General features: G+C 34.8%; 51 protein-coding genes and 1 pseudogene (2 of these 52 running past the window's edge). 16 read left to right on the top strand and 36 right to left on the bottom strand.

The window, feature by feature from the left end; all coding sequences use genetic code 11:
* Nucleotides 1-388 carry the 5' end (the start) of a hypothetical protein gene (locus tag ACJRPK_RS06150; protein ID WP_407138997.1) on the bottom strand. It extends 866 nt beyond the left edge of the window, so the window shows 388 of its 1254 coding nt (coding positions 1-388); its start codon is at nt 386-388; the stop codon falls past the left edge of the window.
* Nucleotides 389-430: 42 nt separating this feature from the next.
* On the bottom strand, nt 431-1501 hold the full coding sequence (locus ACJRPK_RS06145; RefSeq protein ID WP_407138995.1) for a hypothetical protein: 1071 nt from the start codon (nt 1499-1501) through the stop codon (nt 431-433).
* An 863-nt stretch (nt 1502-2364) separates the two neighbouring features.
* Between ACJRPK_RS06145 and ACJRPK_RS06140 the strand changes: the two genes are divergently transcribed.
* Nucleotides 2365-3045, top strand: coding sequence for a carboxypeptidase-like regulatory domain-containing protein (locus ACJRPK_RS06140; protein WP_407138993.1), 681 nt, complete (start codon nt 2365-2367; stop codon nt 3043-3045).
* Between the two features lie 876 nt (nt 3046-3921).
* Here ACJRPK_RS06140 and ACJRPK_RS06135 read toward each other — a convergent pair.
* The 7 genes from ACJRPK_RS06135 to ACJRPK_RS06105 form a co-directional block, all read right to left on the bottom strand.
* Nucleotides 3922-4089, bottom strand: coding sequence for a hypothetical protein (locus ACJRPK_RS06135; protein WP_407138992.1), 168 nt, complete (start codon nt 4087-4089; stop codon nt 3922-3924).
* A gap of 94 nt (nt 4090-4183) precedes the next feature.
* Complete coding sequence (locus ACJRPK_RS06130) at nt 4184-5122, bottom strand: aldo/keto reductase (RefSeq protein ID WP_407138991.1); 939 nt, start codon at nt 5120-5122, stop codon at nt 4184-4186.
* An 11-nt stretch (nt 5123-5133) separates the two neighbouring features.
* Nucleotides 5134-6342: an MFS transporter gene (locus tag ACJRPK_RS06125; protein ID WP_407138990.1), complete on the bottom strand. Its 1209-nt coding sequence runs from the start codon at nt 6340-6342 to the stop codon at nt 5134-5136.
* A 25-nt stretch (nt 6343-6367) separates the two neighbouring features.
* Nucleotides 6368-7294, bottom strand: coding sequence for a cyclase family protein (locus tag ACJRPK_RS06120; RefSeq protein WP_407138989.1), 927 nt, complete (start codon nt 7292-7294; stop codon nt 6368-6370).
* A 167-nt stretch (nt 7295-7461) separates the two neighbouring features.
* Complete coding sequence (locus ACJRPK_RS06115) at nt 7462-8559, bottom strand: L-dopachrome tautomerase-related protein (RefSeq protein WP_407138988.1); 1098 nt, start codon at nt 8557-8559, stop codon at nt 7462-7464.
* 33 nt (nt 8560-8592) lie between these two features.
* Nucleotides 8593-9075, bottom strand: coding sequence for a cupin domain-containing protein (locus ACJRPK_RS06110; RefSeq protein WP_407138987.1), 483 nt, complete (start codon nt 9073-9075; stop codon nt 8593-8595).
* Between the two features lie 100 nt (nt 9076-9175).
* A complete protein-coding gene (locus ACJRPK_RS06105; protein ID WP_407138986.1) occupies nt 9176-9748 on the bottom strand; it encodes a Crp/Fnr family transcriptional regulator in 573 nt (190 codons plus the stop codon).
* Nucleotides 9749-10203: 455 nt separating this feature from the next.
* On the opposite strand from ACJRPK_RS06105, the gene ACJRPK_RS06100 reads away from it, so the two are divergent.
* Genes ACJRPK_RS06100 through ACJRPK_RS06080 form a run of 5 tightly spaced genes read left to right on the top strand, consistent with a single transcriptional unit; the run spans nt 10204 to nt 13910 of the window.
* Nucleotides 10204-10779 (top strand): TetR/AcrR family transcriptional regulator, encoded by a 576-nt coding sequence (locus ACJRPK_RS06100; protein WP_407138985.1) that lies wholly within the window; start codon nt 10204-10206, stop codon nt 10777-10779.
* A gap of 16 nt (nt 10780-10795) precedes the next feature.
* Nucleotides 10796-11242, top strand: coding sequence for a hypothetical protein (locus tag ACJRPK_RS06095; protein WP_407138984.1), 447 nt, complete (start codon nt 10796-10798; stop codon nt 11240-11242).
* Between the two features lie 10 nt (nt 11243-11252).
* Nucleotides 11253-11885: an NAD(P)H-dependent oxidoreductase gene (locus tag ACJRPK_RS06090; protein ID WP_407138983.1), complete on the top strand. Its 633-nt coding sequence runs from the start codon at nt 11253-11255 to the stop codon at nt 11883-11885.
* 36 nt (nt 11886-11921) lie between these two features.
* A complete protein-coding gene (locus ACJRPK_RS06085) occupies nt 11922-13082 on the top strand; it encodes an iron-containing alcohol dehydrogenase (RefSeq protein WP_407138982.1) in 1161 nt (386 codons plus the stop codon).
* Nucleotides 13083-13109: 27 nt separating this feature from the next.
* A complete protein-coding gene (locus tag ACJRPK_RS06080; protein WP_407138981.1) occupies nt 13110-13910 on the top strand; it encodes a type 1 glutamine amidotransferase domain-containing protein in 801 nt (266 codons plus the stop codon).
* A 188-nt stretch (nt 13911-14098) separates the two neighbouring features.
* Here ACJRPK_RS06080 and ACJRPK_RS06075 read toward each other — a convergent pair whose 3' ends face one another.
* The 5 genes from ACJRPK_RS06075 to ACJRPK_RS06055 form a co-directional block, all read right to left on the bottom strand.
* Nucleotides 14099-15748 carry a hypothetical protein gene (locus tag ACJRPK_RS06075; RefSeq protein WP_407138980.1) on the bottom strand — a complete coding sequence of 550 codons (1650 nt, stop codon included), beginning with the start codon at nt 15746-15748 and terminating at the stop codon, nt 14099-14101.
* Nucleotides 15749-15779: 31 nt separating this feature from the next.
* Entirely contained in the window at nt 15780-17072 is a 1293-nt protein-coding gene (locus ACJRPK_RS06070) for a M20 family metallopeptidase (protein ID WP_407138979.1), read from the bottom strand.
* A gap of 128 nt (nt 17073-17200) precedes the next feature.
* Nucleotides 17201-17956, bottom strand: a complete 756-nt coding sequence (locus ACJRPK_RS06065) for a LytR/AlgR family response regulator transcription factor (protein WP_407138978.1) — start codon at nt 17954-17956, stop codon at nt 17201-17203.
* Nucleotides 17953-18702, bottom strand: coding sequence for a sensor histidine kinase (locus tag ACJRPK_RS06060; RefSeq protein WP_407138977.1), 750 nt, complete (start codon nt 18700-18702; stop codon nt 17953-17955). Before ACJRPK_RS06060 ends, ACJRPK_RS06065 begins: the two co-directional genes overlap by 4 nt.
* Nucleotides 18703-19404: 702 nt before the next feature.
* The gene (locus ACJRPK_RS06055; protein WP_407138976.1) at nt 19405-20433 is read right to left on the bottom strand and encodes a leishmanolysin-related zinc metalloendopeptidase; all 1029 of its coding nucleotides are present in this window, start codon (nt 20431-20433) and stop codon (nt 19405-19407) included.
* A 464-nt stretch (nt 20434-20897) separates the two neighbouring features.
* Between ACJRPK_RS06055 and ACJRPK_RS06050 the strand changes: the two genes are divergently transcribed.
* Nucleotides 20898-22325 (top strand): RICIN domain-containing protein, encoded by a 1428-nt coding sequence (locus ACJRPK_RS06050; RefSeq protein WP_407138975.1) that lies wholly within the window; start codon nt 20898-20900, stop codon nt 22323-22325.
* A gap of 168 nt (nt 22326-22493) precedes the next feature.
* On the opposite strand, the gene ACJRPK_RS06045 is transcribed toward ACJRPK_RS06050, so the two are convergent.
* From ACJRPK_RS06045 to ACJRPK_RS06030, 4 genes are all read right to left on the bottom strand, one after another.
* Nucleotides 22494-23540: a putative zinc-binding metallopeptidase gene (locus ACJRPK_RS06045; RefSeq protein WP_407138974.1), complete on the bottom strand. Its 1047-nt coding sequence runs from the start codon at nt 23538-23540 to the stop codon at nt 22494-22496.
* Between the two features lie 44 nt (nt 23541-23584).
* On the bottom strand, nt 23585-24433 hold the full coding sequence (locus ACJRPK_RS06040) for a transglutaminase N-terminal domain-containing protein (protein ID WP_407138973.1): 849 nt from the start codon (nt 24431-24433) through the stop codon (nt 23585-23587).
* Nucleotides 24434-24500: 67 nt separating this feature from the next.
* Nucleotides 24501-25460: an alpha-E domain-containing protein gene (locus ACJRPK_RS06035; RefSeq protein WP_407138972.1), complete on the bottom strand. Its 960-nt coding sequence runs from the start codon at nt 25458-25460 to the stop codon at nt 24501-24503.
* Between the two features lie 10 nt (nt 25461-25470).
* A complete protein-coding gene (locus tag ACJRPK_RS06030) occupies nt 25471-26907 on the bottom strand; it encodes a circularly permuted type 2 ATP-grasp protein (RefSeq protein ID WP_407138971.1) in 1437 nt (478 codons plus the stop codon).
* Nucleotides 26908-27287: 380 nt separating this feature from the next.
* Here ACJRPK_RS06030 and ACJRPK_RS06025 point away from each other — a divergent pair, with 380 nt between their 5' ends.
* On the top strand, nt 27288-28247 hold the full coding sequence (locus ACJRPK_RS06025) for a hypothetical protein (RefSeq protein WP_407138970.1): 960 nt from the start codon (nt 27288-27290) through the stop codon (nt 28245-28247).
* A gap of 237 nt (nt 28248-28484) precedes the next feature.
* On the opposite strand, the pseudogene ACJRPK_RS06020 reads toward ACJRPK_RS06025, so the two are convergent.
* The 4 genes and pseudogenes from ACJRPK_RS06020 to ACJRPK_RS06005 all read right to left on the bottom strand — a co-directional run.
* Nucleotides 28485-28916: pseudogene (locus ACJRPK_RS06020) on the bottom strand (hypothetical protein); the annotation flags it as partial.
* 879 nt (nt 28917-29795) lie between these two features.
* On the bottom strand, nt 29796-30020 hold the full coding sequence (locus ACJRPK_RS06015) for a hypothetical protein (protein WP_407138969.1): 225 nt from the start codon (nt 30018-30020) through the stop codon (nt 29796-29798).
* Between the two features lie 98 nt (nt 30021-30118).
* Nucleotides 30119-30838, bottom strand: coding sequence for a LytR/AlgR family response regulator transcription factor (locus tag ACJRPK_RS06010; RefSeq protein ID WP_407138968.1), 720 nt, complete (start codon nt 30836-30838; stop codon nt 30119-30121).
* The gene (locus tag ACJRPK_RS06005) at nt 30838-31908 is read right to left on the bottom strand and encodes a sensor histidine kinase (RefSeq protein WP_407138967.1); all 1071 of its coding nucleotides are present in this window, start codon (nt 31906-31908) and stop codon (nt 30838-30840) included. The genes ACJRPK_RS06010 and ACJRPK_RS06005 overlap by 1 nt, the downstream gene beginning before the upstream one ends.
* Nucleotides 31909-32138: 230 nt before the next feature.
* Here ACJRPK_RS06005 and ACJRPK_RS06000 point away from each other — a divergent pair, with 230 nt between their 5' ends.
* On the top strand, nt 32139-34487 hold the full coding sequence (locus tag ACJRPK_RS06000; protein ID WP_407138966.1) for a TonB-dependent receptor domain-containing protein: 2349 nt from the start codon (nt 32139-32141) through the stop codon (nt 34485-34487).
* Nucleotides 34488-34739: 252 nt separating this feature from the next.
* Nucleotides 34740-35351 (top strand): DEAD/DEAH box helicase, encoded by a 612-nt coding sequence (locus ACJRPK_RS05995; RefSeq protein ID WP_407138965.1) that lies wholly within the window; start codon nt 34740-34742, stop codon nt 35349-35351.
* A gap of 74 nt (nt 35352-35425) precedes the next feature.
* Here ACJRPK_RS05995 and ACJRPK_RS05990 read toward each other — a convergent pair whose 3' ends face one another.
* The 7 genes from ACJRPK_RS05990 to ACJRPK_RS05960 all read right to left on the bottom strand — a co-directional run bounded on the left by ACJRPK_RS05990 (nt 35426) and on the right by ACJRPK_RS05960 (nt 42618).
* Complete coding sequence (locus tag ACJRPK_RS05990; protein ID WP_407138964.1) at nt 35426-36028, bottom strand: TetR/AcrR family transcriptional regulator; 603 nt, start codon at nt 36026-36028, stop codon at nt 35426-35428.
* A 6-nt stretch (nt 36029-36034) separates the two neighbouring features.
* Nucleotides 36035-37261 carry an NADH:flavin oxidoreductase/NADH oxidase family protein gene (locus ACJRPK_RS05985; RefSeq protein ID WP_407138963.1) on the bottom strand — a complete coding sequence of 409 codons (1227 nt, stop codon included), beginning with the start codon at nt 37259-37261 and terminating at the stop codon, nt 36035-36037.
* A 44-nt stretch (nt 37262-37305) separates the two neighbouring features.
* On the bottom strand, nt 37306-38880 hold the full coding sequence (locus tag ACJRPK_RS05980; protein WP_407138962.1) for a GMC oxidoreductase: 1575 nt from the start codon (nt 38878-38880) through the stop codon (nt 37306-37308).
* Between the two features lie 7 nt (nt 38881-38887).
* Nucleotides 38888-40756 (bottom strand): fatty acid desaturase, encoded by a 1869-nt coding sequence (locus ACJRPK_RS05975; RefSeq protein ID WP_407138961.1) that lies wholly within the window; start codon nt 40754-40756, stop codon nt 38888-38890.
* 162 nt (nt 40757-40918) lie between these two features.
* Nucleotides 40919-41458: a DUF4251 domain-containing protein gene (locus tag ACJRPK_RS05970; protein ID WP_407138960.1), complete on the bottom strand. Its 540-nt coding sequence runs from the start codon at nt 41456-41458 to the stop codon at nt 40919-40921.
* 325 nt (nt 41459-41783) lie between these two features.
* Nucleotides 41784-42212, bottom strand: a complete 429-nt coding sequence (locus ACJRPK_RS05965; RefSeq protein ID WP_407138959.1) for a peptidylprolyl isomerase — start codon at nt 42210-42212, stop codon at nt 41784-41786.
* Between the two features lie 229 nt (nt 42213-42441).
* Nucleotides 42442-42618: a hypothetical protein gene (locus ACJRPK_RS05960; protein WP_407138958.1), complete on the bottom strand. Its 177-nt coding sequence runs from the start codon at nt 42616-42618 to the stop codon at nt 42442-42444.
* A 214-nt stretch (nt 42619-42832) separates the two neighbouring features.
* Here ACJRPK_RS05960 and ACJRPK_RS05955 point away from each other — a divergent pair, with 214 nt between their 5' ends.
* Nucleotides 42833-43732, top strand: a complete 900-nt coding sequence (locus ACJRPK_RS05955) for an EamA family transporter (protein ID WP_407138957.1) — start codon at nt 42833-42835, stop codon at nt 43730-43732.
* 62 nt (nt 43733-43794) lie between these two features.
* On the opposite strand, the gene ACJRPK_RS05950 is transcribed toward ACJRPK_RS05955, so the two are convergent.
* The 7 genes from ACJRPK_RS05950 to ACJRPK_RS05920 form a co-directional block, all read right to left on the bottom strand.
* The gene (locus ACJRPK_RS05950) at nt 43795-45402 is read right to left on the bottom strand and encodes a protein adenylyltransferase SelO (protein WP_407138956.1); all 1608 of its coding nucleotides are present in this window, start codon (nt 45400-45402) and stop codon (nt 43795-43797) included.
* A 289-nt stretch (nt 45403-45691) separates the two neighbouring features.
* Nucleotides 45692-45883, bottom strand: a complete 192-nt coding sequence (locus ACJRPK_RS05945; RefSeq protein ID WP_148782282.1) for a cold-shock protein — start codon at nt 45881-45883, stop codon at nt 45692-45694.
* Between the two features lie 137 nt (nt 45884-46020).
* Complete coding sequence (locus tag ACJRPK_RS05940; RefSeq protein WP_148782283.1) at nt 46021-46482, bottom strand: cold-shock protein; 462 nt, start codon at nt 46480-46482, stop codon at nt 46021-46023.
* A 228-nt stretch (nt 46483-46710) separates the two neighbouring features.
* A complete protein-coding gene (locus ACJRPK_RS05935; RefSeq protein WP_407138955.1) occupies nt 46711-47655 on the bottom strand; it encodes a carbohydrate kinase family protein in 945 nt (314 codons plus the stop codon).
* On the bottom strand, nt 47652-48824 hold the full coding sequence (locus tag ACJRPK_RS05930) for a glycoside hydrolase 100 family protein (RefSeq protein WP_407138954.1): 1173 nt from the start codon (nt 48822-48824) through the stop codon (nt 47652-47654). The genes ACJRPK_RS05935 and ACJRPK_RS05930 overlap by 4 nt, the downstream gene beginning before the upstream one ends.
* A 12-nt stretch (nt 48825-48836) precedes the next feature.
* A complete protein-coding gene (locus tag ACJRPK_RS05925; protein ID WP_407138953.1) occupies nt 48837-50138 on the bottom strand; it encodes an MFS transporter in 1302 nt (433 codons plus the stop codon).
* Nucleotides 50139-50245: 107 nt separating this feature from the next.
* On the bottom strand, nt 50246-52861 hold the full coding sequence (locus tag ACJRPK_RS05920) for a TonB-dependent receptor (RefSeq protein ID WP_407138952.1): 2616 nt from the start codon (nt 52859-52861) through the stop codon (nt 50246-50248).
* Between the two features lie 170 nt (nt 52862-53031).
* Here ACJRPK_RS05920 and ACJRPK_RS05915 point away from each other — a divergent pair, with 170 nt between their 5' ends.
* The 5 genes from ACJRPK_RS05915 to ACJRPK_RS05895 form a co-directional block, all read left to right on the top strand.
* Complete coding sequence (locus ACJRPK_RS05915; RefSeq protein ID WP_407138951.1) at nt 53032-54057, top strand: LacI family DNA-binding transcriptional regulator; 1026 nt, start codon at nt 53032-53034, stop codon at nt 54055-54057.
* A gap of 480 nt (nt 54058-54537) precedes the next feature.
* Nucleotides 54538-56961, top strand: coding sequence for a TonB-dependent siderophore receptor (locus ACJRPK_RS05910; RefSeq protein ID WP_407138950.1), 2424 nt, complete (start codon nt 54538-54540; stop codon nt 56959-56961).
* A 74-nt stretch (nt 56962-57035) separates the two neighbouring features.
* Complete coding sequence (locus ACJRPK_RS05905; RefSeq protein WP_407138949.1) at nt 57036-57362, top strand: hypothetical protein; 327 nt, start codon at nt 57036-57038, stop codon at nt 57360-57362.
* A gap of 3 nt (nt 57363-57365) precedes the next feature.
* The gene (locus ACJRPK_RS05900) at nt 57366-57653 is read left to right on the top strand and encodes a hypothetical protein (protein WP_407138948.1); all 288 of its coding nucleotides are present in this window, start codon (nt 57366-57368) and stop codon (nt 57651-57653) included.
* Nucleotides 57654-57664: 11 nt separating this feature from the next.
* Nucleotides 57665-57671, top strand: partial view of a PepSY-associated TM helix domain-containing protein gene (locus ACJRPK_RS05895; protein WP_407138947.1) — the 5' portion only. Its footprint extends 2030 nt past the window's final position; 7 of the gene's 2037 nt are visible here — the first part of the coding sequence; it begins with the start codon at nt 57665-57667; its stop codon lies beyond the right edge, outside the window.

Genomic DNA, 57671 nt, shown 5'->3' with positions numbered 1-57671 from the left:
TAGCGGCAAAACATTTTTTTGCCTTGTCTGGATTTAATAGAACAAGGTATATATGTTTTACCATGAGTTGCATATCTCTTTGGTCCATCACGCAGAGCGTTTTATGTCCGTCAACAGTTTCATAAATAGCTTCATCTGAGTTTATACAGTTTCCGGTTGATGTTGTTAAGGCAATAGCATAAGCTTTTAAGTATTGTAGCGTTTCTTCCCAAAGGATGTCGATATACTTTTGATCTTCTTTTGAATAGCTAATTTCTTTTTCAAGACATTTACAATCAAAGTTTTCAATTTCCGCTTTATCCAGAAAATCGGGTATTTCAATATCTTGAGTTTGGGCGTGAAGGCTTGAAAATGAAATTGTCAAGAATATGAATAGTAGTTTTTGCATTTTGTTATAAGTTAATGTTCAATAAATTAATTTTAAATAGTTTTAGAAAAACCATTCAATCGATATATTTTGTCGGTATTCAAATCTATTTGGATTTGGTGCACCTGCGCCCGGGCCACTTGCCTCTTGTGAATCATTAAAATACCAAGCGTTCTTACCCCACATAAAATCAAACCATATATAAAGTGGTCCTGCCCGAAGTACAGCTCCCGGATTTATGAGTTCTGAATCTGCAAATGAGGATTCATCCTTAAATACTTTACTATAATCCATATAGATGTCCAATTCCTGAAATAGCCACCAATCCAGGCCGAAGTCTCTTCGAAGACTTGCATTTATAACATTGGCTTTAGCAGCTATGAGCCTTGAATCTTCAAAAAAACCCATTTGAACAAGTCTATCATCAACCCCATCGGGATTCTTAGGCTCATATACATAACGTGAAAGCTGAAACTTTGGCGACCATTTGTTATAGGTACCAACATAATGGAATGCACTTTTCCATCGTAAACCATCTTTACCCGTTGCTCTGTTATTAATTTGTCCTATTTCGCCAGAAAATCCTATCTCCGTCGAATTGGATACATCATTTTGAAACACTTTTGCTATCCGTATATTACCTTGGTTTCGTTCTTCATTTTGTTGGTTCTCTGAGCGAACCAGATCAGGAGCAAAACGATTTAGGGCCGTAGCATCATTATAATCTGCATTCATAAAATACGCAAGATAAAGGTCCCAACCATTTTTATTAAAGTGGTATTTTAAACCAGCATCATGATCATCTTCGAGTCCTATATAATAACCTAGCGAATACCAAAAGCTGTTTGTCGATCCGGGAATTGTTCCAAAAGGCACTTGAGTGACACCCAGTTTAATAGTATGATTCTCACTAAAATCAACACCAACCCACATATGGTGTATTAATGTTTGATACTGAAAAAACCTAACTTGGCTAGAGAAGGTCAACTTTGTTCTATCATCAACTCCATAATCACCGTCTACAGATATCCTAAATTGATCAATATAGAAGCCTCTCTTATTTGCTGTCGTTTCCTGTAGATAAGGAATTGTAACACCACGAAGCCATATGGCGCCCCCAAAATTTAAATTCATCTCGGGTGTTGGTTTTATCTTAAATGTTTTTTCTTTGACTTTATCTTTGAGATTTTCTTCCTGTCCCAAAATAGAATTAGCACAAAAAAAGATAAGGAAAGTTAAGAAAATAGGTGAAAATTTCGATTTTAAAATGATTGCACACATATCTCCTTTTTATTTTTTTCAACGATTAATTAAGTAACTTATATTACTACGTGACACAGGTTGAGATTTTTTCCTATTTTGACAGTTGACTTTTATAATTAAGGTAATTTCAAGAATTTTAAAAAGTACTTACATAATCATGTATAGTACGCATAGAATGCCACCTAAATATACTATATTTTTACTTAAATCTACTATTATTTTTGGGTTACCCTCTAGGCGATATCCTTAGGATTTAGTGACTCAATTAATTCTCAATCATTTATTGAAAAAGTGTATTGCTCTTTCAAAATCTTTTATCTAACAAGCATTATAACCATAGCTTTATACTAATACGTTATATATATTAAACCCTCGTAGCTTTGATTTGGATGAATTGAGGAGCCAAAATTGTATGTAAACCTATTAGTGTAGAGATTTCAATGGATAACACGCTTTACTTCTATTATATTTTAAGACATTGATAGCATGATTTGCATGGTTGGAGCTCATTGAAATAGATCTCAAGAATTTAAAGCGAGAAAAATTGATTTTCATAACAAAGTTGCCTGCTTGAATAAAATTCTATATTTTAGGGTGATACCATTCCTAACAAATAGCCTTAAAACCAAACAGTAGCCTGAGAGCGCCTTATGAGTTTTTCCAATTTCACAATAAAGTTAATCACAGTTTTAATATGCTTATTTATAGTTACTATAAAAGCATATTCGCAAGAGATGCGTGACATTGAAGGTATTGTTTTAGATACTAGCAATAAAATCCAAGATGCTCACATAAAGAACATATCTAATAACCAAAACGCAGTAACTAATAACAAAGGTTTTTTTACGATCAAATCAGGTATAGGAGATTCATTGGTTGTTTCTCATATGGGTATGAAGGATTTATTAGTTGTAGTAAAAGAAAGCAACTATCAAAGTGAACGTATAACTATTAACATGAGTCGCACTGAAATTGAACTTGATGAAGTTTTTTTGACGAAGTATGCGCATATTAATGCTGTTTCCCTAGGTATTATATCAAAAGAGGTAAAACAACTTTCACAAAATGAAAGAAGATTATATACCGCTGGCGATTTTAAACCTATACACTTATTGACTCTTTTAGGAGGGGCGTTACAATTAGATCCTATCATAAATAAATTTTCTGGGAGAACAAAGAAGATCAAACAACATATAGAAATAGATCGAAAAAAAGATAATATTCTTTTTTTAAATTCCAACTATTACGATTATATGTCTAAAGATCTAAAAATAAATGATTTAGACATTGATAAATTCTTATTTTATATTGTTGAAGAAACCACACTTCAGGATTTAATAGATCAGAACGATAATGGTAAATTAAAATTTTTTATTTACGACTGGTGGATTGAATTTAAAAAGCTGCAAGGTTAAGATGAGTAACAGCATCTTTATACAGTTGTACTCCTTTCCTGTTATTTTTAAGGAATTCGTTAATCTCACAAGTTTGATGTCCACCTCGCTCCTATTCCTTAGACTACGCAAGGTCATGCTAGTTTCTGGCATAGGGTATGTACTCGCATCAATTCTATTACAACAATTCAAAGCTAGTTGTCTTAATGGTTTAATTACATTTTTTTGGAGGAAATTTTTGAAAAGAAAATACCTAAAAAAATCGTGATAAGAAAATCAGATAATCTTCTCAACTATTATTCTATAGATTCTTAATAAGTAAAATTATGTGGTCCTCAGTTCTACAAAGAAAATTTGCAAAAACCGTAATAGCAATTAGATTAATATTTTAAATAATTTCATCTACTTTAAATATTTACTAATTCTATATGTACTACCTGTGGAATTTTAATTTAGTGCTTTGTAAACAAATAAGTTTTCTTGTTTCTTCGACAAGCTCAGCACAAGCTGACTCATATAGTAAGAGTTGCATTACTTTATTCATAAAGATATTTCGTCAAGAAACTTTCCAATAAACTATAGAATTATAAATGCCAACGCACCACCTCGCTCCTACTTCAAAAAGGCTACTAGACTTTTCTTATTAGCCCGTCAAAGTAATGTTATCGTCGAAAAGTTGGACTGGCATTACTACGACTGCTTTTGTAAGATGATATTCATGATTTAGATTTCATCAATTAGGTACACATCTGATGAAGCTATACACCGACTATTATTCTGTTAAAATCTTTGATCTAACAAGCATTATAACCATAGCTTTATACTAACCTTATATATATTAAACCCTCGTAGCTTTGATTTGGATGATTTAAGGAGCCAATATGCTCGTATATTCATCTAAGCCGAATGATAAGCTCGTATTTGAGTCAAAGTTTTCTGTAGCTGGACGTATTGTAAATGATTACTTATATCTGGTACACCAAATGGTCTATCGTCTTCTTTTCTTTTTATTTCACCTGCTAAAGACAAATCGTTATCCAAAGGAAACTCGATACCGAGTGACATTTTACCAGGTTTGTATAGCATATCAAAATTATTCATAGCATTTTTATTATTGAATTCATCAGGTATATTTTAGAATACCTGATGAATTTCGATATTAGGCATTCCAAATACTGTCTGCTGTATAAGGACCATTTTCAACTTCCCAGAATTTACCATCAACAAAACGATGGTTTTTATCTAAAGTTTGGATACGTTGCATATCATCTTCACTTAATTTAAAGGTACCGGTATTGAAGTTTTCTTGAAGGCGTGTAGGATTTACCGACTTTGGTATTACCGAAACACCTCGCTGTATATTCCAAGCTAAAGCTACTTGCGCAGCTGTCATATTATTGGCTGTGGCGATATTATTAATCACTTTATTTTTCAACAGATTTAATTCATCATTATCATTGTGACCAGAACCAATTGGGGCGTACGCTGTTGTATGAATGTTATGCTCTTTAGCAAACTGAAGTAAGTCGTTTTGTTGTAAAAACGGATGCATTTCAACTTGATTCACCTCTGGTATATGTATTGCATGCTCCATTATCTCTTTCATATGATTTTTATTGAAGTTGCTTACGCCAATATGACTTGTAAGGCCTTTTTCTAAAGCAGTCTCCATTCCTTTCCAAGTACTGCTTAATGGCACCTCTGATAACGGAATAAAATCGGATGGTTTTTCAGGCATTTCAGTTCCTTTTTTCAGTGCTACTGGCCAATGGATAAGATATAGGTCCAGATACGCTAGTTGTAAATCTTTTAAAGTTCGATTAAGTGCAGATATTACGTTGTCTTCTCCGTGGGAGGCATTCCATAGCTTTGAGGTGACCCATAATTCTTCACGGGTAACCAAGCCTTGTTTAATAGCCTCAGTAATAGCATTGCCTACTTCTTTTTCGTTTCCGTAAGCAGCAGCACAGTCTATATGTCTATATCCAATTTTAATAGCAGAAAGTACAGCATTGTATACCTCATTAGGTGCTGATCTAAAAGTTCCCAAGCCTACAATTGGCATTTCGTCGTTATTTCTAAATTTTAATGCAGTCATCATGTTAGTATTTATATTTTTTCTTTTTTGAATAAAACCAGTGTCAATAAAAACCCTACGATTACCAGAATCCCTCCTACCCAAGGTGTCGCTTCAATACCTAAATTAGATTCTACGATCATTCCGCCAACAAAAGCACCAATAGCGATACCTACGTTAAAAGCAGCAATGTTTAAAGCAGAAGCTACATCTTCGGTTCCCGGAAGGTATTTTTCAGCCATTTTTACTATATATAACTGTAAAGCAGGTACATTTGAAAAAGCCAGTATTCCCATAAAAAACAGGATTACTATTGCCAAAATTTGATTAGAAGCTGTGAAGTATAAAACAAATAACACTAAAGCTTGTAGGGCAAACATCACCAATAGCGCCTTACCTGGTTTATTGTTAGATACTTTACCACCAATAATATTACCCAATGCGATTGCTATACCATAAATTAACAGGAACACACTTGTCATATCCGAAGAGAAACCGGTTACTTCTTCCAGTAGCGGTGTCAAGTAGGTAAAGGTTACAAACGTACCACCATAACCAAAAGCGGTAATAGCTAAAACCAATAGAATAGACGGGTTTTTAATCACTTTTAGTTGGTCCATAAGACGTAATGGTGCTGATTTTTTGATGTTTTTTGGCACTAATGCCAAACTAGCTACTGCACCAATTGCTCCTAAAATGGCAACACCAATAAAGGTGGCTCTCCATCCAAAATTTTGACCTATATAAGTTCCTAAAGGCACACCTGTTACAATTGCTACAGTAAGACCTGCAAACATTATAGATATTGCTGTTGCTCTCTTATCTTTTGGCACTAAACCAGCTGCGATAGTAGAACCGATAGAGAAAAACACACCGTGTGCAAAACCTGTTACGACTCTTGATAAAAGAAGCAATTCAAAACTTGGTGCAATTGCTGCTAATCCATTACCAATTATAAACAGTAACATAATACCCAGTAATAATTGTTTTCTAGGTATCTTACCCGTTAAAGCGGTTAATATTGGTGCTCCAATTGCTACACCTATAGCATATAAACTAACTAGTAAGCCTGCTGATGTTAATGATGTGCCTAAGTCGGTTGCAACGGTAGATAATAAGCCTACGATTACAAATTCTGTTGTTCCTATGGCAAATGCACTAATGGTTAATGCCCATAATGCTGCAGGTATCCCCTTTTTTTCGACTACCGCTTTACTTTCATTTATAATTGATGTCTCCATAATTTCTAATAATTTTTGCTTGTTCTTATTTAATGGCTACAGGGTTGATTTGTACTTGTGTAGATCCTTCGTATAATGGGTGCCCTAATACAAAAAGAAACTCCCAAGCCTTATCAGCAACCAACTCATCTACGAGAATATTTTCTAATACCTGGACACCATATTGTGTTGCCATCATTTGATTCACCGGAAAAGAAAGTTCGCTGTTTTGGTGAGGTACAGCTTCAAAGGACCAGTTATCTGCACCTGCTGCAACAACACCCTTTTTTCCTAAATAATGTGCAGCTTCAGTACCAATTCCGGGTCCACCGGCTAAATAGCGTTTATCATCTTTACCCATTAATTTTGTCCATCCTGTGTAAAACAGAACTACATCTCCTTTACGAATTTTAATGCCTTGTTTTTTGGCTACATTTTCAATGTCTTCTACTGTAAAAACAGTACCTTCTTTTACAATATCCTGGTTGTAGTACGAACGCATATCTAAAACCACGCCTCTGGTAACTATAGGTGGTAATTTTTCTAGACCTAATTTTTTTACTCCGGAGACGGTTAAAAAATCTTCTACTTTGTGTCCGTTATAATGTACATTATCACGACCGTAATGTGCCAGTCCGTTTATTTGCGAACCCACGCCTGTCCAACCTATTAGTTGATCATCTACGTACGTGAATTTGTTTGAACCTGCTGCTGAAGTTTCCGGTTGCAAGGTTTCAATGTGAAAATAGCGGTGACGAAAAGCAGCGGTTTGTGCATTAACCACCATTCCTAATCGGTACACTTTTCCTTTTTTTACCAATTTTACAGCATCTAAAACTGTATCTTCATTTAGAAGATTTAATGCTCCAATTTCATCGTCTGCTCCATAAGGTGATGTTGGTACTTCTTGTGCGTTTGTGTTTAAAGCAACAAGTATTGTTGCTACTACTGTGAGCGTTTTTAATATTTTCATGATTATATGTTTTTAAATTTCTTGTGCAAATTTCCGTCTAAAACAACGGCTGTACGAGGATGTATATCAACATTTTAAAGTGACACATATCAGTTAAAAACTGTGATGTACATCACGTTTGATTATGATAAATCATCACAGTTTTTGAATATACTATTAGAATCTATTTATTCTTTAATCTTCATTTTTAAGACTAAATAAGGCGGTTTACTAGCATCTTTACCCTCATTTAATAGGGCTAAATTGTGTAACTGATTTGCCACGATGTATAAGTAGTTGCCGTGTATAGCTACACCGTCAGGCCAGGACAAGTCTTCTTTCGATTGCACAATGGTTTTCATACCGGAAGGTGTACTTTCTACGATTGCGGAATTTTCAACGTCGGTTACATAAACTTTTCCATTTGCCCCAACTTTGAACCCATCAGATTTTGGCTTGTTCGCATACAACTCGATGTACTTAGTTAGGTCGATATCTTGCTTACTCTCATCCGCTAAAACAGCAGATTGAATACGGTAAATTTTAGTGTTTCCCATTGCTCCATAGTAGATGTACTTATTTTCCTCATCAATAGAAATAGGATTTAAAGGATATCTTGGCTGAATGGTAGTGCCGTCTTTTCTTTTGTGCGAAACTAGTCTTCCATGAATCTTCATCGGTTCGTCTAACGCTAAAAAAGAAGCATTACCTTCTAAAACACGTCTTATATAACCCGTTTCTAAATTAATCACGACAAAAGCAGGCGCAATTGGCGGATTTAAAGCATCGGTCATATCTGCAATTATTGCAGTATTGTTCTTTACATCAATCACAAAATCCTGTAAGAAAGGTTTTGACGATAATACCGTATTGGGAATAGGAAATACTTTTACCATATTACCCGTAACTAAATCAAAACCAACCAATTTTGGAGCTTGATTTTGCTTAATGTTACCCATATCCAAAACCCAAAGTTTACCGTTAGCATCCGCCTGAATTCCGATAGTAGAATTGATTCCTTTTATGCTTCCGTTTTCTGGTTTTACAATCCATTCTTTATCACCAAAAGGGATGATATCTCCATTCGGTAAAATTTCTTTTACCATATACTTTGAGGCACTTAAAGCGCTCATTGTTACAAATATTCTTCCGTCGTTAGCGACTGTAATATTCCCAGGCCTAGACTCAGGAAAAGTTGCTATTCTTTCTAGTTGTGCTTGTGCCAACATTGCGTGATTCATTACTAATGCGAACAAGACTATTTTTAATACAGCTATAATTTTCATTGTATTTATTTTTTAAAATTGAATAAAATCTGATTAGTTGGATAAGAATTTCTTTTGGGTTGATGGGTCTACCCAAATTACATCACTAGGATCTCTGGCCAAGGCATCAAAGACGAGTACGTCTAATGGACCTTCAATAATTTTTCCGTTGCCGTGTGCGGTGCCTTTTCCCCAAAAAAGTAAATCCCCTTTTCCGGCTACAGTAGGTCCTTTATCTTCTATGAAAAATTCTGCTTTACCGTTTAAGATGTATAAATACGCATCCGACTTCGCATGATAATGCATAGGCACTTCATCATACAATCTAAAGATTCTAACACCTGCATGTTCGCGATCTATTAGTCTAATATCTTTAATACTGCCCGGGGTGGTTTCAGGTAGTAGATTAACATATTCGTCAATATTGATAATACCGTAAGAATTACCCATTAAAGGTTTTTTGCCTTCTTGCGCATAAGCGTTGAACCCTATGGCAATTACGGTAAATAAATAAATAAGTGATCGTGTGGTTTTCATAGTAAATTGTATTTAATTGTTCGATACAAAATTCTATGAAAACCAAGATGTTTGCGAGGACATACATCACCGATTTAATGTGATATATGTCACTTTGAATTTAACTATTAAAACGACTTAAGGTTTCCCTGGATACGCCCAAATAAGAAGCGATTAATTTTTTAGGAACGCGTTGTATTAATTTAGGAAGTTTGTTTAATAGGTATTCGTACCTGTTTTCGGCAGTCATTGTAAGTAAAGAAAGGATTCTTTGTTGCAGATTTATATAACCGTGGTTTGATTTAATGCGGAAAAAATTGGCGACAGCAGGTACTTGCTTGCAAATAAGTTCTCGGCTTTCCAGTGTTAAACAGAAAAACTCAGAGTCTTCAAGACAATCTACAAAAATGCTCCCTGTTTCTTGATTTTGAAAAGCATAATGATCACTCACCCAATAGTTTTCCATAGCAAATTGAAGAATATGCTCTTTACCTTTATCGTCTATTGAATACGCTTTTACCAAGCCATTAATAATCCAATATTCAAAATTAACAGCTTGTCCAGCTTGAATTAAAAACTGATGTTTTTTTAAGCTTTTATATTCAAAATGAGACTGAACAAAGTTCCATTCCTCATCAGTTAAAGAAACAATTTCTTCAAAGTGTTGTCTTAAAAGGGCGTATTTGTCTTGCATAAGGTAAAAGTACTTTTCTTTAATATATTACCAAAGAAAAATAATAATGCTTCTGGATGTTTCTAGTGTTAGAGAAGTTCTTGAATCTTAGATTTTGTTGGATAATTTTTATTGGAGTATACGTATTACTCTTTCAAAATCTTTGATCTAACAAGCATTATAAGCAAAGCTTTATACTATACGTTATATATATTAAACCCTCGTAGCTTTGATTTTGATGATTTTAGAAGCCAATATGCTCGTATAAATGATATAAACTGGACTATTGGTTAGAGGTTTTAAATAAACGATTCTCAGGGATTTATATTTAGATTATTATTGTTTATCAGAGAGTCATTCATAACATACCTCTTACTTAACAATACGGTCATAAAATAAACTAATTATTAAAGTTTTCTAAAAAAAGAATGAACATTCATTTTTATCTATACCTTTGTATTTTAAAACCAAGTATCATGGCTAAACTTCAAAAAAGTATAGATAAGCGTAACGCACTTATTAAAGCAACGATTGAACTCGTGAATAATAATGGGTTTCACGCTACAGCTATGAGTAAAATTGCAAAAATAGCCAACGTCTCACCAGCAACTATTTATCTATATTTTGAAAATAAACAAGACTTGGTTAATCAAACATATTTAGATGTAAAAACAAAATACACAGATTTTGTTTTCAAAACTTATAACGAGAATACATCCATCAAAGCTGGTTTTGAACTCATATGGAAACGTATTGCAGAATTTAACAGTAAGGAAAGCGATTATTCCTTTTTTTTAAATCAGTGTAATAATACGCCTATGATTGACGCGTCTAGTAGACAAGAAGGTATCAAACACTTACAACCCCTACTCGACTTATGGAAACGTGGTAAGGAAGATGGAATTATAAAGCCTTTTTCTGATCAAATTTTGTACGCTTATTCCATAAATCCGTTGTCATTTCTAATGATGGCTCAAAAGCAGGGGCACTTTCAATTAAATGATCATATCGAAGAAGCTTTTGTAACAGCTTGGGATAGTATTAAACGCTAAAAGTAAAAAAAGAATTATGACAAAAGACTCGTCCAACATAAGTATCATTCAAAGCATTGTAAGAATTTTATTAGGTGCCTTCATGCTATATGCTGGTATAGGACACCTCACATTTCTTAGGACTGCATTTTATGCGCAAGTTCCCACTTGTATAACAACAGATACTGCGTCTATGGACCTTATTGTATGGGCTTCTGGTGTGATAGAAATTGTTTTTGGAATACTAATGATTGTCGGAGGTAAATTTAAAATCAAAACAGGACTTCTGTTGGCAATATTTTACATCCTGATTTTTCCTGGAAATATCAATCAATATGTAAATGAGATAGACTCTTTTGGATTAAATACGGATAGGAAAAGGTTTATTAGACTGATTTTTCAACCCGTTTTAATTATCTGGGCGTTGTGGTCAACAGGAGCACTGACGTATCTATTATCAAAGAAAAAAAATAACAATAAATAAAAATCAAAAAATGGAATTATTAGATAAATTAAATTGGAGATACGCTGCTAAAGCAATGAATAAAGAAAAAGTTTCTAAAGATAAAATTGACAATATTATTGAAGCTGCTCGTTTAGCTCCGACATCTAGTGGATTACAGCCTTTTGAAATAATAGTGGTCAAAAATCAAGAGATTAAAGAAAAAATTAGACCCATAGCCTGGAACCAATCTGTAATCACCGACTGCTCTCACCTACTCGTTTTTGCTGCATGGGACACCTATACAGAAGACAGGATAAATTATATGTTTGATTTGACGAACGAGATTCGAGGTTTTAAAAACGAAGGTTGGGAAAACTACCGTCAACAATTATTACAAATGTATCCACAACAAGATGCAGAAGTAAACTATAATCATGCAGCTAAACAAGCCTACATCGCGTTTTCACAAGCTATTACTGCTGCTGCTTATGAAGGTGTGGATGCCACACCTCTAGAAGGTTTTGACGCTGATAAGTTAGATGAAATTTTAGATTTAAGAGCCAAAGGCTTGCGAAGTGCTGTGATGCTTCCTATAGGGTATAGAGATGCCGATAGTGATTGGTTAGTAAACCTAAAAAAGGTACGAAAAAGCACCGAAGAATTAGTGACGGTAATTGAATAGTTGCGTAGATTTTAAACGAAAAAATAAAAGAAAAAGATGAATAATTTTGAATTAAAAAATCCTACTAAAATCATTTTTGGAAAGGATACAATAGAGAAACTAAAAGAAGAAATTCCTGCAGATGCCAAAGTATTGCTACTTTATGGTGGAGGAAGTATCAAAAAGAATGGTATTTACGACCAGGTAAAAAAAGCTTTAGCAAATGTAGATGTTACTAAGTTTGGAGGTATCCCTGCAAATCCGGAATACGCAACCTTGATGGATGCTTTAAAAGTTATCAAAGATCAAAATATTACGTATTTATTAGCTGTTGGTGGTGGTTCTGTAATTGACGGAACTAAATTTTTATCAGCCGCAGCTGTTTACGAGGGTGACACGCCATGGGATATTTTGGCTGAAAATATTAAAACTAACAAAGGAATGCCTTTTGGAACTGTGCTCACATTACCGGCAACAGGCTCTGAAATGAATTCTGGGGCTGTAATTACACGTAAAGAAACCAAAGAGAAATTAGCTATGGGTGGACCTGGTTTGTTTCCTCAATTTTCAATTCTAGATCCTGAAGTAATAAAATCAATTCCACAACGTCAATTAGCAAATGGGTTAGCCGATGCTTTTACACACGTTTTGGAGCAATACATGACCTACTCCGTGGATGCTAAACTCCAAGATCGTTTTGCGGAAAGTATTTTGCAGACATTAATTGAAATTGCTCCGACGATACTGCAAGATGCGTTTGATTATAAAGCGGCTTCTAATTTTATGTGGAGTTGTACCATGGCGCTAAACGGATTAATCCAAAAAGGAGTACCTACAGATTGGGCTATTCACGCAATGGGACACGAACTAACGGCGCTCTATGGTATAGACCATGCAAGAACTTTGGCCATTATGACCGAAAGTCATTACAAATATAATTTTGAAGCTAAAAAAGAAAAATTAGCACAATATGGCGAACGCGTCTGGAATATTACTGAAGGAAACGTTGACGATAAAGCGTATGCTGCTATCGAAAAAACAACCGAATTTTTCAAATCTTTGGGGATCGATACAAAATTGTCGGACTACACCAACGAGTATGAAGGAACAGCAGAAGAAATCTCAAAACGTTTTACAGAGCGTGGTTGGTTAGGATTAGGAGAGCATCAGTCCCTAGCACCAGAAAATGTTGAGAAAATTGTAAAAATGGCTTATTAAATTAAAAATTATAAACGCACGTTACTTATGAAACGATTAAAAATTTTAGTCCTACTGCTAACCGTTATTGCAGTATCAAGTTGTAAAAACACTAAAGATGAAAAACCTTCTGAAAAAGTGTCAGAAGAAAAAGTTGAACTACAAAAAGAAATGAAAATATTATTTGTATTGACATCTCATGATGAATTAGGAGATACGGGAGAAAAAACAGGATTTTGGGTTGAAGAATTTGCAAATCCATATTACACCTTATTAGATAAAGGAGCAACAATTACGATTGCTACACCAAAGGGAGGTGCTGCGCCAATAGATCCTAGAAGTGATGCGCCAGATGCTGCAACTGAATATACTAAGCGTTTTGATAAGGACGCTGAAGCAAAAGAGCGAATTGCAAACACAAAAGTATTGGCTAATATGAATCCAGACGATTTTGATGCGGTCTTTTACCCAGGAGGACATGGTCCATTATGGGATTTGGCAAGCGATACTACTTCTATTGCTTTAATTGAAAAGTTTAATAGTCAAGAAAAGCCTATCGCCTTCGTATGTCACGCGCCAGCAGCATTAAAAAATGTTAAAGATGCAAATGGAGATCCATTGGTAAAAGGCAAGAAAGTGACCGGATTTACAAATACTGAAGAAGCGGCAGTTGGTCTTACAGAGGTGGTACCATTTTTAGTAGAAGATATGTTGACAGAAAACGGAGGAATCTACTCTAAAAAAGATGACTGGGCAGCATATGCTATTCAAGATGGAAATTTAATTACTGGTCAAAATCCAGCCTCATCTGAATTGGTAGCAGAAAAACTGTTGGAAAGTTTAAAATAACTATCTTATCATAAATAAAAAAAAGGTTATCCATTATGGATAACCTTTTTTTTTAATATTTTGAAATAATGAACTTTACACTAAAATATTAGTGAATAATTGATTAATGTTTTTTTGATTCGACCTAGTTCATAGTTATAATAAGAACGTTCATAGATCCAAAAAAAAATTGGATATGTAACTAAAAACTACTTATCCAACTGCGCCAACATTGCTCTTGCAGCTTTGCTAATGTTTCCATTCGTATCTAATGTAATCGCCTTATTGAGTACTTCTCTTGCTTTATCAGTATCGTGTAATGCTATATAGGCTTCCCCCATATTTTTATAAGTACTTGCAGAATTCGGAAATAGTTGTACAATCATAGAAAACACTTGAAGTGAAGCCTGAACTTGAGGTACCTGACCAGTTTGTAATAAAAGATTTCCTTTTTTGTTTAATTCTGTTTCAAAGTCGCAAAAAGCATAGCGGGGATCGTGTACCATTTTAGGGAGCTCGTTTGCCAATTTTGCTGTTTGTCCGGATAAATATAGGTTTGTTATATATTCGATGGGCTTAGGTTCAAAATTCTTTGCATTAAAGGTTAACGCTGCTTCTAATACAGGATCTTGATTCCGTATATAGTCATTAAAACTCATAGTTACCGGGATGCTGGGTGCTGTCCATTTAGCATTTTCTAGAGCGGGCATATCTTGCCACCATATGTAGGATATATACGCTGTAATTTTGCTGTTTGGTAATAGGACCGGTCGTGCATCTCCGTAAAAATTCACATTTTCTGAAGTCGGTTCACCCACCAAAATAGCCTCAGTATATCGGGTAATTTCATTAGTTAAATTCTGACATGCCGAAAATGTATCGCGTCCAATAATAAAAAAGAAGCTTCCCTTTTTATTAATCTTTGGTCTTGCTAATAGCCCTTTTATCAACGGGAGATTGTTGTAATTGTTACCCCCACCATTAAGACGAACATCGTAGACTAACTTTTCTATACTGTGCGTATCAATAAATTCGAACAGTCGGTTATAAAACTGCTCAAGGGTTTCGTTAGCAGCATCAAATACAGAGCTTTGTCTAACGTAGAGGGTTTTTATATCTTCTAAATATTCAAAATAATACAGTTTATCTTCAAAATGTTTTAAGTATAACGGGGTGGTCTCTGTATTACGAGCGGTTAGCCACTGTGCTGTCGGGAGTGTGAAATTGAAGGCCTTTGGCTTATCTTTAACAGGGATGGTTTTAAACACATGCTCAAAAACTTTTCCCCCTTTTTCTAAAGTAAGTGTCACGGTTTCTGAAAGTCCAGGGATGATGCCTTGTGCATGTAGTACCTCTGGCGATAGTAGAAATCGAAGCCCATAGGCTTTAAAATACTGTTCGTTTTCTATAGGAACTACAGGGTGTATTAGTTCTAAGGCTTTGTCTATAGGTGTCTTACCTACCTTCAAAACTTTTGCGCCCAAAGCTTTTTTGTAGTCTTTTTGAACACCTTCAATATAGATACCCTCATTAAAATGATACAGGTTTATAGGTAAAATTCCGCTTCTGGCCGTTGTACCATAGGGGATTTGTGTATGACCATACTTAAATTGCGAAACAATGCGGGCCAAGCCCACCCGAATTTCGTGTTCTTCTAAATTGGGAATATCCTTGTAAAGTGCTTCCACTTGAGTGTCAAAATCTTCTTTAGTAGTTTTTACAAAAAGAGATGTATAGTCTTTATGTAGGGTATTTTGCAAAAACCGAAGATCTTCTTGCCATTGTTTTGTGCTTATGGATTTCTGCGCTGATAAATGAAAAAACAGCAATAAATTAATTATAAATAGTATATTTTTCATAATGCTTTATTTAGATTGCGTTGTTATATCCTTATTTCTGGTTTGCTCTTTCTAAGAGTAAAGTAGCAAAAGATTGTACTCCATATTTTATTGTTTTTTCGTCCACCGCAAAGTTTGGTGAATGTGGCATAGAACTTAGCCCTTTTTCAACATTTGACCCTCCTAGAAAGAAGAATACTCCTGGTACTGTTTGCTGATAGAACATGAAATCTTCTCCAAAATAAGGAACTTGTCCGTAGAGTGGTTTAATCATTTCTTTGTTATAAAAACTAGCAATTGTTTGTGCTGCAATCTTTGTGAGTTTAGGATTGTTCATAGGGCTTCCGGCATAATCTTTTGAATATCCTATGGAGATAAAAGCGTCTTTAAATTTAGAATTAAGGAGTTGCTTTTTTATTTTAAGAGGTAAGCTATTCACTTTTTCTATATCAGTTTCAAGGAAACTAGCATTGTAAAAAGTAACTGTCTCGTCTGCATTTGTATGAAGTCTTGCTCCTTGTAAAATAAAGTAATCTTTAAAAATTGTTTCTTTGCTTGTCAACCCTATTGTAGGATCTGAAATCTTATTTATGATATCCCAAGGAGAACCGTCTTGTGAAATATTACGTACATAAACTTTTAATAGACTATTCATAAAGTTTTCTAATTCTTTTTTATCTGCACTCGGTTTGAATTTTACATTAAGTGTTTTTGTGTAGGCGAACAATTCATTACTTTTATAATTAATGGTTCCTGATGCTTCCGGCCCAATATGCAATCCATAAATTTCATCTGGCTTAATCATATCAAAAAGACCATCTGCAATAATGTCTTTTGCTCCTGTGAAAGTTTCTTCTGCTGGTTGGAAAATAAAATAGACGGTACCCTCCAAATTTTCTTTTTGTTGGGATAGAACGTTAGCTATTCCTAAGCCAATTGTTGTATGTATATCATGACCACAAATATGTCTTATTCCTTTGTTTTTTGACGCAAAGCTAACGACATCTGGTTCATCTGTTTTTATAGCATCCATATCGGCTCGCCATGCAATTTTTTGACCTTTTTTGTCTCCTTCTAAAATTCCTACTACCCCATTTCCTCCTATATTTGTTTTTACTTCCAAACCTAAATTTCTTAAATATTCAGCAACTATTTTGGAAGTTCTTTTCTCTTGCTTAGAAATTTCTGGATTCAAATGAAAATCTCTTCTAATCTCAACTAGATCATCATAAATATTATTAGTTTGCTCTACTATTTGCTGGTAGTGATGTGTGTTTTTATTCGATTGTGAAGAAAGTATTCTAACAGTAAGTAAAAGGCCTAGTAGTATGAGTTTTAATTTCATGATATAATTTTTTAGTTATTAATTACATCACAAATATGGTTTCATTTGCCTTTCAATAGTAGTGCTTTACGTTGAAACGTAGGTTTTGTTTGTTGAAACATCGCAGGCTATTTATGTATATATTAGTATTACTTATTCAGCCAGTCTTTAAAATCGCTTGTTTTTTGTCTGCTTACAATAAATTCCTGATCACGGGGATTTCTCAATGATAACTTTACGCGATGATTGAAATATGATTCTATTTTCTGAATTGAAAATTTAGAGATTATCTGACCTCTATTAATTCTGTAAAACTTAGTAGTATCTAAGGAACTATACAATTGATCCACCGTCTCATCTATGATGTACCGTTTGTTATGGGTCACGCCAAAAGTGATGCTATCTTGTGAATAGACATATAAAAGTTCTGATATCCTAATTTGTACGAAGCCACTCCCCTCTTTTACTAATATTCCTGAGCGTTTTTGTGGGGTTTGCATACTATTCAAAAGTTCTTTTAAAATAGTGGGTTCTATAAAATTTGAAACTATTTTAGTCTTTGAAAACTTGTCTAAGGCGGCGTCTAAGTCATTTTGTTTAATTGGTTTTAATAAATAGTCAATACTATTTACTTTGAATGCTTCGATGGCGTATTGATCAAAAGCGGTAGTAAAAATAATAGGGGCAGTTACCTCTATTTTTTGAAAAATTTCAAAACTTAAACCATCTGCCAGTTGAATGTCCATAAATACTAGATCCGGCGCCGTATTTTTTTGAAACCATGTAACCGCATCTTCTACAGAATCGATAATTGTTAGTATTTCAAAATCAAAAACACTGTTGCTTAGCAAATTTTGTAATTGATTGGCAGCACGGGGTTCATCTTCTACGATTAGTATATTCATGACCTTTCTTTTAATGGTTGTAATAAGGGAAGAGCAACTGTAAAATACGCTCCGTTATTATTGATGACGGGTGTTTTATTAGATATAAGTTGATACCGTTTTTTAATATTCTTTAGTCCAGTTTTTGTGGACGGAGTTTGGGTTGATTTTACTTTAATTCTGTTACTAACAACTAAGGTATCGGAAGTAACTGTTATTTTGATAAACAAGGGCTTACTTGCAGAAACGATATTGTGTTTAATAGCATTTTCAAGCAAAAGTTGTAAACTCATAGGTACGATCAGTAGTGAGTGCTTATCTTCAGAAATAGTCCAATCCAATTGTAGGTTATTTCCAAATCTTTCTGATTGAATGTTTATATAGGCTTTGGCAAATTGTAACTCTTTATCTAAGGTAATTAAATGGGAATCGCCAGACTCTATAATAAAACGATATACACCCGATAAATTGTCAACGAAATCCTTTGCATCTGCCTTAGTATCTTGCTCAATAATATCTCTTAAGGTGTTTAAACTATTGAACAGAAAGTGGGGTTGCACCTGATTTCTCAAAGTGTCTAACTGTGCTTGTATCATTAGTTGTTTAGTCCGCTCCTCATCTCTGATTGATTTTTTAAGTCTGACATAATAATAAACAGCTTCATATATTGCCATGGTCATGATAGTAATCAGAATGATAGGCAACAGAACCTTTATATTTACATAATGATTGGAATTGAAACCCAATAGACTAAAAAATTTTGCCATCAAAAACCCCCCTATTAAATCGACTAAAAGTATTACACTGATAATGGCAAAAAGAAGAAGTAAAATACGTTTTAAATCATCTTTAAAACTCGGGTATTTTTTTCGTAAAAAAATCAGAATATTTCTTATAATTAACCAATCTATAATTGTAAACAATAAGGAAGCAAACCAGCCTATCAATAACAGTTCTATCGACGGCCTCTCGGATGGATTGTTAAATAAATAGTTTGTTACGAAACTTAGAAATAAAATACCTAGCACAGAAAACCAACTGTCATTGAACCCTAAATAATGGATACGTTTTTGTTTATTGAATAATGGCATAAATGTTAGTTGATTAAAAGTATACCCCGTTTACACTGGGAATATCTAAATGTACTTATAAAGTACATAAAACTTCAAAAGGCTAACAACACTCTTTTGATTCTTATTTCAAAGTAACCGTTTTATATAGGGCATGAATGCTAATAACGGTATTATTAGGATGGCATACAAACTAAAAAGAAAGCGGTGGTTAGCAGTTCAAATATCTTAAGATTTATAACAAAATAAAAGCATACTTTGTTGAAACGTCGTACTCGGTGTTTGAATTGTTTTACTTTTAGAGATGTTACAAATTAACCTATAAACATGAAAAGAGCTTGTAACTAGAAAATTGATTCTAGCTACAAGCTCTCAAAAAAAGTTCTTGTATCCTACTTATTATTCTCCGGAGGTTACAAAACCGATAGGTTGGAGCAACACTTCTCTACTAGCAATATCGATGCCTTGCTCTGTATCGCTAGCGACCACTCCAGGGGTTCCTCTGGGCAAATCATATGATTCTCCGACAGAAGCCGCACCGTAGCCAAGGTCCTTCATAGAGCCAGCAGTAATTCTACTGAGAGGGTTTTCTCCTAGGTTTAAGAAGCCTGTCATCAACTCATTATTAAGAGCAGCCTCATCCCAATGGCCCAAAGCTGTACCGGGTCCAAAATCACCTTCGATCGGTAATTCTTCCGTTCCTCCCTCGGCATTCCAGAACACATTTGCTTTTCTCCCTAAAAAATATGGATTACTATCGGTTCCTCCACGTAAAGTTCTGTCAAAACCAAATGGAGCTACGTTCCAAAGCGTACCAACACCCAAAACATGACCCATTTCATGAACAATTACTTCTTCAAACAAATCCAATTGTTCTAAAAAGTCAAGATCAGCCACATCGAAGAACATTACTCCGGCCAATGTCAAAAAATCATCGGTACGCACGAATCGAGGTCCTGCTTGACCAAGAATATTACCGGGTCCGTCAATAGGAGCTAATACTACTTCAATAATAATATCATCAACTGTCCCCTCATCGACCAGCGGAGGAAATCCGTTAAAAGCTGAAGGTAGCGTACCCGTAAATGAAGGTACGTCTTTTATGATAATACGTTCCCATCTTGCAGCAGCAGCTTCAAAAACTTCAATTTGTCTATCTGTTGGAGGCAAAAGATACTTTAAAGTTATATTGAAACGTCCTCTATCGACACCGGGTGCCTGCGTGGTTTTAAAAGCTTCAGGACCTAAATCTTTAATGATAATGGGATCATCCGTATAGGTTTTTAAGCTAATTTCAAGCTCTTTAGCATCAGATTCTTGTAATGTATCGGTTTCCGAAATTTCATCGGAACAAGCTGTAAACAAAAAGGTGCTGAGTACGATTCCAAATCCAATGACTCGAAGGGGATTTTTATAAGCGTTTTTCATAAGAATAATTGTGTGTGAGTTAAAAAAATAGATAAAAAAGATACCCTTTGCTTAACATCAAACCGAGATACGTTATTCTCGAAAATTAACAATTAAACAAAGCACTTTGTTAAATTTAAAACAATATATAGATAAATACAATTATTTTTAATTATTTAATAATCAACACAATAATTCAATCTTTATATATGATTGAAACCACCACGCATTTTGCTCTATTTAAGTTTGGCGTACTATTTTTTTTGAAACTTTACAGTCCCACCTTCTACAGAATTGATAACAGTTAGTAGTTGGCTTTATGGTATATTCCTTTGTGTGTCGAGTTTTTCACCTTTTAACACGTAATAAATAAGAATTACAAAAATATCAGGGTCAATACCCCCTATAGACTTAGTGATTTACCTGTTGCAACCGCTTGCCGATTGATTGTTCTTTGCGCAACTACTAATCATAAAGAATAAAAGATGAAAACTGATTACGCATTCTTGAAAGCCCACTACCTACTTCTATTCTTATTTTTAGCATCCACATACTCATTTTCACAAAACTGGAATTCCGGATGGGTCTATATTGAAAATGTCAAAACCGGACTTGTCATGGATGTGCAAGGAGATATAAAAGCAAATGGAACCACGGTGTGGCCCTTTTCGCTAAATCATGGCAGGGCACAATTATTTCGATTTAGTTCAGCAAATATTCCGGATAGTTTTGGGGATGATGCACGCTATATGATGGCATACGACAACAGTGGTTTGAGTTCCGATTTCTACGTATCTGTTAAAACACCTCCCCTAGTAGTTTTGGGGACTGAGGTCAATGTACCTTCCAGTTCCGGGGCTAGCAGTCCTGATTTGTTAGTATCACCCACAAGTGAGATGGTTGCAACCGATGATCGTATGGTAAGCGATAAAAAAACATTTAAGAATTTTGTTTTCTCTATCGAGTCAAAACGAACCTATGACAACGCTCCTACCAACGTGATCAATGATCTTTCGATTACTTCAGTGGAAGCACCCAAACAACTCTGGAATCTTATTCCCGTTGCTGGTCAAGCGGATACGTATTTTATTCAGAGTGCTCACTTTACAGATAAAAGAGTGATTGAACCTGTAGATTTTAGTTCCGGGGGGACGCTGGTACTTAGCTCCTTTACCGGAAACGATATTCAAAAATGGAGAATTATAAAAACGAAGCCGAAAGCAGCTACAAATCTTACCCTTTCTAATTTTGAGTGGGAAGAAAAGTATGTTCAAAAACCATGGTATAAGCCATGGAAATGGCACTTTGTTCAAAAAATAAAAGGAACATTGTCATGGTCCAACTCAAATACTTCAGACCTAACAAAACAATACATCCTAATTGATGGTGGTAGTAGCTCGGAGTATGATCCAATTGCATTGGCATCAAATAAAACAAGCCATACGTTTAATATAAAAAGTACTACATCGGCAAAGACAAAAGAACATTGTTTTAAGGTGAGAGGCCACAGCAAGTGGGTAGCGCAAAATGTGACATTTAGCGATGGCGAATGTCAAAAACCAACATTTGACCAAACACCACCTGCAACCCCAATCCCAGCCGTGGGCATCAGCAAAATAGTTGTTACTAATTGTCATAGTGATAAAAAATCTGTTCGTTTATGGACACTTGATCATACCGTTAATGATGGTGTTTGGAAGGATCACGGAACTTTAAGCAGTCAATGGCAAGGATCGGGATGTCCGGTTGGATCTCCAAAGATCATTAATTTAAGCGATAATCATAGCTATACCTTTGTCGCTATAGATTGCGGTAATGCACCGCCCAACCAAACGCAAGGGAGTTGTCATAAATATACTAGTTCACCAATTAAAGGAGATGCAGACGGAACAGCCGTGCCTATTGATATCTAAAAAGCAGCCAAATTTATCTGTACTAGGAGATAAATTCGCACTTATTAGCAATTGATAATTCCCTTCGACTGCTATCCATACAAGTGCCACGCAGTACATATCTATAAGAGTAGACTACTTCTTAAGAAGGTAAACACGCATAATGAATGGAGTATTTTTCTCAGGGTATCAACGTTTTGGCAAAAGTAATTGATGAATAAATTTCATTTTTTCAATGACAGGTGATGTAATCACAAAGGGATATACATCGGGTACTCCCATGGCTCTATTGATACTATTTACTGCAAAAGATAAAGGCATGCATATAGTAATAATAGTGTCAAAATCTGCTTCGGTATACGGATCAAAATATACTTTTGTTTTTTTAGCTTTACCTATACTCTTTGGTTTTATATTGACACCACAAAAATAGGCAGTCTCTACCATATCCATGATATGCAAATAATGCGCCCAAGTCTCTGCCCAATCTTCCCAAGGATGTGAGGTCGCATATGTACTTATAAAGGAATGTTGCCAATCATTGGGCGCACCAGTTTTATAATAGTTTTGTAACGCTTCTCCATAATTGAGGCGTTCATCTCCAAAAAGAGTCCTAAACGTTGATAATGCTTGAGGGTTGGAAAAGATTAATCGATCCCAGAAATAATGTCCGACCTCATGTCTAAGATGCCCAATTAAGGTGCGATAAGGCTCTAAGAATTGCTTTCGCATTCTTTCTCTTTCTACAGAATCGGCTTCTTTTAATAAAATAGTGATCACCCCGTTTGCATGACCCGTCATAAGATTAGGGTCATTTTGCTTGGAAACAAAGTCAAAACACAAACCATTGTCATCAGTCATCTTGCTTATGAGCGATACCCCCATTTTTTGAAGTTGATACACCAAACGATGCTTTGCGACTTCTAGATCTCGCCATTTTTCAAAATTTTCTTGATCAGATAAATCGGGAATGGTTCTGTTGAGTTGACATGCCGTGCAATACTCTTGCGGACTGTCTTTTTCGATTAACCAGTTACATACATCATAGGCGTTATTTTTACAATACTTATATCCCAGTTGTTCTCTATCCCAAATAAGCGCATTGTTTTGAATTGAAGCAAAGGTCAACATTATACGATCTCGATCTCTATAACCTGAGGAATGTCCACAGTTTTCACACGTATGGTTTTCAAAGTATAAAGCATGGTGACAATGACCACATTGAAAAATTTTCATATATTTTTTACTAGCATAAAATCAAAATAATGATTAAGATAAAATTAAAGTATTTCTATTGATAATTGTGTGATTAACTGAGAAGTCGCACTACCACGAATACCTCCGGATACGGGCATCGTATTTTCAAAATGAGCACTTGAAGCAATAGGAAAATGAGTGTTACCGGTAAAAATACCATGACTGGGATCTAAACCTAACCAACCGGTGCCTGGTAGAAAAACATCTATCCATGCATGCAATTCATAGGCAGGTTCTTCCTCGTCCATTTCAAAATAAAAGTAACCACTAACAAAACGCGCTGCAAATCCCTGATATCGGAGTAAGTTAATAAGCATCCACGACAAGTCTCGACACGATCCTTTTTTAATCACAAAGGTTTTATCTGGTAGCAAAGGAGCTCCGTCTTTTCTATATTCAACACTAAAATCTTGATGGATCTGTTTTATGAGTTGTGTCAAATAAGAAAGTGTATTAAAATGTGAAGCTTTTTGTATGGCAGCACCATAACTAATTAAAGCTTGAGATATAGGGTGTTGTTCTAAGGAAGCAAATAGTAATTTTTTCTGCTCTTCTAAATATTCAAATGGTAACTGGTTATACTGCGGTGGATGTAAAATGAAATTAAACGGATTATAAGGCGTTGTTTCTACGGTGCTTTCAGCCATAATAGACAACTGCTTTGTTACTCCTTCAAACCAATAAAAATCAACAACATTAGTATCTTCATCTTGTATCACACGATGTCCAACAGGTTTTGAAAGTAGAGTCAATGAAAAATCAACTACTTTGAGATAGGACGTTTCTCTTGGACGGAATCTCAAATAATGAGGTTCTATAAAAACTTCCGAATCAAATATATAGTCTGTACTGTGAATGATTTTAAATATCATGTGTAAAATCTATTTCAGTTCTAATTTTAATGGTAGTGTAAAGTAATCGATTATTGTGGTTTTTTAATTAATAGTTACTAATATTCTCGATAGAGAAAAACGACTCGTAAATAGCGGCGGAAATAGCGTTTAATTTGCGCTGAAAATTATCTAGATATTCGTGCATGCCCTTTTCTATAATATCATTGATATCTGAATATTCAAGCTGAGATTTCAATAATCCGATCTGTTTTTGAGCGCTATTTTTAAATCCTTCATTACTTACTGAAAGTCTTTTAAGGGATTTTTCGGCACTTACTAAACATGCTAACATAGAGCGAGGAAACTCTTTATCTAAAATCAAAAACTCTGCAATCGTAGGTGCCGTTAGTTTTCCATATTTTTTTCTGTACATATCATAGGCACTCACCGATTTTAATAACGCTGCCCATTGTATTAAATCTAAGGAGGAACCTACTTCTTTGGGAGAGGACAGTAAAATATGATACTTGACATCCAAGACTCTAGATGTTTTATCAGCGCGCTCAATGACTTGCCCAAGTTTTCCAAAATGCCAACCATCTGATCGTGATAAAGTGGTATCAAACATGCCATAGAGTAGTTGACAACCATTTTTGATTTCGTTAAAAAAGCTTCTTAAGTTTTTACTGTTATAGCGTTTTTTTTCAAGACCATCTTTCACCAAAAAATAGAGATAATTAATTTGTTCCCATACTTCTTTAGTGATTTCGGGACGGATAGCTCTGGCATTTTCTCGTGCATTCAAGATGCAATTATAAATTGAATTGGGATTGTTTTGATCAAAACCCAAAAAGAAAATAACTTTATTTTTATCGACTTTACCATACAGGGATTCGTATACTTCCCAATCTCCGGTAGTTACTACAAGAGGTTTCCATTGTTCAGATTCGTCCGGTGGTAACTCTAGCGATAAATTGTAATTAACATCCATAAAACGCGCATAATTTTCGGCACGTTCTATATACCTATTCATCCAAAACATTGTATTTGCTACTCTTCCTAACATGCTTTCCTTTTTAATTATTTAAAACCCAAGTGTCTTTACTGCCTCCTCCTTGTGAAGAGTTGACAACTATTGATCCTTTTTTGAGAGCTACACGTGTTAAAGCACCAGGAATAATCTTTATTTCGTCACCATACAAAGCGTAAGGTCTCAAGTCTACATGACGTCCTTCGATAGTATCATCTGTTAATGTTGGTACACGCGATAAGTTTATCATGGGTTGCGCAATATAATTGCGCGGTTTATTCTTTATTTTTAAAATGAATTCTTCTTGTTCTTTTTTGGTAGATTTGGGACCAATTAACATGCCGTAGCCACCAGAAGCATCGGTTTGTTTTACGACTAAATTATGAATGTTTTCAATGACATATTTTCGATCTTTTTCTTCATCACAAATAAAGGTTTGTACATTGGGCAGGATCATATCTTCACTCAAATAATACTTTATAATTCTAGGAATATAAGCGTAAACCGCTTTGTCATCTATAACGCCTGTTCCTGGTGCATTGACCAAAACCACATTCCCTTTAAGGTATGCATTAAATAATCCTGGAGTTCCTAATAGTGAATCTTTATTAAACACTAAGGGGTCTATAAAATCATCATCAACACGACGATAGATTACATCTACCTGTTGTAAACCTTTGGTGGTGATCATATACACAAATTCATTTTTAACCACCAAATCTCTACCTTCAACTAACTCGGCTCCCATTTGTTGTGCCAAATAAGAATGTTCAAAATAGGCTGAATTATAAGTTCCAGGTGTTAATACAACAATGGTTGGTTTTTCTACCTCGGTTAAAGATTCTAATGTATCTCTTAGAATGTGTGTGTAGTTGTATACTGGTTTTACATTTAATTTTTCAAAAAGCTCCGGGAACGTTCTTTTAAGAATTTCTCTGTTCTCAAGCATATAAGATACCCCTGAAGGACATCTTAAATTGTCTTCTAAAACGTAGTACTGTCCATCGCCTCCTTTTATCAAATCTGATCCTGTAATATGACACCAAATATCTTTGGGAGGTTCAAACCCCTGAAGTTGTTTTAAATACGAGGCACTGGAAAAGATCAACTCTTTTGGAATAATTTTATCCTTTAAAACCTTTTGATCATTGTATATATCTTGAATAAAAAGATTCAGCGCTTTGATACGTTGCTGCAACCCTTTTTCTAAGTGCATCCATTCTTTATTATCGATAATTCTAGGGATAATATCCAAATGCAAAATACGTTCAGAACCCGCATCATCATTATAAACATTAAATGTCATACCTATGGATAATTGTGCTCTATCGGTAGCATGCTGGAGGGTATTCAATTTTTTATGCCCCATCTTTTCAAGTCGCTCCATAAAAAGCTTGTAATTTGGTCTGACGCGATTTTGTTCGTCAAACATTTCATCATAAAAGCCTTTGGTATCGTAATTTGAAAAGTTTATTTTCGACATTGAAGATGGATTATTTTAGTGAATAGACTTTAGAACTTAGCTTCTAATTATTACTATCAATATAAGTAATTAATATGAAAATTGGGGGCAGATAATCTCATTAGTTTCAATTACCTCTGATGAGATTCAAATTTCTGTGAATATATCAGCACCTATATATCAATTTTTGAATCTACGTGCACCAAAGCGTTTCTCACCTCCAATAGTATCTTCCGTCACATTACTCTTTAAATATTTTCAACATCTTGATATAATGGTAATTAACTTCCAAACCGATAGACTTTAGGAAATGGTAACTAATTGATTATTGACAATTCTTATCAATTCATTTTTTTACTATAAATTTGTTGCATCTTTTATAAACCTCTTTAAAAATTTTTATGAAAAAAATTACACCTCTTCTGTTCATTCTATTAATTACTGCATGCTCGGTGGAGCCAGCAATCGATGAATTATCAATTGAAACTGATACTGACACCGAGAACAATTCTGATACTGACACCGATAACGATTCTGACAACAATTCAGATGCCGATGCTGATGCTGATGCCGATGCTGAAATTATATACTACTTACCATTTATAACAACCAATACAGCTCAAAATATTTCAATTAATCAGGCTAAGTTATCAGCTCATATAGAGTTGGCGCCTTTGTCTGTAGGAGATGGAATTGCGGGGAATAGCAACCAAATCGAAAGGAAAGGTATTGTGTGGGGGGTAAATGAAAATTTAAGTTTAGACAATGGATTCAATATCATTTTTAATAGTGATCCCGGGGACTATAGTACTACTTTAGAAAATTTAAACCCGGCCACAACCTATTATTTCAATGCCTACGCAATTAATGCTAATGACGAAGTTGTATTTGGAATCGAGCAATCGTTTACCACAGCTACAGAAGCACCTTGTGAGTATGAGGTTGATAATTATCTGAGACCTATTTATAAAGATTATGATCAACCATATCGTCCAGAACGAGTAAGTTTGACCAATCCTAATATATATGGACAAGGAAATCTTGAGTTTGTAGCATCTTCAAGTAACTCCATTGTTAAAATCATAGTACGATTGAACGAAATTGATGGTAACTTACCTTTATCGGGAACGTATAAAGGAGTCTATGATTTTAATAACCTCTCTATACAATCAAGTAATGAAATGAGACTCACGATTGAAGATTATAACGGATTAATTGATTTTTATCCTCAAGGAGCAAGTAACAACACGGATACCGAAATTTACATTCAGAATACAGGAGATAAGATTTCTTTTATTTTTTGTGACACTGCTGTAGGAGATTATGTGCTTACCGGAAAGTTTAGCTACCAGATACCTTAAACTTTACTAATACCTAAGCTAAGAAAGGACTGTCAAAATTGACAGTCCTTTCTTAATACTTTTGATATGTAAGTAGATTCTATCTCTATAGATAAAAAATAGTAGCCGTTAAAGTGTTAGCATCGTCAAAACCTATCCCATGAATCTCTCCTTGTGAAGTACTGCTAAGTTCAAATTTTATAACTGTATTTGAAGTTACACTATAAATAATAGGAATATACTTCCATGTATTATTTGTCAATGGTAAGGATGCTCCCCTACTATTAATAAAAAATCACCTGCAGCATCCTGAGTCCCAAAAGGTGTAATTGTAAAATTATTAAAGTCTATTGATTCACAAACTGGATTTGGATTACTTGATCCAGTTTGAATACTAATAGCATAAATAGCGAAATCACTCTGCCATCCATTAGTACCAGAACCTGTTACAACATAAAGTCGCAATTGCACATTATTATTTCCAACATAGGCTGATAGGTTGATATCTGTAGTATTCCATTTGTTTCCTTGATCTTCATTTCTACTAAATATGCTTGTCCAGCTACCTGCATTATCTGTTTTAGCTTCTAAGATCAAACTATTGATTGCAGTACCATACATATGATAATTAAACGTAAGTTTTGGAGCGTTCAAATAACTTAAGTTTAGACAGGGCGAATTAAGAATTGCTCGTTTATTGGGAAAACCGTTCCCATTACCTGATGCCTACACATAGATATAGGCATTTCCATCAACTTCACTACCAGGTCCAGTAGTACTAGAAGGTGTACCACCATTATTTCTTGTAAAACTGAATTACTCCAAGCTCCAACTTACTTTCAAAACTCTCGTAAAAAGGAAATGTAGATATATTTCCTTAGCAGATCTATTCTGCAGGAACCTATCCAGAGAAAAATCCTCCTAAGCCTTGAGGTGTAACGAATATAAAATGATTGTCTTCTGCTAATTGTTAAGAATTACTTTGGTTATATTGTATGTTACTAGTGTCTGTATACCCATGGTTATTCAAATTAGCGGAGCAGGTTTATTAGCATTGTAACTTTGATGAATGTACAGTCTATATTGTCTTATTTTTCCCATTATACTGTAAGGTTACATTTATAAGCTGCTGTGAATATGTAGAGACAGTAATTATAAGTGTAATGGTAAAAAGTAATAAGGATCTTTTGAGGAACCCTAATTTTGGATTTCATTTTATAGGTTTTAGGATTAAACAATTTATCTAAGAAATAATTCACATGTCATATATCTTAAACTGTTAAAAAATAAGATAAGACACATATTATTTAGTAGATGAAGATGACTAAATTCTTAAAAAACATTGATTATCTGTATACTTTGTTTAAGTGTTTTTTTTAACTTCTGCAAAGATAGAATAAGGACTTAATTAGTATGTAGGCTCTCACCTGTTCTCTCAATTTTTTTGGATGATTTTTAGAAATCAAAACGATAGATCATCTTAAAAGCTACTCCCCAATTTTCTCTTGACATTTGCTGATTATAATTACTTGATGTCACCAAATAAATATAAGATAATGGTTTATACTCTCATTGCAATCTGGTGTTTACATTAGAATTATCATGTTGTGTATTATACTGTTCATCTAAACTAGGTTTGTAATCGGAGTTTTTAGTATTGTTGATAACATCATTTTGATGCTTTACCGTTAAAGCCGGGGTTATTGTAAAACGAGAAGTTGATATTTTGGGTAAATTTTCAACGGCAAACTTTTCGGTAAAGCGTAAATCAAATAAGCGATAATTACGGCTCACTTTTTTAAGATAGTCCAGGAGTTAATTTTAATATCTCGTACATAAAATTGAATTCCAAAAACAGTATTATTCTTATTAAAGTTTATTTCTTTTAGCCATTAGGCCAGTCCCTTCATTTGCTCTAAAAAGATGACGACTTCTGTATTATAACTCGCTCCAATAGGTATTTCCTGGCTGTTTAGTTCGATCGTATGTTTAGAAAATGCGGAAATTTTTGAAGTATTTATGATATATGATCTATGAACTCTTAGAAAATTTTGAGCCGCCAATTCTTGCTCAATAGCTCCTAGTTTATATTTAGAAACAACAACTTTATCATTTTCCAGATGGATCTGGATATAGTCTTTTAAACTTTCAATATAGATTATCTGATCTAATACAATTTTATGATATTTACTTCCTGATCTTACAATAATAAATTCATCGTAGGTTGCTTGAGATTGTTTTTCAGTCCTGATCTCTTGATTTAAACGGGTATATTTATCAATTGCCTGTATAAACCTTTCAAAAGTTATAGGTTTTAATAGATAGTCAATTGTCTCCAAATCATAACTTTCTACAGCAAAATCCCTGTAAGCTGTTGTAAATATTGTCTTAGGTGGATTTTTTAAGGATTTGAGGAAGTCAATACCTGTCAATTGTGGCATCTTTATATCCAAAAACATCAGATCTATAGCTTCGGTATTCAATATTTCGAATGCTTTTATAGCGCTATTACATGTAGCTATAACTTCTATAACATCAATGCTCGCACAATGTTTTTCTATCAACCTTACAGCCAACGGCTCATCATCAACTATCAAACAGCGTATTTTCATTAGTTACTATACTTTATAATTAGCGTTACAGTAAATGTATTGGGATGCTTATCAATTTGTAGTTCATACATGTTCCCATAAATCAAATCTAACTGTTTCTTTATATTTTTTAGCCCTATCGGAGTTTTATCTAACGCATTGGTCTGAGGCATAACCGAATTTGAAATTACAAATTTAAAAGTGGTTTCCGAGTTCTGAAGGTGTATGTCAATTTTTGGGGAACCACTATCCTCTCCCGCGCCATGTTTAAAAGCATTTTCGACCAAGGATAACAATATCAAAGGAGCAATAACACCTTCTTGCCTACCCTCGTTAATAAAGTTGATTTGTAAGCGATCATCATAGCGTAGCTTCTCTAAGTCTATATAGTTTTTTATGAATTCAATTTCAGAGGACAGCGCTACAAATTTTGTATTGCAGCGATATAAGACATAATCCAGAATTTGAGATAATTTTTCAATCGATTTTGGAGCCTTCGGAGAGTTTTCTATGGACAGAACATAAATATTATTTAAGGTGTTGAAGAGAAAATGAGGATTTAATTGCGATTTTAAGGTTTTTAATTCTGAAGCAACTTTTTCGCTTTGAGACACTAATTCATGCTGTTTCATAGCTTTATAATTCATGAAGTATTTAACAAATAAAAAGATAAATACAGTCGAATATACGGTGGGTGAATAAACTAAGAGTAAATATTTAACTTCTGCAAAGAGTTGAAACAACGTTTCCTGTTCAAACGGAGCTTCTCTATATAAAGGCTCGGCTACCTTAACGATTAACACTCTACCCAAAACCAGAAAAAAATATGAGCTTGCGAGTACTAATATACTTCCGATTACAAACTTCTTTTGGGCAATAAATATTGATATAACAACATATGCAAAAAAATAAGATGCTAGAATTTGCGGAATTAATAAACTAACCGTTTTAGCCATTGCTAAATCAAGCGATTCATTTTGATCTATTATGTTTCTTGAAGCCGCTAGCAAGAAAATAGCAGACCAGAATAATATATGTTGCAAAGCTCGATTGCTTTGAATGACTTCAGAAAGGGATCTTAAAAACCGCATATTTCTTTATTAAAGGTGATAAAAGTAACGAAACCAGTCCTGTTTTTAAGCACTATCGATCAATTCCTTTTTAGCATAGATCAAAACGTCTTTTTTGTAGATGAATACTATTAATCTTAAAAAGTAAGGTCTATAACTGTATATACCCGCTATTTATCTATATGCCGATAAAAAAAATATGGAATACCACACATTTGCTCCTCAATTATAACACCTATATTCTATAAATTATGAAAAAAATTATGTTTTTCTTATTGCTTGGCGTAAGTATAAATATGCATTCACAATCTTTGAATAACTTGTCTATTACAGGAACCATTCTAGATAAATCCACTCAAGAACCATTACCATTTGCCACAATAATTCTCCTACAGTCCAACACCATTGTTACCGGAGCAAGTACCGATCAAGATGGAACCTTTGATCTAACAACTAAACGCGGAAATTATACCATTCAACTCGAATTTATGGGGTATGAAACCGTGATACTTCCCAAGCAATCGTACCAAGAATCTATCAATTTGGGTACATTATATTTAGAAGAGACAATCGAACAGTTGGATGCTATAGCCATAACTGCAGAAAAATCAACTGTAGAATATAAATTGGATAAAAAGATTTTTAATGTTGGAGAGGATCTAATCTCTAAGGGAGGATCTGTTGGTGATGTTTTAAATAACGTTCCATCGGTTACCGTAGATGCGATTGGAGCAATCAGCTTACGCGGAAATCCAAATGTTAGAATTCTAATTAATGGTAAACCTTCTGTACTAACCGCAAATAATGGTTTAGATCAGATTCCTGCAGATACTATCGAGAAAGTAGAGATTTCTACCAATCCTTCATCAAGATACGGAGCTGAAGGAACTGCCGGTATTATAAACATTGTCTTAAAACGAAATAAAAAAGGCGGTTTTGGGAGTTCCATTCAGGCCACTATGGGATATCCTAAAAATTACGGAGTGAATTATAACTTCAATTACAAAACTAAAAAATTTAATATATTTTCGAATTTAAGTCATAGGAATTTGAGGTTTCCGGGATCTATGACCTACTTTCAAACTAATTTGAGTGATCAAGGTTCAGCATCTTTTATCGAGCAAGATGTTTCATTAGAAAGAAATTATAAATTGAATACAGTGTATGTTGGGGGTGATTATTATATCAACGAGAATAATACCTTAACCTTCAGTTACTATTTAACAAATAATATTAGTAATCAAAATGTGACGTATCTCTATGATTTTCTCACTAGTGATAAGGAACTAGATAAAACAATCAAAGCAACAAATACTTATGAAGAGCCTCAAAACGCAAATCAAATAGAAGTTAATTATGTAAAGACTTTTCAAAACCCCGACAAAAAACTTACCGCCAATATTCAGTATGATTTTTGGAATGACGATGAGAACGAAAATATTAGCGAGCAAGAAATATTTCCGACAGAAAAAGCTAAACAACATATAAGAAGTAGAGATATTGAGAGTAGTAAAGATTTATTGGTTCAATCAGATTATGCAATGCCAGTTTTCAAAAACTCCCAGTTAGAAATGGGCGTTAGAGGGGAAATAAGACGAATCAACAGTGATTACAAGGTTTGGACTAATAACCTGCTCGTAGATAGTTTAGATAATTTACTGCGCTATGATGAAAAGATTTACGGAGCATATGTACAATATGGGAATAAGGATAATAAATTCGAATACGCTATCGGGTTAAGAGTAGAACACTCTAATACAAAAACTAAGGATAGGAAAAATCTTTTTAAAAACCATAAAAAGTATACCGATCTATTTCCTACTGTTCATTTAACGTATAATTTTTCAGAGAAACAAAGTTTGCAGCTAAGTTACAGTAAGCGAATTACCAGACCTCGGTTTTGGCAATTAAACCCTTTTGGAGGGATTGCGGATAGAAACAACATTCGGTATGGAAATCCTGACTTAAATCCAATGTACACGCATTCTTTTGAACTGGCTCTTTTACAAAGGTGGAATCGGTTTACGATGAACCCTTCTGTGTATTATCAGCGGTCTACTAATATTTTTGAAATGATAACGTTTGCGACTTCAGACAACGTTATAAGTACGCTTCCTGTCAATTTGGGTATAGAAAACAGGTATGGTTTCGAATTAGTTAGTACGTACTCCCCTTTTCAATGGTGGCGTTTATCGGGTGAAATTAATTTGTATGGTTTTGATCAAACAGGAACATTTGAAAATAAGGACTATAATACACGTGATAGTGCCTGGACATCCAGAATCAACTCTTCCTTAAAATTCACGAAGTTTTCTGTACAAACAACGTTTAACTATACTGGAGCAAGAACAAGCGGACAGACATACACTCGAGATGTTGCTTGGTTGAACCTAAGTTTGAGTAAGGATTTTTTAAGTGACCGCATGTCGCTGACAGTTAACGCATATAATTTATTTAATTCAAGAATCACTAAACAATCTATTACCGGCGAGGATTATTCGCTTGATATTGTCCAAAATACTGCACAACGTAGATTATCAGCAACATTGACCTATCGCTTCAATAGAACTAAAAAAGATAAAGATCGCTTACCTGATTAGAGGTATTAACCAAAATGTTGAGCATCTTACAAATAGATGGTAAAGTATCTGCAAAATATATAAGAAATTGAGAACACATTAGACCCTTCAGCTGGGGTTTATATAAATCAGCTGAAGGGTAAATAAAAAAAATGAAAAGAGATAGATAAAACAATTCACTAACGTATTTCATTTCTAGGTGGTATATTTGCGCAACATTAATTGATTCTTACAAATAATACACATAACAATCATATCATCTCTATTGATTCTATGCCTTTTAAAAAATTACATTCTGATATCAAAGAAAAGCTGAGAACGCTAGAAATTGTAACTCCTACTTCTTTTCAAACTCAAAGTATACCTGTTATAAAAAGTGGTGCAAATGTTTATTGCACGGCCCCAGAAGGGAGCGGTAAAACAACTACTCTTGTGCTGACTACTTTACAGAAATTAAAATGCGAAGCTGTAGGTAATGCACCGAGAGCTATCGTGTTGGTAGAGAACGCTGAGAAAGCTTCAGAAATGTTTGAAATTTTTAGGAAATATAGCAGACACACCTCATTACGTGTCTATTATGCTGATGAACAACAACACGTTGACTTACTGAAATCAGAAATATTTGAAGGTGTAGACATTCTTATTGCCACTCCGCAAATGCTTAAAAAGTTGCTTTTATTTAATGGTGTAAGCATCTCTCAGTTAAAAATTTGCAGTATTGATGATGCTGAATTTTTAGTGGAAAATTCATCGTATACAGCGCTTATCTCGATAACACAAAGTATCAAAAAATGTCAGTTTGTACTATACTCAGAGAAGATAGACCCTAAACTAAAACGCTTTGAATCCAGCTTTATGGAATTCGCTAAGATAGTGGCTGTATAAATAGTTAAGAATGGTATTAGTTCGTTTTTTGTATTGAAAAATCTAGTTTATTTATCAAGTTGATCTGATATTTCTCAAATTTTTACTAGTGCCTTTATACGAAGTTCAAGGTATTGGTGTACCAAATCGTTAACGGAAAGTTTTGCGTTTTTGAACCGTGTAGTATCTGTCAAAATTTCTACTACAAAATGCATGTCCATAGCCATCATCAAATCGATATTAAAACGATTAAACTGTCCACTATCCATACCTTTTTTATAAATATTTTTGAAAGTAATCAGCATACGGTCTATAAATTTGGTAATCATCTCCCAAACATTGCTATAATGTTCTTTGATTTCATCGAGAAATCGTATAGACAGACCTGATAAGCTTTTGCTGATGGTTAGTAACATAAAACGATAAGCTAGTTCCATATCCTCCGTATCGGGGAAATCTTTGAGAATAGCGGTTTCAATATCATTTAAGATAAAATATACCGTAGCTTCGATTATCTCATTTTTAGTTTCAAAATAGGTATATAGAGTACTTTTACTCTTACCCATCATTGAAGCTAATTCATCTAGCGTTATTTTTTCTAATGCCCTATCTTGCAATAAAGGAAAGAGACTTCGTACCCAGGTTTCTGCTTTTGGGGTAAGTGCTTTGCGCTCTTTGATTAATGACTTTCTGCCCATAATTTTTTAGAACCAACCTTTTAATAATTCGTTTGTAGTCATTCTTACTACTGCTTTATAAGGATTATAATCCGGTTTCAGAGATTTTCCTTTAGCCAATCGATGTATTTGATAATCATAGAAACCAGCTTCTGCGAAATCTTTCATCTTTTTAATTTTAAAATCGAAAGTAGCATCTTTGACACGACTTTCTGAGGTTTTTAAAAAGTTTTTGGGGAAATTCTCTTCATTCAGAAATGGTCTGGCAAATCCTATTAGGTCAAGCTCTATATTTTTCAAAACCTGTTCACAAAAGGAGCGTGATCTAAAACCACCTGTTACCATAATTGGTAACGCTGTCTGAGCTTTAATTTTTTTTGCAAAGTCTATAAAATATGCTTCTCGTTGGCGAGTGGATTCACGCTGCTTTAGCCTTTCAAAAAAAACAACATTTTCATAAGTTCCACCAGATATTTCTAGCAAGTCAATACCCAGTCTTTCTAAAATGCGAATCACATACATGGCATCATCTTCATCAAAACCACCCCTTTGAAAATCAGCACTGTTCAATTTCACAGAAATAGGAAAGGAATCTCCAAGTCTTTTACGAAGACGATTGATAATATTGATGAGTAAACGTGCTCTATTTTCTATTGTACCACCATACTCATCAGTTCGCTTGTTTGTTAACGGTGATAAGAACTGATTGATTAAATAACCATGTGCGGCATGTACCTGAATACCTGTAAAGCCTGCCTTTTGACACAAAACAGCAGTTTTTTCAAAACGATCTTCAACATCATTAATTTGTTCCATTGTCATTGCTTTGGGCTTGGCAAAAAGAAATAATTTTTTGAGTTGTATTGCAGATGGTGCTATTGGCTTAAAAGTTGAAAATATAGTAGATTGCCTTCCTGCGTGACTTATTTGTGCCCACAGATGAGTATTATTCGCTGTACCAGCCCTTACCATTTCTGATAAAGAGGATACGGCATTTTCATTTTCCAGTACAAGATTGGCAGAGGCTTCTTTGTAGCGTTTGTCCACCATAATATTACCGGTAATTAATAAACCTGCACCATTGCTACTCCAATGCTTATAAAGTTTTTCAAGCCTTTTTGTAGCCTGCTGTTGCCTGTTTGCCAAGCGTTCGGTCATAGCTGCTTTAACAATTCGATTTTTAATAACAGCTCCGCAAGGTAATTGTAGTTCTTGTTTTAAATATGAAGATGTAGAAAATGAAGTTGATGCCATAGCTATGATGTATTATTAAATAGTCTTTTGAAATGGAAAAATAATTATTTTTTTGAAGGTATTTTGGACATTGCTAATTCACTAATGGCAGTTATTGACAAGGAAGGATTTACTCCGGGGTTTGCCGAAATCATAGAACCATCACATACCATCAGGTTATGGTATCCAAAAACTCGATTGTCTTTATCGATGACGCCTGTTTCCGGATCCTTCCCCATGACTGCTCCACCCAAGATGTGAGCTGTTGTCGGAGTACCCAGTAACACATCAGTGAAATTGGCGTACGGAATTCCTTTAACTTTGTCACCATACATTTTTGCTAGCTTGGAAGCTTCGGGAATAAATCCGCTGGGTGCTTCGCCGGTTTCAGTGGTTGTTTTAAGTTTGGTAATCTTGCCTAGTTTAAGTTGTAAGGTACTGTCTAAGGTCTGCATAAAAAGTAGTACAGTAGTTCGCTTCCCATAGTTACGCGTAAACACTGTTTGTATACTACGCCACGGATGCTTTAAGAAAACCCCGAACACACCGAATAATCGTAACAGTACATTTTTGTGATGCACTAGCGGAATTGTTAGCAGTCTAAAGAAACCGGAACCTTTACCGTAGCGAACAGGTTCCAGATGGCTATTTTTATCAGTTTCTAAAATGGAGCCTATGGCGATACCTTTTGTATAATCCTTCGTATTTTTTTCGGTAGACGTAATCACCAACAAAGACTCATTATTAGTACGAATATTACATCCTACCTTATCTGAAAGATTAGGCAACGAACCTTTAGCTTTCATTTGTAATAATAAGGGTACTGTGCCTATCACCCCTCCCGAAAAAATTACATTTTTTGCTTTTATTTGCTGTTTTCTACCTTTGCCAGTACTCTTTTTATAGTAAATGGTATAGCCTGTAGCTCCTCGTTTCTTATCAATAGGCTGTATATCATACACTTCAGATTCAGCTATAATGTTTGCTCCCAGTTGTTGTGCAAAGTACAGATAATTTTTATCCAAGGTATTTTTTGCATTATACCGACACCCTGTCATGCAAGCTCCGCAATGTATACATCCAGTTCTGTCTGGGCCTTTTCCGCCAAAATATGGATCAGATACAGTTTTACCAGGTTGACCAAAATACACTGCAACTTGAGATGCGGAAAAATCAGCCTCTTTGTCTATAGATTTTGCGAGGTCTTTTATTGCTTCATCTGCAGGTCCAAAAATTTTATTTTGTGTAGCTCCGAGCATACGAAGCGCTTCTTGGTAATGCGGTTTTAGCGATTCTTCCCAATTGTCAAGACCCGCCCAGCTTCCGGTATTGAAAAAAGCCGGTTTAGGAATTGGAAGAGTGTTTGCATAGGTCAAGGATCCACCTCCCACACCTACCCCAGAAAGAATACTGACATGATTTAGATAGGTCATTTTAAAAAAGCCGAATAATCCTAGTCTAGGTTCCCAAAGCCATTTTTTTAAATTCCAATTGGTTTTGGGAAAGTCTTGACCCCTAAACCATTTTCCTTTTTCTATGACTAAAACAGTATAACCTTTTTCTGCTAAACGCAAAGCACTTACGGATCCTCCAAAGCCACTCCCGATAATTACATAATCATAAGTATTATCTGATGCCATATATTATTTACTTTCTGATGATACTTAAGTCGCTTTTTGGCATACACATACATGATAAGATATACCCTTCTTCTTTTTCATTCTCTAATAATGCAGTTTGAGGTTGTTGTTTCCAAACCACTTCACCAGTAATTAATTTCACCTTACAGGTTCCACACTGTCCCATTCCACAGGCATGTATAAGAGGTTGTTGCTGACGTATAGAAGCTTCAAGAATCGTTTCGGTCTCATAGCTAATAAATAAGTTATTATTTGTCTGTATGTTGTATTGTTTACCACCTAATACAGCCGCATTTACCTTGAATTCTTCATAAAAAATATGAGAATCACAGACTCCGTTATGTTTCAAAGCATCTTTAGAGGCTTGCATCATAGGTGCGGGACCGCATATGTAGTAGCAGGCGTTGGATACTTTTTCTTTCAATAAGTCAATTTGATAGTTAGTCGTAAGGACTTCGTAAACAATCTGCAATTTAAATTGAGAGCTATACCGCTGTGAAAGCTTTTCCAATCTTTCTTTGAACATAACATCTTGATTAGAACGACAACCATAGATCAGACTCAGACTGCTTAAACCATCTTCTAATGCTTTTTCTAACATAGACAGAATAGGTGTAATACCGCTCCCGCCCGCTATAAAAATATGCTGTGAAATTTTATAAGACTTTTGATTACCAATAGTTTCCCGTAAATTAAATGTACCAAAAGGTCCTTTCACATTCACCATTGATCCAACGGTAAGTTGATCTAGTAAGGCATTAGATAATTTTCCATTTAGCACGCGTTTAATGCCAATTTTTAACGTCCCGCTATTCGGACTTGAACAAATTGAATAACATCGGCTAATGGTTTCGTTATTGAGCTCTCTGGTTAATACAACGTATTGACCGGCTTTGAATCTGAAGGGTAAGTTTGCTACTTTCTTAAAAACTACTTCAATGGCGTCTTTAGTAAGTTGATTAATAGTTTCCACTTCAAGTAGGTAGTGCCAAGTGCCTCCTGAAATTATATCGTTGTACGTGTTCTTAGCACTTAAAATTTTTGCGTCTTTGAAGGATACTCCTTCAATTGGGGTATTCTTTTTGCGTAATTCGCTTTCAATAGCCTTGAATTTCATTCTATAATTATAAAAGGGAATTCTGGGATACAGGTGATGTATGTGATGATAGTTTTGAAAAAAAGATAAAAATTCTAATCCCGGAACTCTTACAATTCGAGTGTTGTGATACTTTCCCATATTCCTGTGTGGATAATGAGGCAACCAGTCAAACGTAAAACCTAAAAAAGGGGCCGCAATTAGAGCCGGCCCAACAAAAACAAAGAAAAATATGGCTCCCAGACCATTCGCAATAAGGATACTGCTGATAATCAGAATGCATACAATAAAAAGTAAGGAATATTTGCGTGTGCCTATCATCGCAGCTTCCATTGAATTTTTGGGGGTAAATGAAATCTTATAATAATGGCCGATTAAAGTAAAACATCGCATGATAGTTGATGAAACACTACTTCCGTTTACATAACTATCCGGATCTTTTTCGGGATTATTCGTGTGTGCATGATGGTTCAAGTGAATTACTACAAAAGCCGAATATGGAAAAAATAAAGTGGTCGATGCTATCCAGCCAATTATCGTTTCTAAAAATTTTAATCGATTATTTCCGCCCGAAATATTGCCATGACAAGCCTCATGAACAACAGTAAACATGCCATAAGCAAGAATGGCACCTAAAATTAATACATACCAATGGCTAAGTTTAGCAGCAGCATAAACATTCCATAGAACCGCGTATGATATAACGAGTGCTACAAATAAAAGTAATGTAGGAACTGCAATACCACCTGTGAACGATATATTCTTTTTACTAAGAATCATAAAATCGAAATATAATACCAATAATAGTTCTATTTTACGAATTTTACAAATAAAAGAATGAACTGCTAATCAATATAACATCTGCAAATGTTTCAGAGTAGAGAAAATTTTGTAGAGAATACAGAGTCTTTCATCAGACTTACTGTATTTATTCTTACCCTTTTATTTTTCTTTATCTAAGACTACAGTACCTGAATACCTGATTGGAAATCTGGAATTTCCATTCAATATAAGGTTTGTTTTTAAATTCGGATATAATTTAAGGAATACCTGAAAATTCTCAGAATTACTTTTTGCTTCAAAATTGATGGAATAACTGTTGTCTTTGTTTTTAGTGGCCTGATATGCGTTTATGGTACCATCTAATTGTATGGCACTATCTCTCCCGCTGTAATCGATTTGCATTTGTCGTTCTCCATAATAGGGTAAAAAAGACGAGATACTATCGCCGGATATAGTCAAAAAGTTACTGTTACCGATTAAAGAAATTGAGTTCGCAGTATTTCCGGGGGGCATTAAACCTGAATTAAGTACTTGTTGCACAGCGTTTGTGAGTTGTGGATACGCCCACGTTGCCTCAATAGTGAACTTTTGAGATTGGATAATATTGTCTAATATCTCAATTTGAGCTGCTGTGGACTCTGATGACTTACAAGAAAGTAAAATTATACAAATACTGATAAGAAAAAGGATACGTTTCATTTGTAATAAGGATTGAACTCCATGGAATATTTAGTAGCGTGAATACATGATTGAACATTTATAGTTCACTGTTTTTGGTGATCGTAAACTCAACAACCAGATGATCATTGAGTTTGTACTTATTTACATGAAAAAGCTTAATGATTAAATACATCCATCAGGTTCCATAAATTTATTCTTAAAATTAATTAATAAAAAGATTACAAAACTTTGTTTAACAGAACTTTAAAAGCTTTCAAGGTAAGTAATTCTTTATTTATTATATAAAAAAAACGCCCGACGTGTTACACGTCAGGCGTTCCTAATTTAATATACATTCCTTGGACTAGCTAATCGCTAAAAGCTCAAGTTCGAATGTTAAATCTTCTCCTGCTAAGGGATGATTCGCATCGATAACGATATGATCTTCTTTAACATCAGCAATTCTAAATTGTTGCTGACCGCCTTCGGCGTTAGAACCGACAAGTCCCATTCCTACTTCTGGTTTAATATCTTGTGGAAGTTCAGCCTTTGGTACTTTATGAAATAGATCCTCTCTAACCTCACCATACGCCTCTTCTTTTGCTATAGTAATAGTTTTCTTTTCATTTACAGCCATATCAACTAATCCGTTTTCGAATCCCGGAATAAGACTTCCTTTTCCTAGCTGCACTTCAAGAGGTTCTCTTTCTAAAGAACTATCAAATACATTTCCATTGTTTAGTTTTCCTGTATAATGCACCTTTACGGTATCATTAGGTTTTACTGTACTCATAAATTGTCTTATTTATTTAATAATTACTGCAAAGTTAAGGCTTATAATATGGAACAAGGCATGGTTTTCAATTAATTGAGTATTTTACGATTTATAAGCGTATTTATCCTGAATTTGGTCATTTTTCATATAAAATGCCATCAAAATTAGTATCGAACATAAAAAAACTGCTCAAAAAAATGTTTTTTAAGCAGTTCTATATTTTCAAGTATGTTTTATATACTTACAATTAACAAATATATTGACCACTCCAAGGTTGATAACAACATACTTTCTCACCGTTCTGGTATATAAAAGAACCATCACCTCCACAAGGACGGCTTGGACGTGCACTTCCACCAATTTGTTGTTGATCGGTTTTTGATAATTCTTTTACTCCGTTAAATTTTAAAAGTGTTTTTTTCATGATTATATCATTTAGGTTATTAAAATATTACTTTAAATTTACTGATATATTTTTTAATTTCAATGCTTTGACTTATTTAATAGTAACTGCTGGTTCAGCTAAATTTTGTATTTCTTGATTCTCTTCAAAGCGGTCCACCGTATCTCTAGTTACGCTATCTGAATTTATAAGATTTTTTTTCGGCTCAAATTTTCTAAAAAACTATCTTCGCGCGATGTGGATGTATTTAGGCCTTTTGGCTGCTTTGTTTCTAGGATTACATAATTTGTGTAAAAAGGATGCAGTTCGTGACAACGAAGTGTTTCCTGTACTGTTAGGTACTATTGGTTCCGGTTTTTTGATGCTACTACCATTATATATTGGTTCTACTTATTTGCCTGAGGTAACAAAAAGTATAGGGTTGCATATAACCGAAATTCCATGGAGCACTCATGGTTTTATCGTGATCAAATCATTACTTATGGCATCTTCATGGGTATTGGCTTATCAAGCTTTAAAACACCTACCCATTACCATTGTAACTCCTATTCGTTCTGCCGGTCCTTTTTTCACCTTTATTGGTGCTATTTTAATTTATCAGGAACAACCTAAGTCTTTACAATGGATTGGTTTTTTTATGATTATTCTTTCGGTTCTTTTATATGCTAATATTGGAAAGAAAGAAGGTATTCATTTTAAAAGCAACAAATGGATATTTGCCATTATCGGCGCTACTTTTTTGGGAGCATCCAGCGGACTATATGATAAATTTTTAATTCAGAATTTAAGTTTAACTCCGCAAACGCTTCAATTTTGGTTTTGCTGGTATACGGTTTTGATACTTTGTGTTATTTTGTCGGTTACCTTCTTCCCTAAAGCAGAAAAAAGAGCTGCGTTCAAATGGCGCTGGACGATTCCCGCTGTCGGTATCTTATTACAGGCAGCAGATTATTTTTATTTTAAAGCACTACAAGACCCGGAGGCGCTCATCATGTTGCTGTCTGCCATAAAACGTAGCCAAATACTTATTGCGGTTGTTCTAGGTGGACTGATTTTTAAAGAAAAAAATAAGCGTAAGAAGTTGATACCGTTATTCGGTATTATGTTGGGAGTGGGATTGATTTTGTATTCGTAAACTAATCGTACCAATCACACGTAGAACAGGAAATGTTGCTGTTTCTTGAAATTATATTCATGCTACGAACTACAGGAGAGCATAGAGCATCCTACTTTGTTTCTTGCCCATTCCGGTCGCTTTACAAACCATTTGTCGTTTTCAGGTTGTTCGTCATAGGGTTTTTGAAGCAATTGATAGAGTTCATCAATCATCTCATAGTTCCCTTTATCGGCTTGGTCAATGGTTAGCTGCGCCATATAATTACGTAGTACGTATTTTGGGTTGACCGAATCCATAACTTCTTTACGTTTTTGATCACTCAATTTTTCTTTTTGTAAGCGTTCGTGATAACTAAAAAACCACTGTTCCCACGCTGTTTTAATCTCATCTTTTATTTCATCAGGTTGGTAAAAAGCTTCAAAAATGGTACTTAGTCCTTCCTTCGCATTTTCTTTTTTCAAGTTTGATAACTTTCGGAAGAAGATAGTCATATCTGTTTCAGAGCGTTGTAGCACAGTTTCCAGCTCCGCAATCAAGTGTGCATCCTCAGCATTTATTTCAAATATTCCAATTTTAGATTTCATCATTTTCAAAGAGCCTTCTTTAAAATCTTGGTCATATTTATTTAAAATTGCTTCAAGTGGTTCCACATCCTGAATTAAAGGATACAAAGCGTTGGCTAACTTGTAGAGATTCCATAGTACTAAGTCTGGTTGTGTACCATACCGATAGCGACGATGTTGCCTGTCTGTGGTATTGGGCGTCCACCCATGATCATAGCCTTCTAACCACCCATATGGCCCGTAATCTATTGTTAAACCAAGAATTGACATATTATCAGTATTCATAACACCATGCACAAAACCTACACGTTGCCAATGCAAAACCATAGTTAAACTTCTATCTACAACTTCTTTAAAAAATTGAAGATATGTTGTTTTAGATGGGGCTCCTATATGCGGGAAATGATGTTTAATAGTATAATCGACGAGTATTTGTAAGGTCTTATGATCTTGACGCGCAGCGAATATTTCATAACTTCCAAAGCGTAGAAATGATGCTGCTACTCTACACACAATAGCTCCCTTTTCATAGGCTGCATTACCATCATACATTATATCCCGTAACACTTGATCTCCTGAAAGCGCCAAAGATAAAGCTCTGGTTGTTGGCACTCCCAGATGATACATCGCTTCGCTACACAAATATTCACGAACTGAAGAACGCAAGACTGCCAGCCCATCGGCTGTTCTAGAATACGGTGTTTCTCCTGCTCCTTTTAACTGTAAGGTCCAGGTTTTTCCTTTATGGGTTACTTCTGCTAAGTTGATGGCGCGACCATCGCCCAGTTGTCCGGCCCAATTTCGAAATTGATGACCTCCGTAGCACATGGCATACGGACTTGTATTTGGTAAAAGTGCATTACCCGTAAAAATCTTTAAAAAATCATCACTTTGTGCGTCTGTGATATCCAGCCCTAAGGATTCGAGCATTTCTGTAGAAACATGTAGTAGTTTTGGATCTGAAGTTTTCTTAGGTGTTACGTACGAGAAACAAGCTTCGGTAACTTGTCTTCTACTGTTTTCTGTGCTAGGATCTGCAGGTAATTCCTTAGTGAATCTATCATGTATCGTAAGCTTATGCATCACTGGTATATCGTAAGGTTTATAAGCTACTAATTTAAGCATAATCAATAACTTTATGACTTGATGACGCAATCAAACCTTAAAGAATACTATTAAATCTGAAGGTCAATTTGTTGGCAAACTATAGGTTGAGTAGTTTTCAGCTAGAGCGCCGGAATTTCGTGAAACAGACATAACCTGTTAGACCCCAACTGGAGAACAATTCTTTGATAGGCAAATACAGTCATTGTACCAATAGAAGACGTAAAGTTTGAAGTAAAAATTAAAATAAAAAAAAGAGGCTATCTTTATCAGACAGCCTCTTTTATAAACATTGAAGTATTATATATATCTAGATAACCTTTACGTTTACTGCATTCAATCCTTTGTTTCCTTCTTTAAGATCAAAAGATACTTCGTCACCTTCGCGAACTTCATCAATTAATCCAGAAATGTGTACAAAATGGTCTTTTTCAACGCCTTCTTCAGTGATAAAACCGAAACCTTTAGTCTCGTTGAAAAATTTTACTGTTCCTTTACTCATTATAATGTAATTAAATTTATATTATTTTGTATAACGCAAAGATGATACCAATAATTCAAATAATAATCATTTAATTGAATTATTTGCTTTTAAAACGGTGTTCCTACCGAAAATGTATCGAATTGCGAACTTAGATGTTACTTTTGCAATGTTACTTTTACAGCATTCATTCCCTTCATCCCTTTTTCAAGTTCAAAAGTTACTTTGTCATTCTCACTAATTTCGTCAATTAGTCCACTCACATGCGTAAAGTATTTCTCTTGATTTTCTGAATCGATAATAAAGCCAAATCCTTTTGATGAATCAAAGAAAGAAACAGATCCTTTTCTTACGGGATCAATTTTTTCCTTTTCACTCTCCAACGTTTTTGGGATATTAATTTCGATACTTTCAAGATCCACCTTGATTTTTTTTGAAGGATCTGGTGGGGTGTCGGTCAAATTTCCATTATGATCAACATAAGCAAATTCAATTCCTTTTTTCCCGTTTTCTTTTGCTTCAGCTCTACGAGCTTCCATTTTTTTAGCCTTCTCTTCACGCTTTTTTAAGCGCTTTTTTTCTTTTTCAATTTTATTAAATGTCTGTTGCGATTTTGCCATTCGTGTATTTAAAGTGTTTTAACCGATACTGGTAAGAGTGTGCAAAGATAGTGTTTTACTTCGTAGTAATGAAAATTTTTGCTAACAATCTAATTTTAAATGAGTTTTTATTTTATTTTTAAGTTTGCATTATGCTCACACAAAAGTTTTATTGAAAGTGTTTTAGTTCAATCTATTTTTTCATCTAATGGAGTATTCAAATCTAGGATTATTCAAGCTTAGATATTTTTAATCATGTTCTAATAAGTTAGCTAGAATATCAATATTATCTGGTAGACGTCCTACATTTTGAAGTTTCAGGGCGGCTAGTTTCAGGGCTATGGCTAGGCATTTGTCAAAGGGATATTTTTTTATATAGGCAAATAAAAAGCCACTCCAAAAAGCATCTCCTGCACCGGTGGTATCCTTAACTTGATCAATTCTAATTGCGGACTTTTGTATAGTAGGTTTTCCTTTCTCAGAAAGAATCACCCCATTTTTCCCTAGCGTTAGACATACAACCTCTACTCCATTGTTATGAAAAAAGTCAAACACTTGTTTCTTTGACACAGAAGTATCAAAAATTCGTTTCATATCATCCTCACTTATTTTAACCAGCGGATTTAAAGTGCAGTATTCTTTAATTACTGCCATTGCTTCCTCTCGATCCTTCCAAATTTTTTCCGAATAATTCAGATCAATACTAAGCTTGCACCCCAACCTGGATGCTTCTCTCGCTTTATTTAGAATTGTATTTCGTGCAGGTTGTTTGCTTAAAGCAAAGCAAGTAGTATGATATATTTGCACTTGAGATAATATTTCTTTTGGAATTTGATCTTCAGTAATTAAAAAATCCGCTTCGCGATACGCTATAAAATCTGGAGTATCGGTTGATCTGGAAACAAAGACAGTACTTGTAGGGATTCCATCAACACATTTAATAAATTGTGTACTTACCCGAGCCTCTCTCATACGTTGAAGAACGTAATCCCCAAAACCATCATTTCCTACTGATGCTACCAATGCAGGTTCCAAACCTAAACGCGCAAGATTCATGGCCACATTCGTTGGGGAGCCCCCTAAGTACCGGTGATAGTCTCTCGTGTTATTAATAGACACACCTTGTTGATGGCCAATGAAATCTATTAAGGTTTCACCCACACAAATTATATCGATTATTTTATTTAACTTCAAATCAAAAATCTTTTTCCGTTACTATATTGTTCTAACATTATTTCGGCTGCTGCACTCCAACTACAGTACTTAATACCGATTGGTTTTTGATTGATGGTATGAAAATTTTCATAATATCCATAGGATTGATCTTTATTCAATGCTTTAATTTGTTGGAGTACCTCCTCAGAAATCTTAGGGTCTTTCTCAATCACTGAAATTCCATAAAATCCATTTACCATTGACCAAGTACCACCATTATGAAATTCAAAAGGATAATTTCTGAATTCGTATTTGCAATTGTTAACCAGTAATTTCCAATCATCACCTTTCTCCGTTATAGGTTCCCAAAATGCCGGGAGTAATTTCAGGGATAAACTTTTTCTTAGTTTTTCTGAATAGTCTATTACTTTATTCTGAAACTGATCATCTCCTAATTCTAACATTAAAGCAAGAGAATTTCCGAAAGCGTCATACATTGTTTGGTACCCGGACGGACTGACAGCTGCGACCCAATGTCTTGATTCATCTAAAAGACTATAAGCCTTAGGATGATAAGGAGAATCATATGTTCCGACGGTATAGTTACCGCTAATTATTTCGGTAACGGTGTCTATTTTTTGACTTATCTCATTCAAAGGTTTTAATGCTTGAATGCATCTTAAAGCCCATAAACGCAAAACTTGATCATAAAAAATATGCCCTTCAGTGATATATTCATCCGCCCAATTTCCAGATCTTGGAACATAGATTAGATGATTATTATTGAATTCCCATGCTTCAAGCAACTTCAGCCCCTTTTTAATATGTGGGTACATTCTATCCAGAAAGGAAGAATCCCTTTGACTTGAGCTATAATTGCAGACTCCAATTATAAACCAGGAGATAGTGTCAACACGACCTGCGAGACCTCCATAGCTAACTTCTGTTTTCTGCTTTTCGTCAAAGAAAACGTTAGAAGGAATATGTCCTAATGCATGTTGGTTATCTGCCAGAGTTATTAAAGTATTTTTAAACGTGTTTATTAATTCCTCATTCCCATCTAACAATGCTGCAAGTCCGCAAATGACACCATCGCGCGCCCAAATTCTTTGATAATTTGCCGTATTCTCTGAACTCGCCAAAAATCCTTTGGGAGTTGAAACCTTGTGCAGTAAATCAACTGCTTTATTATAAGCGATGTCTTTCATAATACTTATATCCTATGCTTTATATTTTCTTTGTTTAACAAAAAGAGTGCAAACAGCACTAAGTAATAAAAGTACGCCTGCAAAAGTTATAGCGTTACGTGGATCATTGTTCAAAAAATTCTTCAAAATATACCCAAAAGATACATTTTGTAGAATCATAGGTATAACGATCATCATATTGATTATACCCATGTAGACACCATACCGCTGTTTTGGTATATCTGCAACCACCATTAAGTATGGGATTCCCATCATACTTGCCCAACCAATACCAAATCCGGTTATAGCCAAAAACAATATGTATTTGTTCTGGATTAATGGAAACGCGATAAAACCTATTGCAGCAAGTAGTAGACAGACCATATGTACATTTTTTGCACTGTAAATTTTAGCTAATCCAGCCAGAGCAAAAGCGGTAAGAAAAGTAACAATATTGTACCAGCCATTCACCAGACCAGTCCAACTCACGGCCATCTCATAAGCTTCAGGATTATTCTTAGGTGTCGCATCCCAAATAGAGAGTGCAATGCTTTTGGAAGAGTTTTGCCAATAACAAAATAAGGCATACCATTGAAAAAGATACACTAACGCTAATTGCCACATCACCTTTGGCATTTCTGCAATGGCAGAAAATATTTCTAGAATGGGATCAAAAAACCCTTCTTTCTTACTTTTCATTACTGCCAACTCTTTATCAGTAGGAGGAATTTCTGAAGTCGTTTTTATACTCCATAAAATAGAACCAATGGAACAAATTGCTCCTAAAAAAAATGAGGCGTACACCCATGTCGGTAAGGAACCTGTTTTTCCTATGAAAATCATAGGAAAAATGAATAGGGATAAATTAGCTAATGTTTGGCCTAAACCCGTAAAAAAGCTTTGCATTTGAAATCCAAGAGGTTGTTGTTCTTCATCCAGCTTATCTACTACAAATGCTCTATACGGTTCCATCGCCGTATTATTTCCTGCATCAAGAATCCATAGTAGTCCCGCAGCCATCCATAAGGAACTACTAAATGGAAAAGCAAGAAGGCTTAAACTACATAATAAAGCTCCAATAAAAAAATAAGGTTTACGTCGCCCGAATTTAGGATGCCACGTTTTATCACTCAAAGCCCCTACTATTGGCTGTACAAGCAATCCTGTTACGGGACCAGCAAGATTGAGTATGGGTATCTCATCTGGCGCTGCTCCCAAGAAATCATAGATTGGGTTTACGGCACTTTGTTGTAATCCAAAACTATATTGAATACCAAAAAAACCGATATTCATATTCCATATATTCCAGAAACTTAATTTTATTTTTTTATTCATTGATTGCTTTTAACTTTTGTATGACCATCAACCTCAATTACCTGCTTTGCTTGTGATAATTATCCTTAGTAAACAGTTGCTCTATGAAGGACAATCGAAGGAACGAATTAAAATTTGTATTGTAACCCAAGTGTGACAGATCTTCCTGGCAAAGGTCGTGCTCTTAAGTAATTATCTTGACCTTCTGTAATGCTTCCTTCTTCAACTTCTGTAATACCAATAGAATCAAAAATATTATTGGCAGATATATTGGCATTCAATGATTTTGTAATTCCTACGTTAACAAACCCATTTACCACAATGAACCCGGGCATAATCAATTCATTCGAATCTTGTGCGTAAGCTTTTGTTTGTCCTATAAAATTTACACCGATAGAATTTTGTTTCTCTTTACCAAAATTATACGAGGGTATGAAATTATAGATAAGATCCGGTTGTCTTCTAGGTATATTTCCTTCATTATCTCCAGAATCTATTTCGGCTTTAGTGTAAGTTATTGCACCTCTTAAATTAAAATCAGAAATAGTATAAAACCCTTCTACTTCTATTCCATAAGACTTATAGTCATTTTCAATAATACTGTTTGAAGTCGCTTCAAAACCACCTTCTTCTGAAGTCTTGGCATGAAATACTGTTGCATAAAGCGCACCATTTTCAAAGCCTCTTTTATATCCCGCTTCTAGCTGATTAATGAAATCTAAAGAGTTAATAGCATCTCCATCCTGATAATTTAAATCCGCAAACAGTATACGATCAGCTTTTGCTGAAGCCCCTCTACTTATTCGTGCAAATAGTGACTGTTTTTTATTTAACTTGTAATTCAAGCCGACTGAATAGGAGAAATAATCATATTCATAGTCTACAGCGGTTGGATTTGCGTTATCAATAGCAGAAACACTCTGCTCAGGCTGAGAAATAATTCCATCATTATTGATATCAAATTGTGTCTGTACAGTTCCCGCAAAAGATCCATCTACCCTGCCTATATCATATCGTGCACTGGCATCTATGGTAAAAGCATCAGCCAATTCGATAGTAATATTTGCATAAGGAGCAGAAACATTATATTGAGTGTCATAATTTCTGTTACAACAATTTCCCCAGAAAGGTGTACCATATGCATACAATCCATTTTCACTTAAAGGATTATTAAAAGCATCAAAGGCATTAATCAACCTTGCATTATCATCATTTACTTCCTGCAAATATGAATTCCATAACCAGGACATTGAAATGTTTTGAATAGACTTAAAGTAACCAAGTGTAATGTCAACAGTATTAAAAGATTTAGATAACTTAAAATCGTTCATGAAATTATTGAAGTTATTTAACTCAACATCAAACATATGTATTCTGGAAACTAAACTAGTAGGATCGACTGCAGAACCGTCTGTAAACGCTAATGAAGTATCTGGACCAAATGATTCTGCTATGTTAGAAGCGGTGGCAATTTCGGCTGGAAAAGGCGATACAAAAGTCCCTTTATTTAAAGAAAAACGACTATTATTAGTTATTTTCCAGTCATTCTCCAGATTGAAGGATGCTTCAAACCCTACCGAAGTTGATATAGGGTGCATACCGTCCGTTACATTACCTCTTCTCAATTGGCCGTCAGCACCCAGACCAACGGTTTGTGTTAAGTTTGAACTATGAATGGATCCGGTAGTGGCATCAAAATTAGGAGCATTTTCCCATTCAGGATCACTATTAGAGCCCGTGACCTTTAAAGGCATGGGTAAATATGCAGCAGTTCTGTCATTTAAATATTTAGAATAGACTCGTATGTGGCCATTTTCAAATTCTTTTAATAAACTTATTTTGAACTGTCCACCATTATTTGCAGTAAAACCAGTTTCTCTAATCCCTTCTCCTACTCTATAAAAACCACCAAAGTGTACATATAAATCTTTGCCTATTTTGGAACCATAATCAAAATCAGTTCTAAAGGTTTCATAATCTAGTCCGACTGTTGTGCCTATAGCTCCTCCCTCATTTCTTCCTGTTTTACTAATAATATTCAAGATTCCACCAGGAGCATTAGAAGTCAATGTGGATGCAGAGCCTCCTCGAATTGCTTCGATTCTTGAAATATTATAATCAAATCTTGTAAAAATATCTGCTGTCCCAAAAGAAATATCACCAAAAAGTAATACTGGTAAACCATCCTCTTGTAATTGTACATATTTAGACCCTCCCGATGAAATTGGAACTCCTCGTACAGCGATATTGGCATTTCCTTCTCCTCCGGACGATTCAGAGCGTATACCGGGTATTGTTCTGAAGATTTCTGCAGTAGATCTGGGTACTGTTTGCGCAATGTTTTTGGCTTTTAAACTAGTCAAAGAGATACTGGATTCAATTTTGGATCTGGGGTTTACAACTCCGGTAAGAATAATTTCATCCAAAGACTCTAAATCTTCTGTCATCTGAAAATTTAAAACAATCGGTGAACCTTGAACAGTTACTTTGGAATCATATTTTTTATATCCTAAATAAGTAGCGCTCAATATATACTCCCCATCTGCCACATTCGTGATAGTATAATTACCGTCCATATCCGTCATTGATCCATTGGTCGTACCCTCCAAAAAAACATTTACACCTATCAAAGGCATACCGTTTTGATCCTTAATATTACCAGAGACTGTTGTTTGAGCGATCGTAGTCGATACGAAAAAAAGAATCGGTAATAACAACGCAAGTTTTACTTTTGTTAGTTTCATCTGTCAATTATTGTGTTGATTATTAAAAAACTATTGAATTATTATCCAAATTATAATTATTCATAGTTAAAAAATGAGAATATTTTATCGAAAACGTTTTCGAATACACCGAAAACGTTTTCGATTTAGTTTTTTCTTATTACATTTATTGCGGTAATTCCCTATAATCCATGAAACCAGTAACTTTAAAGCAAATAGCAGAACATTTAAATATTTCTGTTACAACAGTATCAAAAGCTCTGAAAGATTACCCAGATGTTAGTAAAAAAACTAAAAGTTTGGTTAAAGAGTATGCGAGCATATTAAACTATAGACCAAATACCTTTGCCGTTAACCTGAGAACCAAAGAATCAAAAACTATTGGTTTAATTATTCCGGAGATTGTTCATCATTTTTTCTCTAGTGTCATAAAAGGAATAATTTCACAAGCAGAAAAAAAAGGTTATTTGGTAATTATTCTTCAATCCAATGAAAGTTATGAACTGGAAAAAAAACAAGTTGACCTTTTGATGAGTCAGCGTGTGGATGGTATCTTAATTTCTTTAGCCAATGGCACGGCAGATTTTTCTCATCTAACAGATGTCATTGATCAAGAAAAACCCTTGGTTATGTTTGATAAAATCGCAAAATTGGTTCGATGCTCTAAAGTTGTGATCAATGATATACAAGCAGCCTATGCCGCAACGCAACATTTAATTGATACAGGCTGTAAACGCATTGCGCATTTTAGAGGTCCCCTATTGCCACAAAATTCTATTGATAGATTTTTGGGTTATAAGAAAGCTCTGCAAGATAATAATATGCAATATGATCCCTCCTTAGTTTATATCTGCGAATGTAGTGACGAGAGTTTTGAAGAAGGTAAAAAAAATGCCATACAATTATTAAAAGATCATCAGGACGTTGACGGTATATTCATCAATACAGATTTGGTTGCCGTAGGTGCAATTTCAGAATTTAATAAGCTAGGAATTAAAATACCTGAACAAATAGCTATCGTTGGTTTTAGTAATTGGTTCATGTCTTCTGCTATAACACCTTCGCTTACAACTGTTGATCAGCCAGGATTTGAAATGGGTAAAGTCGCATTTAAATGTTTATACAAGGAAATTAAGGCTAGTAAGAAGAACAAGTCATTTGTTCCGAAAACTATCGAGTTAAAAACGGATTTAATAAAAAGGGATTCCACCAAATAATAGATAAGCTGCGAATTAAAAAAGAATAAGTGTACTTGACAACATGAATTTGGCACAAAATATTACCTGTCTAATGGAATACGCTATCTATTGATTTTCATGTCATTAGCAAACCGAAAATTAGTCACGGATTTTTACATGAAGCATAATGACATTTCGTTAGAAGATTTTTTGTTTTTTCAAAAGAGAACCTTCTAATTCAAGAGGTACAATTGACTTGTTTTTCTTCAGGTTATTGTGTTTTTACACCTACAATCCTACGATAAAGCACACATTTGTAAAATTATTAGTTAAGTTCTCTCTGTTTATTAATTCCAACAACCCTCCTGTTAAATAGTAACTGACGATTTAATAATTTGATTATCAAATGTTAGGTATGTCTTATTTAGATTTAGTCTAATTAAAGTTGTTTTGTTAGTTCTTCTACGCTACTTTTGCGACAGAAAACAGAACTATTTTAAATCAATCTAAATAAGAATAATGAAATACCTAACCACCATTCTAGTTTTACTGTTCAGCTTGAGTAAGGGAATTGCTCAAACTAATCAACTAACGGGAAAAATAACCGATAGCAACGATCAACCACTTATCGGAGTTAATGTTTTTTTGAAAAACACATCAATCGGTACGCAAACAGATATCGACGGAAACTTTAGTATTCTTTCCATTCCCTATGGTAACTATACGGTTCAAGTCTCCTATGTAGGTTTTAAAACAAAAGAACTCACTATAGCGATTACCGAATCCCAACCAGTGCACTTACAAACGATCCAGCTGTATGAAGGAAACGAAATTCTGGATGAAGTTGTAGTTAACGGAACGAGACGTAATAAGTTTTCCAGGAAGGAGACTGCATACGTTGCAAAATTACCGTTAAAGGATCTTGAAAACACACAGGTTTATAATACCATCACTTCAGATCTATTAGTTTCGCAGGTTGTGACTACCTTTGATGATGCGCTCAAAAACGCCGTCGGCGTGGATAAGTTATGGAGTTCTACAGGTCGTGGCGGAGACGGATCCGGATATTATACCGTGCGTGGATTTAATGTACAACCACAACTTGTAAATGGTATGCCGGGATTAACTAATGGAACCATTAATGCTGCCAATATTGAACGTATTGAGGTAATTAAAGGCCCTTCGGCAACCTTGTTTGGTAGCTCAATTACTTCGTATGGAGGGTTAATAAATACCGTGACCAAAAAACCATATAAAGGTTTTGGTGGTGAAGTATCACTAACCGCAGGGTCCTACGGCTTAACAGTGATATCCGGAGATATCAATACGGCATTAGATAAGAATAACAATATTTATTTCAGGCTGAATACAGCGTACTATACCGAAGATAGCTTTCAGGATGCAGGTTTCAGGAACTCTTTTTTTGTCGCTCCTTCTCTATCCTACCGCGTAAACAATAAACTGTCATTTTCGCTGTATGCTGAAATTTCGCAGGCCGAACAAACGAATCCTGTATCCTTATTTTTTAATAGAGCAGCTCCTGCGGCATCAAAAAACATTGATGAATTGGGCTACAATACTAAACTATCCTTTACTTCTAACGATTTGACGCTTGAAAACCCATCTGCTAATTACCGTGTAGAGATGGATTATAAACTTAGTGATTCATGGAAATCCCAAACTATTGTTTCCAGAAGTACTACTTCTTCTACCGGGTATTATTCCTACCTCTATGAGTACGGAATTCTCGCTCCCAACACCTTCACCAGATTTATTAATAAAGAAAACGGAAAAACAAACACAACGGACATTCAGCAAAATTTCATCGGAGATTTTAAACTATTTCAATTACGAAACCGTATTGTAGCAGGCTTGGATTATTTTCACACCACAGCTGTGGATCAAAGTACAGGCTTTGCGTTCTATGGTAATGTACTACCTAATGGGACTATCAATAATGATAACCCTTTTACTCCTGATGAAGAAATGACTCCGTTTCCGCTAACTGAAGCCGGAGTACTATCGGCATTAGCTGCGCAACCTGTAAATAACCTAAAAACCAAATCGAGCACTTATAGTGCCTATATATCCGATGTGTTGAATATTTTACCAACACTTACAGTAATGACCAGCGTACGCGTTGATCACTTTGAAAATGAGGGAGATATCTCAACTGCCGAAGATGATTTTGATCAGACGGCAATTTCTCCCAAGTTTGGCATTCTCTACCAACCCATAGCGGAAATGGTATCCGTTTTTGCCAACTATCAAAATGGTTTTACGAATGTGGCTCCGAGTTTGGTTGGAGATCCTTCTGCCGGACCGCAAACCTTAAAAACTTTTGATCCCGAACAGGCCAATCAAATTGAATTTGGTGTTAAAACCAATCTGTTCAGCAATCGTCTAAATGCCACCTTAAGTTATTATGACATTAGAGTTAATAATAAAGTAATGACTGATCCTACTGCTCCTTTCAACAAAATTCAAGATGGAGAGATTGAAAGTAAAGGATTTGAAATTGAAATCAACGCTAATCCGATAGAGGGTCTAAATCTAAAAGCAGGATTTAGTAACAACGATTCCGAAATTGTAAAAACAGATAACCTTATCCTACAAGGGTCTCGACCTGTAGAAGCCGGTGCAGAAATTCTTTACAACTTCTGGGCAAATTATGAATTCCAGACCGGAATTCTAGAGGGGTTCGGTGTAGGCTTCGGACTTAATGGGGCCGGAGAAAATACCATTATGGACTATGGTCCTGGCGGAACCTTCACTTTACCCGGTTATACCATTTTAAACAGTTCGGTTTTTTATGAAGCTGCAAACTATCGCATCGGTCTTAAGCTCAATAATATAGCTAACGAAACATATTACAAAGGATGGACAACCATAACACCACAGCAACCCAGAGCTTTATTAGCCAATTTTACCTATAAGTTTTAGTTTTTATTTGAATCAGCAACATCTCAATTCAAGCAATTGGATTGGGGTGTTATCCTCTTAAAAATGTGAATTCTATGATACTCCTAATTTATAGTGTAGCGATAAGTTGCTACCTCCTCTACGCAAGTTCTAAACGATTGGAAGTTCAATCTTCTGATAGCCTACGCGTATGGTTGCAGTCTCATGCAAAATATACTAAACTCACGGGTTTCCTGTTGTTAGTCATCAGTTTATTAACGGCTATTTCAAGTATTGGTGTTGGATTTGGAATCTTTACAGTAATCCTGAGCATGATGTGTGTATGGAGTTTATTAATTATACTATCTCCTTTACGAATTTTCAGGTATAAACACATCGTAGCATTGGCAATGGTATTATATCTAATCAACTATTATTATTAGCTTATGCCTGCAAATCAAAAATATCTCACCACTTCGATCGGGCAGCGTGTTGCTAAATTGACATCAGGAATTATAGGCGGCTATATACTAGCTTCCTTAATACATATTATCATTGCTCAATTAGTAGCGGAGCCCAAAATCGTTATTGCAACTTCAATGTATAGCATATTCTTAGTTTGGATGGTGTTGCTACTGCTCCCATTTTTATTCAAAAACGGTTGGAAAGCACTGCTATGGTATGTGTTATTAATTGTAATGTGCAGTGTACTTGTTTATCTGTTAAAAATATAATTTCTGTAAAAATGAGTA

It is taken from the genome of Aquimarina sp. 2-A2 (assembly GCF_045505135.1).
Taxonomy (GTDB): domain Bacteria; phylum Bacteroidota; class Bacteroidia; order Flavobacteriales; family Flavobacteriaceae; genus Aquimarina; species Aquimarina intermedia.
This window is presented reverse-complemented; position numbering and strand designations above follow the sequence as displayed.

Coding starts and splice junctions, on each gene's coding strand:
- ACJRPK_RS06145 (WP_407138995.1), bottom strand. CDS start 1,501: ATGAATTTAAATTTTGGGGGCGCCATATGGCTTCGTGGTGTTACAATT.
- ACJRPK_RS06140 (WP_407138993.1), top strand. CDS start 2,365: ATGCGTGACATTGAAGGTATTGTTTTAGATACTAGCAATAAAATCCAA.
- ACJRPK_RS06135 (WP_407138992.1), bottom strand. CDS start 4,089: ATGTCACTCGGTATCGAGTTTCCTTTGGATAACGATTTGTCTTTAGCA.
- ACJRPK_RS06130 (WP_407138991.1), bottom strand. CDS start 5,122: ATGACTGCATTAAAATTTAGAAATAACGACGAAATGCCAATTGTAGGC.
- ACJRPK_RS06125 (WP_407138990.1), bottom strand. CDS start 6,342: ATGGAGACATCAATTATAAATGAAAGTAAAGCGGTAGTCGAAAAAAAG.
- ACJRPK_RS06120 (WP_407138989.1), bottom strand. CDS start 7,294: ATGAAAATATTAAAAACGCTCACAGTAGTAGCAACAATACTTGTTGCT.
- ACJRPK_RS06115 (WP_407138988.1), bottom strand. CDS start 8,559: ATGAAAATTATAGCTGTATTAAAAATAGTCTTGTTCGCATTAGTAATG.
- ACJRPK_RS06110 (WP_407138987.1), bottom strand. CDS start 9,075: ATGAAAACCACACGATCACTTATTTATTTATTTACCGTAATTGCCATA.
- ACJRPK_RS06105 (WP_407138986.1), bottom strand. CDS start 9,748: ATGCAAGACAAATACGCCCTTTTAAGACAACACTTTGAAGAAATTGTT.
- ACJRPK_RS06100 (WP_407138985.1), top strand. CDS start 10,204: ATGGCTAAACTTCAAAAAAGTATAGATAAGCGTAACGCACTTATTAAA.
- ACJRPK_RS06095 (WP_407138984.1), top strand. CDS start 10,796: ATGACAAAAGACTCGTCCAACATAAGTATCATTCAAAGCATTGTAAGA.
- ACJRPK_RS06090 (WP_407138983.1), top strand. CDS start 11,253: ATGGAATTATTAGATAAATTAAATTGGAGATACGCTGCTAAAGCAATG.
- ACJRPK_RS06085 (WP_407138982.1), top strand. CDS start 11,922: ATGAATAATTTTGAATTAAAAAATCCTACTAAAATCATTTTTGGAAAG.
- ACJRPK_RS06080 (WP_407138981.1), top strand. CDS start 13,110: ATGAAACGATTAAAAATTTTAGTCCTACTGCTAACCGTTATTGCAGTA.
- ACJRPK_RS06075 (WP_407138980.1), bottom strand. CDS start 15,748: ATGAAAAATATACTATTTATAATTAATTTATTGCTGTTTTTTCATTTA.
- ACJRPK_RS06070 (WP_407138979.1), bottom strand. CDS start 17,072: ATGAAATTAAAACTCATACTACTAGGCCTTTTACTTACTGTTAGAATA.
- ACJRPK_RS06065 (WP_407138978.1), bottom strand. CDS start 17,956: ATGAATATACTAATCGTAGAAGATGAACCCCGTGCTGCCAATCAATTA.
- ACJRPK_RS06060 (WP_407138977.1), bottom strand. CDS start 18,702: ATGGCAAAATTTTTTAGTCTATTGGGTTTCAATTCCAATCATTATGTA.
- ACJRPK_RS06055 (WP_407138976.1), bottom strand. CDS start 20,433: ATGAAAAACGCTTATAAAAATCCCCTTCGAGTCATTGGATTTGGAATC.
- ACJRPK_RS06050 (WP_407138975.1), top strand. CDS start 20,898: ATGAAAACTGATTACGCATTCTTGAAAGCCCACTACCTACTTCTATTC.
- ACJRPK_RS06045 (WP_407138974.1), bottom strand. CDS start 23,540: ATGAAAATTTTTCAATGTGGTCATTGTCACCATGCTTTATACTTTGAA.
- ACJRPK_RS06040 (WP_407138973.1), bottom strand. CDS start 24,433: ATGATATTTAAAATCATTCACAGTACAGACTATATATTTGATTCGGAA.
- ACJRPK_RS06035 (WP_407138972.1), bottom strand. CDS start 25,460: ATGTTAGGAAGAGTAGCAAATACAATGTTTTGGATGAATAGGTATATA.
- ACJRPK_RS06030 (WP_407138971.1), bottom strand. CDS start 26,907: ATGTCGAAAATAAACTTTTCAAATTACGATACCAAAGGCTTTTATGAT.
- ACJRPK_RS06025 (WP_407138970.1), top strand. CDS start 27,288: ATGAAAAAAATTACACCTCTTCTGTTCATTCTATTAATTACTGCATGC.
- ACJRPK_RS06010 (WP_407138968.1), bottom strand. CDS start 30,838: ATGAAAATACGCTGTTTGATAGTTGATGATGAGCCGTTGGCTGTAAGG.
- ACJRPK_RS06005 (WP_407138967.1), bottom strand. CDS start 31,908: ATGCGGTTTTTAAGATCCCTTTCTGAAGTCATTCAAAGCAATCGAGCT.
- ACJRPK_RS06000 (WP_407138966.1), top strand. CDS start 32,139: ATGAAAAAAATTATGTTTTTCTTATTGCTTGGCGTAAGTATAAATATG.
- ACJRPK_RS05995 (WP_407138965.1), top strand. CDS start 34,740: ATGCCTTTTAAAAAATTACATTCTGATATCAAAGAAAAGCTGAGAACG.
- ACJRPK_RS05990 (WP_407138964.1), bottom strand. CDS start 36,028: ATGGGCAGAAAGTCATTAATCAAAGAGCGCAAAGCACTTACCCCAAAA.
- ACJRPK_RS05985 (WP_407138963.1), bottom strand. CDS start 37,261: ATGGCATCAACTTCATTTTCTACATCTTCATATTTAAAACAAGAACTA.
- ACJRPK_RS05980 (WP_407138962.1), bottom strand. CDS start 38,880: ATGGCATCAGATAATACTTATGATTATGTAATTATCGGGAGTGGCTTT.
- ACJRPK_RS05975 (WP_407138961.1), bottom strand. CDS start 40,756: ATGATTCTTAGTAAAAAGAATATATCGTTCACAGGTGGTATTGCAGTT.
- ACJRPK_RS05970 (WP_407138960.1), bottom strand. CDS start 41,458: ATGAAACGTATCCTTTTTCTTATCAGTATTTGTATAATTTTACTTTCT.
- ACJRPK_RS05965 (WP_407138959.1), bottom strand. CDS start 42,212: ATGAGTACAGTAAAACCTAATGATACCGTAAAGGTGCATTATACAGGA.
- ACJRPK_RS05960 (WP_407138958.1), bottom strand. CDS start 42,618: ATGAAAAAAACACTTTTAAAATTTAACGGAGTAAAAGAATTATCAAAA.
- ACJRPK_RS05955 (WP_407138957.1), top strand. CDS start 42,833: ATGTGGATGTATTTAGGCCTTTTGGCTGCTTTGTTTCTAGGATTACAT.
- ACJRPK_RS05950 (WP_407138956.1), bottom strand. CDS start 45,402: ATGCTTAAATTAGTAGCTTATAAACCTTACGATATACCAGTGATGCAT.
- ACJRPK_RS05945 (WP_148782282.1), bottom strand. CDS start 45,883: ATGAGTAAAGGAACAGTAAAATTTTTCAACGAGACTAAAGGTTTCGGT.
- ACJRPK_RS05940 (WP_148782283.1), bottom strand. CDS start 46,482: ATGGCAAAATCGCAACAGACATTTAATAAAATTGAAAAAGAAAAAAAG.
- ACJRPK_RS05930 (WP_407138954.1), bottom strand. CDS start 48,824: ATGAAAGACATCGCTTATAATAAAGCAGTTGATTTACTGCACAAGGTT.
- ACJRPK_RS05925 (WP_407138953.1), bottom strand. CDS start 50,138: ATGAATAAAAAAATAAAATTAAGTTTCTGGAATATATGGAATATGAAT.
- ACJRPK_RS05920 (WP_407138952.1), bottom strand. CDS start 52,861: ATGAAACTAACAAAAGTAAAACTTGCGTTGTTATTACCGATTCTTTTT.
- ACJRPK_RS05915 (WP_407138951.1), top strand. CDS start 53,032: ATGAAACCAGTAACTTTAAAGCAAATAGCAGAACATTTAAATATTTCT.
- ACJRPK_RS05910 (WP_407138950.1), top strand. CDS start 54,538: ATGAAATACCTAACCACCATTCTAGTTTTACTGTTCAGCTTGAGTAAG.
- ACJRPK_RS05905 (WP_407138949.1), top strand. CDS start 57,036: ATGATACTCCTAATTTATAGTGTAGCGATAAGTTGCTACCTCCTCTAC.
- ACJRPK_RS05900 (WP_407138948.1), top strand. CDS start 57,366: ATGCCTGCAAATCAAAAATATCTCACCACTTCGATCGGGCAGCGTGTT.